54 protein-coding genes, 3 tRNA genes, 1 other RNA gene and 1 pseudogene are annotated in these 49165 nt (G+C 64.8%); 38 read left to right on the top strand and 21 right to left on the bottom strand.

All coding sequences use genetic code 11. The features are described from left to right. The first annotated feature begins 441 nt into the window (after window positions 1-441). The 8 genes from CXQ90_RS19775 to CXQ90_RS19740 all read left to right on the top strand — a co-directional run bounded on the left by CXQ90_RS19775 (window position 442) and on the right by CXQ90_RS19740 (window position 6448). On the top strand, window positions 442-861 hold the full coding sequence (locus CXQ90_RS19775) for a DUF3052 domain-containing protein (protein ID WP_104141055.1): 420 nt from the start codon (window positions 442-444) through the stop codon (window positions 859-861). After that, window positions 858-1355 (top strand): peroxiredoxin, encoded by a 498-nt coding sequence (locus tag CXQ90_RS19770; protein WP_181038643.1) that lies wholly within the window; start codon window positions 858-860, stop codon window positions 1353-1355. The genes CXQ90_RS19775 and CXQ90_RS19770 overlap by 4 nt, the downstream gene beginning before the upstream one ends. A gap of 9 nt (window positions 1356-1364) precedes the next feature. Further along, window positions 1365-2294 (top strand): NAD-dependent protein deacetylase, encoded by a 930-nt coding sequence (locus tag CXQ90_RS19765; protein ID WP_104141054.1) that lies wholly within the window; start codon window positions 1365-1367, stop codon window positions 2292-2294. 83 nt (window positions 2295-2377) lie between these two features. Continuing rightward, a tRNA-Val gene (locus CXQ90_RS19760) sits at window positions 2378-2453 on the top strand. Window positions 2454-2588: 135 nt separating this feature from the next. Beyond that, on the top strand, window positions 2589-2879 hold the full coding sequence (locus tag CXQ90_RS19755) for a hypothetical protein (protein ID WP_104141053.1): 291 nt from the start codon (window positions 2589-2591) through the stop codon (window positions 2877-2879). Window positions 2880-3186: 307 nt separating this feature from the next. Continuing rightward, on the top strand, window positions 3187-3984 hold the full coding sequence (locus CXQ90_RS19750) for an IclR family transcriptional regulator (protein WP_104141052.1): 798 nt from the start codon (window positions 3187-3189) through the stop codon (window positions 3982-3984). A 169-nt stretch (window positions 3985-4153) separates the two neighbouring features. Beyond that, window positions 4154-5503, top strand: coding sequence for an MFS transporter (locus CXQ90_RS19745; protein WP_104141051.1), 1350 nt, complete (start codon window positions 4154-4156; stop codon window positions 5501-5503). A 426-nt stretch (window positions 5504-5929) separates the two neighbouring features. Then, window positions 5930-6448: an ATP-binding protein gene (locus CXQ90_RS19740; protein ID WP_104141050.1), complete on the top strand. Its 519-nt coding sequence runs from the start codon at window positions 5930-5932 to the stop codon at window positions 6446-6448. Window positions 6449-6713: 265 nt separating this feature from the next. Here CXQ90_RS19740 and CXQ90_RS19735 read toward each other — a convergent pair whose 3' ends face one another. Further along, on the bottom strand, window positions 6714-7778 hold the full coding sequence (locus tag CXQ90_RS19735; RefSeq protein WP_104141049.1) for a D-2-hydroxyacid dehydrogenase: 1065 nt from the start codon (window positions 7776-7778) through the stop codon (window positions 6714-6716). Between the two features lie 70 nt (window positions 7779-7848). On the opposite strand from CXQ90_RS19735, the gene CXQ90_RS19730 reads away from it, so the two are divergent. From CXQ90_RS19730 to CXQ90_RS19720, 3 genes are read left to right on the top strand one after another with little or no spacing between them, the layout of a single operon-like run. Continuing rightward, complete coding sequence (locus CXQ90_RS19730) at window positions 7849-8781, top strand: NAD(P)-dependent oxidoreductase (protein ID WP_104141048.1); 933 nt, start codon at window positions 7849-7851, stop codon at window positions 8779-8781. Continuing rightward, window positions 8778-9548 (top strand): SDR family oxidoreductase, encoded by a 771-nt coding sequence (locus CXQ90_RS19725; RefSeq protein WP_104141047.1) that lies wholly within the window; start codon window positions 8778-8780, stop codon window positions 9546-9548. The genes CXQ90_RS19730 and CXQ90_RS19725 overlap by 4 nt, the downstream gene beginning before the upstream one ends. 8 nt (window positions 9549-9556) lie before the next feature. Further along, on the top strand, window positions 9557-10621 hold the full coding sequence (locus CXQ90_RS19720) for an L-idonate 5-dehydrogenase (protein WP_258064626.1): 1065 nt from the start codon (window positions 9557-9559) through the stop codon (window positions 10619-10621). On the opposite strand, the gene CXQ90_RS19715 is transcribed toward CXQ90_RS19720, so the two are convergent. Further along, window positions 10618-11346, bottom strand: a complete 729-nt coding sequence (locus CXQ90_RS19715) for a FadR/GntR family transcriptional regulator (RefSeq protein ID WP_104141061.1) — start codon at window positions 11344-11346, stop codon at window positions 10618-10620. The genes CXQ90_RS19720 and CXQ90_RS19715 overlap by 4 nt on opposite strands. A 252-nt stretch (window positions 11347-11598) precedes the next feature. On the opposite strand from CXQ90_RS19715, the gene gndA reads away from it, so the two are divergent. From gndA to CXQ90_RS19700, 3 genes are all read left to right on the top strand, one after another. After that, window positions 11599-13035, top strand: a complete 1437-nt coding sequence (gndA, locus tag CXQ90_RS19710; RefSeq protein ID WP_104141045.1) for an NADP-dependent phosphogluconate dehydrogenase — start codon at window positions 11599-11601, stop codon at window positions 13033-13035. A gap of 145 nt (window positions 13036-13180) precedes the next feature. Then, the gene (locus tag CXQ90_RS19705; protein ID WP_104141044.1) at window positions 13181-14014 is read left to right on the top strand and encodes an oxidoreductase; all 834 of its coding nucleotides are present in this window, start codon (window positions 13181-13183) and stop codon (window positions 14012-14014) included. A 30-nt stretch (window positions 14015-14044) separates the two neighbouring features. After that, complete coding sequence (locus CXQ90_RS19700) at window positions 14045-14404, top strand: VOC family protein (RefSeq protein ID WP_104141043.1); 360 nt, start codon at window positions 14045-14047, stop codon at window positions 14402-14404. 24 nt (window positions 14405-14428) lie between these two features. On the opposite strand, the gene epsC is transcribed toward CXQ90_RS19700, so the two are convergent. The 3 genes from epsC to msrA all read right to left on the bottom strand — a co-directional run bounded on the left by epsC (window position 14429) and on the right by msrA (window position 16580). Continuing rightward, a complete protein-coding gene (epsC, locus tag CXQ90_RS19695; RefSeq protein ID WP_104141042.1) occupies window positions 14429-15013 on the bottom strand; it encodes a serine O-acetyltransferase EpsC in 585 nt (194 codons plus the stop codon). A gap of 41 nt (window positions 15014-15054) precedes the next feature. Continuing rightward, on the bottom strand, window positions 15055-15990 hold the full coding sequence (cysK, locus tag CXQ90_RS19690) for a cysteine synthase A (protein WP_104141041.1): 936 nt from the start codon (window positions 15988-15990) through the stop codon (window positions 15055-15057). 65 nt (window positions 15991-16055) lie between these two features. Further along, the gene (gene msrA / locus CXQ90_RS19685) at window positions 16056-16580 is read right to left on the bottom strand and encodes a peptide-methionine (S)-S-oxide reductase MsrA (protein WP_104141040.1); all 525 of its coding nucleotides are present in this window, start codon (window positions 16578-16580) and stop codon (window positions 16056-16058) included. A gap of 100 nt (window positions 16581-16680) precedes the next feature. Between msrA and CXQ90_RS19680 the strand changes: the two genes are divergently transcribed. Both CXQ90_RS19680 and CXQ90_RS19675 read left to right on the top strand, forming a co-directional pair. Further along, window positions 16681-17589, top strand: coding sequence for a Nif3-like dinuclear metal center hexameric protein (locus CXQ90_RS19680; protein WP_104141039.1), 909 nt, complete (start codon window positions 16681-16683; stop codon window positions 17587-17589). Between the two features lie 61 nt (window positions 17590-17650). After that, window positions 17651-18388: a zinc ribbon domain-containing protein gene (locus CXQ90_RS19675; RefSeq protein WP_104141038.1), complete on the top strand. Its 738-nt coding sequence runs from the start codon at window positions 17651-17653 to the stop codon at window positions 18386-18388. A gap of 68 nt (window positions 18389-18456) precedes the next feature. On the opposite strand, the gene CXQ90_RS19670 is transcribed toward CXQ90_RS19675, so the two are convergent. The 3 genes from CXQ90_RS19670 to CXQ90_RS19660 all read right to left on the bottom strand — a co-directional run bounded on the left by CXQ90_RS19670 (window position 18457) and on the right by CXQ90_RS19660 (window position 21146). Further along, window positions 18457-19221 carry a YaaA family protein gene (locus CXQ90_RS19670; protein WP_104141037.1) on the bottom strand — a complete coding sequence of 255 codons (765 nt, stop codon included), beginning with the start codon at window positions 19219-19221 and terminating at the stop codon, window positions 18457-18459. A gap of 63 nt (window positions 19222-19284) precedes the next feature. Continuing rightward, complete coding sequence (locus CXQ90_RS19665; protein ID WP_258064624.1) at window positions 19285-20292, bottom strand: alpha/beta hydrolase family protein; 1008 nt, start codon at window positions 20290-20292, stop codon at window positions 19285-19287. Next, window positions 20289-21146 carry a slipin family protein gene (locus tag CXQ90_RS19660; RefSeq protein ID WP_104141036.1) on the bottom strand — a complete coding sequence of 286 codons (858 nt, stop codon included), beginning with the start codon at window positions 21144-21146 and terminating at the stop codon, window positions 20289-20291. The genes CXQ90_RS19665 and CXQ90_RS19660 overlap by 4 nt, the downstream gene beginning before the upstream one ends. Window positions 21147-21299: 153 nt before the next feature. Between CXQ90_RS19660 and rnpB the strand changes: the two genes are divergently transcribed. From rnpB to CXQ90_RS19640, 4 genes are all read left to right on the top strand, one after another. Continuing rightward, window positions 21300-21692: RNase P RNA component class A (gene rnpB / locus CXQ90_RS19655), an RNA gene on the top strand. A gap of 268 nt (window positions 21693-21960) precedes the next feature. Then, window positions 21961-23451 (top strand): glyceraldehyde-3-phosphate dehydrogenase, encoded by a 1491-nt coding sequence (locus tag CXQ90_RS19650; RefSeq protein ID WP_104141035.1) that lies wholly within the window; start codon window positions 21961-21963, stop codon window positions 23449-23451. Window positions 23452-23602: 151 nt separating this feature from the next. Beyond that, complete coding sequence (locus CXQ90_RS19645) at window positions 23603-23812, top strand: hypothetical protein (protein ID WP_104141034.1); 210 nt, start codon at window positions 23603-23605, stop codon at window positions 23810-23812. A 133-nt stretch (window positions 23813-23945) separates the two neighbouring features. After that, on the top strand, window positions 23946-24743 hold the full coding sequence (locus tag CXQ90_RS19640; RefSeq protein ID WP_104141033.1) for an HNH endonuclease family protein: 798 nt from the start codon (window positions 23946-23948) through the stop codon (window positions 24741-24743). A gap of 48 nt (window positions 24744-24791) precedes the next feature. Here the strand turns inward: CXQ90_RS19640 and def are convergent, their stop codons facing one another. From def to orn, 3 genes are all read right to left on the bottom strand, one after another. Then, complete coding sequence (gene def / locus CXQ90_RS19635) at window positions 24792-25364, bottom strand: peptide deformylase (protein WP_104141032.1); 573 nt, start codon at window positions 25362-25364, stop codon at window positions 24792-24794. A 126-nt stretch (window positions 25365-25490) separates the two neighbouring features. Next, window positions 25491-25563, bottom strand: a tRNA-His gene (locus CXQ90_RS19630). A gap of 132 nt (window positions 25564-25695) precedes the next feature. Beyond that, window positions 25696-26367: an oligoribonuclease gene (gene orn, locus CXQ90_RS19625; protein WP_104141031.1), complete on the bottom strand. Its 672-nt coding sequence runs from the start codon at window positions 26365-26367 to the stop codon at window positions 25696-25698. A 155-nt stretch (window positions 26368-26522) separates the two neighbouring features. On the opposite strand from orn, the gene mptB reads away from it, so the two are divergent. Beyond that, a complete protein-coding gene (gene mptB / locus CXQ90_RS19620; protein WP_181038642.1) occupies window positions 26523-28079 on the top strand; it encodes a polyprenol phosphomannose-dependent alpha 1,6 mannosyltransferase MptB in 1557 nt (518 codons plus the stop codon). A gap of 17 nt (window positions 28080-28096) precedes the next feature. On the opposite strand, the pseudogene CXQ90_RS19615 reads toward mptB, so the two are convergent. Next, a pseudogene (locus tag CXQ90_RS19615) lies at window positions 28097-28760 on the bottom strand (DNA alkylation repair protein); the annotation flags it as partial. A 135-nt stretch (window positions 28761-28895) separates the two neighbouring features. On the opposite strand from CXQ90_RS19615, the gene map reads away from it, so the two are divergent. Next, a complete protein-coding gene (gene map / locus CXQ90_RS19610) occupies window positions 28896-29663 on the top strand; it encodes a type I methionyl aminopeptidase (protein WP_104141030.1) in 768 nt (255 codons plus the stop codon). Between the two features lie 93 nt (window positions 29664-29756). Continuing rightward, a complete protein-coding gene (locus CXQ90_RS19605) occupies window positions 29757-30662 on the top strand; it encodes an aldose 1-epimerase family protein (protein ID WP_104141029.1) in 906 nt (301 codons plus the stop codon). A gap of 12 nt (window positions 30663-30674) precedes the next feature. Here the strand turns inward: CXQ90_RS19605 and CXQ90_RS19600 are convergent, their stop codons facing one another. Both CXQ90_RS19600 and CXQ90_RS19595 read right to left on the bottom strand, forming a co-directional pair. Further along, window positions 30675-31364: a GNAT family N-acetyltransferase gene (locus CXQ90_RS19600; RefSeq protein ID WP_258064622.1), complete on the bottom strand. Its 690-nt coding sequence runs from the start codon at window positions 31362-31364 to the stop codon at window positions 30675-30677. A gap of 54 nt (window positions 31365-31418) precedes the next feature. Further along, entirely contained in the window at window positions 31419-32498 is a 1080-nt protein-coding gene (locus tag CXQ90_RS19595; RefSeq protein ID WP_104141057.1) for a LacI family DNA-binding transcriptional regulator, read from the bottom strand. A gap of 194 nt (window positions 32499-32692) precedes the next feature. Here CXQ90_RS19595 and CXQ90_RS19590 point away from each other — a divergent pair, with 194 nt between their 5' ends. The 4 genes from CXQ90_RS19590 (at window position 32693) to CXQ90_RS19575 (ending at window position 36505) form a co-directional block, all read left to right on the top strand. Next, entirely contained in the window at window positions 32693-33862 is a 1170-nt protein-coding gene (locus CXQ90_RS19590) for a Gfo/Idh/MocA family protein (protein WP_104141028.1), read from the top strand. Continuing rightward, window positions 33862-35076 (top strand): dihydrodipicolinate synthase family protein, encoded by a 1215-nt coding sequence (locus tag CXQ90_RS19585; protein ID WP_104141027.1) that lies wholly within the window; start codon window positions 33862-33864, stop codon window positions 35074-35076. Before CXQ90_RS19590 ends, CXQ90_RS19585 begins: the two co-directional genes overlap by 1 nt. Then, the gene (locus CXQ90_RS19580) at window positions 35073-35930 is read left to right on the top strand and encodes a sugar phosphate isomerase/epimerase (RefSeq protein ID WP_104141026.1); all 858 of its coding nucleotides are present in this window, start codon (window positions 35073-35075) and stop codon (window positions 35928-35930) included. Before CXQ90_RS19585 ends, CXQ90_RS19580 begins: the two co-directional genes overlap by 4 nt. Before the next feature lie 143 nt (window positions 35931-36073). Next, window positions 36074-36505 carry an SRPBCC domain-containing protein gene (locus CXQ90_RS19575; protein WP_104141025.1) on the top strand — a complete coding sequence of 144 codons (432 nt, stop codon included), beginning with the start codon at window positions 36074-36076 and terminating at the stop codon, window positions 36503-36505. A 68-nt stretch (window positions 36506-36573) separates the two neighbouring features. Here the strand turns inward: CXQ90_RS19575 and CXQ90_RS19570 are convergent, their stop codons facing one another. Further along, the gene (locus CXQ90_RS19570) at window positions 36574-37035 is read right to left on the bottom strand and encodes a lipopolysaccharide assembly LapA domain-containing protein (RefSeq protein ID WP_104141024.1); all 462 of its coding nucleotides are present in this window, start codon (window positions 37033-37035) and stop codon (window positions 36574-36576) included. Between the two features lie 441 nt (window positions 37036-37476). Continuing rightward, complete coding sequence (locus tag CXQ90_RS19565; protein ID WP_146068942.1) at window positions 37477-38025, bottom strand: helix-turn-helix domain-containing protein; 549 nt, start codon at window positions 38023-38025, stop codon at window positions 37477-37479. Between the two features lie 86 nt (window positions 38026-38111). Here CXQ90_RS19565 and CXQ90_RS23255 point away from each other — a divergent pair, with 86 nt between their 5' ends. Next, on the top strand, window positions 38112-38354 hold the full coding sequence (locus CXQ90_RS23255; protein ID WP_104141022.1) for a helix-turn-helix domain-containing protein: 243 nt from the start codon (window positions 38112-38114) through the stop codon (window positions 38352-38354). Window positions 38355-38467: 113 nt separating this feature from the next. On the opposite strand, the gene CXQ90_RS22515 is transcribed toward CXQ90_RS23255, so the two are convergent. Further along, entirely contained in the window at window positions 38468-38926 is a 459-nt protein-coding gene (locus CXQ90_RS22515) for a helix-turn-helix domain-containing protein (protein WP_219816720.1), read from the bottom strand. 169 nt (window positions 38927-39095) lie between these two features. On the opposite strand from CXQ90_RS22515, the gene CXQ90_RS19550 reads away from it, so the two are divergent. Further along, a complete protein-coding gene (locus CXQ90_RS19550) occupies window positions 39096-39365 on the top strand; it encodes a DUF6221 family protein (RefSeq protein ID WP_104141021.1) in 270 nt (89 codons plus the stop codon). An 85-nt stretch (window positions 39366-39450) separates the two neighbouring features. Here the strand turns inward: CXQ90_RS19550 and CXQ90_RS19545 are convergent, their stop codons facing one another. Next, window positions 39451-39807, bottom strand: coding sequence for a hypothetical protein (locus CXQ90_RS19545; RefSeq protein ID WP_146068941.1), 357 nt, complete (start codon window positions 39805-39807; stop codon window positions 39451-39453). A 190-nt stretch (window positions 39808-39997) separates the two neighbouring features. Here CXQ90_RS19545 and CXQ90_RS22215 point away from each other — a divergent pair, with 190 nt between their 5' ends. The 3 genes from CXQ90_RS22215 to CXQ90_RS19535 all read left to right on the top strand — a co-directional run bounded on the left by CXQ90_RS22215 (window position 39998) and on the right by CXQ90_RS19535 (window position 41703). Continuing rightward, entirely contained in the window at window positions 39998-40540 is a 543-nt protein-coding gene (locus CXQ90_RS22215; RefSeq protein ID WP_219816718.1) for a hypothetical protein, read from the top strand. Further along, a complete protein-coding gene (locus CXQ90_RS19540) occupies window positions 40525-40788 on the top strand; it encodes an excisionase family DNA-binding protein (RefSeq protein WP_258064621.1) in 264 nt (87 codons plus the stop codon). Before CXQ90_RS22215 ends, CXQ90_RS19540 begins: the two co-directional genes overlap by 16 nt. 72 nt (window positions 40789-40860) lie before the next feature. Continuing rightward, complete coding sequence (locus CXQ90_RS19535) at window positions 40861-41703, top strand: hypothetical protein (RefSeq protein ID WP_104141018.1); 843 nt, start codon at window positions 40861-40863, stop codon at window positions 41701-41703. Window positions 41704-42446: 743 nt separating this feature from the next. Here the strand turns inward: CXQ90_RS19535 and CXQ90_RS19530 are convergent. After that, window positions 42447-42902, bottom strand: coding sequence for a helix-turn-helix transcriptional regulator (locus CXQ90_RS19530; protein ID WP_181038640.1), 456 nt, complete (start codon window positions 42900-42902; stop codon window positions 42447-42449). A 140-nt stretch (window positions 42903-43042) separates the two neighbouring features. Here CXQ90_RS19530 and CXQ90_RS22510 point away from each other — a divergent pair, with 140 nt between their 5' ends. Then, on the top strand, window positions 43043-43219 hold the full coding sequence (locus CXQ90_RS22510) for a hypothetical protein (protein WP_181038639.1): 177 nt from the start codon (window positions 43043-43045) through the stop codon (window positions 43217-43219). 115 nt (window positions 43220-43334) lie between these two features. On the opposite strand, the gene CXQ90_RS19525 is transcribed toward CXQ90_RS22510, so the two are convergent. Next, window positions 43335-43898 (bottom strand): hypothetical protein, encoded by a 564-nt coding sequence (locus tag CXQ90_RS19525; RefSeq protein WP_181038638.1) that lies wholly within the window; start codon window positions 43896-43898, stop codon window positions 43335-43337. Here CXQ90_RS19525 and CXQ90_RS19520 point away from each other — a divergent pair. Then, the gene (locus tag CXQ90_RS19520; RefSeq protein WP_181038637.1) at window positions 43884-44909 is read left to right on the top strand and encodes a site-specific integrase; all 1026 of its coding nucleotides are present in this window, start codon (window positions 43884-43886) and stop codon (window positions 44907-44909) included. The genes CXQ90_RS19525 and CXQ90_RS19520 overlap by 15 nt on opposite strands. Then, window positions 44906-45382, top strand: coding sequence for a hypothetical protein (locus tag CXQ90_RS19515; RefSeq protein WP_104141014.1), 477 nt, complete (start codon window positions 44906-44908; stop codon window positions 45380-45382). Before CXQ90_RS19520 ends, CXQ90_RS19515 begins: the two co-directional genes overlap by 4 nt. A 490-nt stretch (window positions 45383-45872) precedes the next feature. Here CXQ90_RS19515 and CXQ90_RS19510 read toward each other — a convergent pair. Next, window positions 45873-45945, bottom strand: a tRNA-Arg gene (locus tag CXQ90_RS19510). A gap of 212 nt (window positions 45946-46157) precedes the next feature. On the opposite strand from CXQ90_RS19510, the gene CXQ90_RS19505 reads away from it, so the two are divergent. The 3 genes from CXQ90_RS19505 to ettA are packed head-to-tail and all read left to right on the top strand — an operon-like array spanning window position 46158 to window position 49031. Further along, window positions 46158-46715 carry a single-stranded DNA-binding protein gene (locus CXQ90_RS19505; protein ID WP_104141013.1) on the top strand — a complete coding sequence of 186 codons (558 nt, stop codon included), beginning with the start codon at window positions 46158-46160 and terminating at the stop codon, window positions 46713-46715. Window positions 46716-46771: 56 nt separating this feature from the next. Beyond that, on the top strand, window positions 46772-47305 hold the full coding sequence (locus CXQ90_RS23075) for a hypothetical protein (protein ID WP_258064620.1): 534 nt from the start codon (window positions 46772-46774) through the stop codon (window positions 47303-47305). Window positions 47306-47348: 43 nt separating this feature from the next. Beyond that, a complete protein-coding gene (gene ettA / locus CXQ90_RS19490; RefSeq protein ID WP_104141010.1) occupies window positions 47349-49031 on the top strand; it encodes an energy-dependent translational throttle protein EttA in 1683 nt (560 codons plus the stop codon). Window positions 49032-49165: the final 134 nt, after the last annotated feature.

Genomic DNA, 49165 nt, shown 5'->3' with positions numbered 1-49165 from the left:
TCTCTTCCGGATCACGATCAGGCAGCTGGTTAGTCAACCCGCTGAGGATATGGGAGGTATCTTCTCCTGCAGCCACGTCCAACCTCTCTTTGCGCGCATGCATCGGCGCCCTCAGGTCCGGCAGGGTAGCTGCCTGGCGTGAACGCGACGTGTGCGACATATCGGTTACAACAGCCCGGTCATGTGCGCCGGGCAGGGTTCTATCTCGTCTACGACTGCTTATCCGTCCAGGGCGGTCGCCCCGCAGGCATAGATGTCACCAGTCACTCTAGCTCTGACGGCTTGCCGATGCGTAGCCGTGCCTGACGCCCCTGCCGTATTTGACCGTCATACTGGTTGTGTGACGCAGAATAAGCCGCACCGCGGCAGCACTAGCTTGAAGCCCACGCCCAAAGGGTGTTGGCTTGGAGTAATCGATATCACCATGCATAGGAGGAACACGTGAGCGAGGCCGACGCCGCCACTTCGGTAAATGTGGCGGAAAAATTGGGTTTCAAGAACGGGGATCTGATTCAGGAGTTCGGTTACGACGACGACGTCGACTTCGACTTGCGTGACGACATAGAGGATCTCACCGGGTCCGAGCTCCTGGACGAAGACGATCATGACGTTGTGGACGCCGTCATCTTCTGGTGGCGGGACGGCGACGGAGACCTGGTGGACACGCTCATGGATTCACTGACCACCCTGAGTGAGACCGGTGTGGTCTGGGTGCTGACGCCGAAGTCCGGGCGCCTCGGTTACGTGTCACCGGGGGAGATCCAGGAAGCCGCACCCACAGCCGGGCTTCACGTCACCACATCAGCGGGCGTGTCCAAGGACTGGAGCGCCACGCGGTTGGTCACCAGGAAGAACAAGTGACGGCACCTGGCTCCGTTGTGACAACGGAAGTCGCCGGTGCGCCCGCGGTAGGTGAGCAGGCTCCGGATTTCACGTTGGTGAACCAGTATGGTGAGCCCGTCCGGCTGGCGGACTTCCGCGGCCGCAACGTCGTGCTTGTCTTCTATCCGTTCGCCTTCTCCGGCATCTGTACCGGGGAGTTGTGCGAGATCAGGGACAACCTGGCCGTCTTCGAGGATTCCGACGCCGAAGTGCTGGCGGTCTCGGTGGACAGCAAGTTCGCCCTCCGGGCGTACGCCGAGCAAGAGGGCTACCGGTTCAACCTGCTGGCTGACTTCTGGCCGCATGGGGCCGTAGCTGAAAAGTACGGCGTCTTTGACGCGGAGAGCGGAATGGCGCGCCGGGGGACCTTCATCATCGACGGCGGCGGCACGGTCCGCTACGTCGTGGTCAACCCTCGGGGCCAGGCGCGTGACCTCGGCGAGTACCGCCGGGTGCTGGCGAGGCTGGCCTAGGTCCTACCCATGGATCAGCGGCGGTCCGGCATAGGGCTGACAGGGTTTGCCAGTCAGCCGCCGGTGCCGCGTGCCCGCCCGTCCGCCGATGATCTCGAGGTCCTGGCCGGCATCAAGGAACTGCTGTCCGGGCTGCGCATGGCGCTGCTGACGGGAGCCGGGCTGAGCACGGATTCGGGGATCCCGGACTACCGGGGGCCTGATTCGCCACCACGGTCACCCATGACCTACCAGGAGTTCGTGCGGGACGCGTCGAATCGGCAGCGGTACTGGGCACGGAACCATATCGGCTGGTCCCACCTCCGCCGCGCTGATCCCAATGCAGGCCATGCCGCGGTGACCGCTCTGGAGCGGCGGGGACTCCTGACGGGCTTGATCACACAGAACGTTGACCGCCTGCACGAGGACGCCGGCAGCGTGAACGTGGTTGACCTGCACGGCCGTTTCGACCGGGTGATCTGCCTTGACTGCAAACGTACGTACTCCCGGCAGCTCCTCGCGGCCGTCCTGGAGGAGCTGAATCCGGACTTCCTGCACCGGGCATCGGAGTCCGGAGCAGGGGAAATCGCGCCGGATGCCGATGCCACGGTGGAGGACTCACAACTGATCGGCAGCTTCGTGGTTGCAGGGTGCCCTGCCTGCGGCGGGGTCCTCAAACCAGACTTTGTGTACTTCGGCGAAAACGTCCCCAAGGAGCGGGTCGAACGCGCCTACGCCATGGTGGACCAGGCCGCCGCCTTGTTGGTTGCCGGCTCTTCCCTCAGTGTCATGAGCGGGCTGCGCTTTGTAAGGCACGCCGCTAAACAGGGCAAGCCCGTGGTCATCATCAACCGCGGCGAGACCCGCGGCGATGACCTGGCCACCATCAAGCTCGCCGCCGGCGTCAGTGAGTCCCTCGCCTGGCTGGCTGCGGAGTTGCCCGGACTTCCTGAGCACTGACCCGGATTGGCATTTCAGGGGCTCGATCCGGTAGAGTCTATGTTCGTTGGTTCGAGCACTTCGGTGTGAAAAATCCGCAGAATGGGTCTTTAGCTCAGCTGGTAGAGCGCCACGTTTACACCGTGGATGTCATCGGTTCGATCCCGGTAGGACCCACCACGAAAAACCCCGTCCGCAGGCCTGACAGCCTGCCGGCGGGGTTTTGTGCTTTCCGGAGACGCACTGCGGCAACTAATGCCTGACCCGGACATGCCTGGACCCGGAAATGTCAGTGCCCTTCCGTAGTCTGCGGGCATGGAACATGTACTGGTGAAAACCGCCACTGACGGCCGGCCCGGCGCCGTTATCCGTGGCGGGCGTGAGTGGACTGTCGGGGCCGAGCCGGTCCGCTGGTTTGAACGCGTCAGCTGGTGGGAGGCCGAGCGCAGAATGCCCGTTGGCCTCAGCCGCGTGGACGTGGAGGTCTGGCGTCTTCAGGCGAGATTGGGACGGAACGAAGAGTCGGCCCTGACCACTATGGAGATCCTGCGGGACGGCCTGGGCGGTGGCTGGAAGCTGCGGAGCGCCATTGCGGATGCGGCCTGAAATTGGAAAAGCCTTCCACCGCGACTATTGGGGGATGCCGCGGTGGAAGGCTTAACTTGAATATACCGTGAACATTTGGAAACACGAAACTGATTCGCCGTGCCGCCGGCAGATGGCTTCATCGGCCCCGATTGTCACGGGAAGGCCTGCGGCTTCGACCTCGGCACCGCCTCCGCAGACCGCCAAAGCCATTATGATGGTAAGTGTTCAGCCAAATGAACAGATGCTGCGGGCTTCCGCTGCGTCTGCATGGCTGGCCGCCGAAGCTGCCCGCGCTTTCCGAGCGCGCACCGATTGAAGGAGAATCATGGTCGATTCCCGCGCACCCCGGCCCAACGACGGATTGGGCAGCACCTCGCCGGCGCCGGCCGTCACCAGGGCGGCGGCCGTCTTAGAGGCCCTAGCCGGCTCTGCGACGGGCAGGCTGACGCTCAGTGACCTGGCCCGCGAGCTGGGCATACCCAAGTCGTCGACGTCCAACCTGCTGCTCGCCCTCGAAGAGGCGCGACTGATCAGCCGCCAGGGAGCTGAATACACGCTGGGACGGAAGCTTGTGGAGCTCGGCGCGGCCTATCTGAGCAGGCTCGACGAGGTGCAGGAGTTTTACCGGTTCTGCGAGCAGGCACCCACGCTGTCCGGGGAAACCGTCCGGATTGCCATGCTGGACGGCACCAACGTCATCTACCTGGCGCGGTATGAAGGCCACCCTGCAGTCAGGCTGACGTCCAACATCGGTGACAAGATGCCGGTCTCGCTGTGTGCCGTGGGCAAGGCCCTCGTCGCCCGGCTCCACGACCACGACATCGACGCCATGTTTGCCGATGATGCGGAGCTTCCGGTGTTGACCCCGAAGTCCTTGCGCACGGGATCGGAACTCAAAGCCCAGATCCGCGAGATCCGCGAAAAGGGCTATGCATTCGAGGATGAGGAATCCACTACCGGCGTCGTCTGCCTCGCCGTGTCCGTGCCAACCCGCGGCGCCCACGGCCCCAGCCTGGGGCTTTCCGTGACGGCTCTCAAGGCGACGTACTCGGACGAGCAGGGGGCCCAAATGGTGAAAGAACTCAACGAACTGGCGAGGTCTTTGGGCAATCCCATGGGCTGAACGGGGCTGCGAGCCGCGTCACATTGGGGCCTTTGCGCGGGCAGCAACACAGGGTATTGGCGAGTTGTTCATCATGTTGTACTCTGTTCAACATAGTGATCGACGCCACGGGTGTTGCCGCTATCCCACCAGGCCAACGGGGGCCTGTTGTGTCTATGAGGGAGTGCTTGTGACTACTCGTACTGAATCACCGCTGGCTGATGCGGACGGCGCCGTCGTCGAACCGGAACAGCTGCGAAGGGCAACTCTTGCCAGCTCCGTAGGCTCCGCGCTGGAGTACTACGACTTCTACATTTACGGGCTCGCTTCGGCCCTGATCTTCGGGCCGCTGTTCTTCAAGCCGCTCGGCGAGGACGGAGCATTGATCGCATCCTTCGCCACCTACGGGGTGGGGTTCGCAGCCCGCCCGTTTGGCGGGGTGATCTTCGGCTACATTGGCGACCGGTTCGGCCGCAAGATGGTGCTCATCCTGACGATCGGACTGATGGGCACCGCCAGCTTCGCCATCGGCCTGCTGCCCACGTTTGAGCAGGCAGGCATGCTGGGCGCGGTCCTCCTCGTGACGCTCCGCATCCTGCAGGGGCTCGGCGCCGGAGCCGAGCAGGCCGGCGCCACCACTCTTATTTCGGAAGTCGCCCCGCGCCGCCGTCGTGGTTTCTTCGCTTCCCTGCCGTTCGTCGGAATCCAGCTGGGCACGCTCCTCGGTGCCGGGACCTTCGCGCTGATTGCCATGGCCGACAAAGCTGTCCTCGAAGGCTGGCTGTGGCGCGTGCCCTTCCTGGCCAGCGTGCTGCTGATTGCGGTGGCTATCTTCATCCGGCTGCGGCTCAAGGAAACTCCGGTCTTCCAGGAGCTGGAGAAGCACAAGAATGTGGTCAAGAACCCCATCGGGCAGCTGTGGAAGCACTCGAAGAAGAACGTCCTCATCGGCATCGGCCTCCGCATGGGCGAGAACGGCAACTCCTCGATCTACTCCGCCCTGCTGATTGCGTTCCTTGCGGCGAAGGACGGTGTCTTCCCGGGTGACAAGTTCATCGGGCCGGTGGGGCTCCTCATCGCCGCAGGCTTCGCCGCCGTCATGGTGGTCACGTTCGGTGCACTGTCGGACAGGTTCGGCCGCGTGCCGGTCTACCGCTACGGTGCGCTGTTCCAGGCTGTCATCGCCCTCCCGGCGTTCTACCTGGTCACCCTGGGCAACGTCACGCTCGTCTGGGTAGTCATGGTGGTGGGCATCGCCCTGGGAGTCCAGTCCATGCTCGGCCCGCAGTGCCCGTTGCTGCCTGAGCTTTTCGGCTCCCAGTACCGCTTCACCGGTGTGGCCATGAGCCGCGAGCTCTCGGCTGTCCTGGCGGGCGGGCTGGTTCCGCTGGTGGGTGCTTCGCTGCTGGCGGCAACGGATCACTCGTGGCTGGTACTCGCCGTCTACTCGCTGGTGCTTGCGCTGATCTCCTTTGCCACCACCTTCTTCACCCCTGAGACCGTGGGCCGCGACCTCTTGCTCACGGAGGACGCGAGCTAGCACTACGGACCCGGCATCCCTGCCCAGCACCGTCACTGCGCTCGAAGGCTGTGGCCCCTTCCCTCGGGAAGGGGTCACAGCCTTCGTTGTCCCCGACGTAGGTGCATCCGGCCTTGCCCGGTCCCGTGGCTGAGTTCCGTCACGCATCCCCGTCGAGTGTGAATCGCAGCGCGAGATGGCGTTCTTTTTGCAGCGCTATCTGGCGTTCCAAGCAGTCCTCGCCGCGTCGGCTTCAGATGGTGCGTCGTTGGCTCGCGGTACCGTCGTCCGGGACACCCGGAACAGCTCGGCCAGTTTCAGCCTGCGTATGTTCGCCGGCGTCGTGCAGGGTCAGAAGGTGCTTCCGCCAAGAAGTTTGCACACACCGACGGCGCGTACTCCTCGCCTGTTCTCACTTCGCGTCGCACCCCCGTTAGTGTTTGGATCGTGATTATCTGGATCAACGGAACTCATGGCGCTGGTAAGACAACAACGAGTGCCTTCGTGCAGAAGCTCGTCCCTGACTCGCAAGTCTTCGACGCTGAAAAAGTCGGTGAGACGCTCATGGACCTCAAACCGGGGCTACCTGCGACAGACAATTTCCAGCATTGGCCACCGTGGAGGCCGCTTGTCGTAGACACCGCGCGGCGCATCCTCGACTACACCGGCGGAACACTGGTGATCCCTATGACCGTTTTGGTCGAGAGCTATTGGCGCGAAATCAGTGCCGGACTGGGCCATCACTCCATCCCAGTAAGGCACTTCGTCCTCCACGCCGACCAAGACACCCTCCGGGGGCGTATCGAGGGAGAGCACGTCATCCCCTCGCCCTTCCGCCTTAAGTACCTCGAGCCGTATGCCGAGGCAGCTCGCACATGGCTCCACAAGGAGGCGGAAGTAATCAACACGACACACCTCACCCAGGCCCAAACAGCCTCCCTGATTGCGACAGCCATCCAGAACTGATCGCGTGGAAGCGGATGCCCAGGAAACATGCGACGCTTTCCCGAACGGGGCATCTCTCGGTCGTGAGAACGAAACCCATTCAAAGTGAGCTGCCCGCTAGAGGATCGGCGTTACGGGCACCAGAAGTGCCATTTGCCGCTGCGAAAACACTGCCACTTATCGCGGTTCCCACCCGTCCGGCCCGTGGCCCGCAGACACAAAAGGGCGGCCCCTCCGCTTCTGGAGAGGCCGCCCGCCGGTCAGTGCCCTGCTGGGATACTGGCGTTTAGTAGAAGTGGACCGTGTCCACGAGGTGCGGGAGTTCGCCGCCGTCGAGGAAGGTCCGCAGGTTGCTGCAGAACCGCTCGGTGATGAGGCGGTTTTCAGCGGCACTCAGCGCGGACGTGTGCGGAGAGACCATCACCTTGGGGTGGTTCCACAGCGGGCTGTCCTGGGGGAGCGGCTCCACAGCGAACACGTCCAGGCAGGCATACGAGACCCGGCCGTTTTCCAGTGCCTCCAGCAGTGCGTCCTCGTCCACCACCGTTCCGCGTCCCACGTTCACAAACACGGTGCCCGGCTTCATTGCCCCGAAGATCTCGCGGTTGAAGAGCTTCTCCGTGAAGGGCGTGCCGGGCAGGGTATTCACAACAGCGTCGGCCGAGGCCAGCAGGCCTGCCAAGTCGCTGTTGTCGGCCACTTCTTCGATGCCGTCGATCGGCTCCACGTTGCGCTTGGTCCCGCTGACCTTCATGCCGAGGGCTCGGGCAATCCGTGCCGTTTCCAGGCCGATCTCACCCAGGCCCGTGACCACCAGGGATGAGCCGTTGACCAGCCGCGTCGGCGTCCGCAGCTCCGGCCAGACCTTGGCGGCCTGGTCCTGGGCAAGCTCGGCGCTCCGCTTGAAGCCGTTGAGGATCCCCATCGCGGCAAACTCGGCCAGCGGCAGGGCGTGGACACCCGCGGAGGTGGTCACCTTGAACTTGTTCAGTGTCCCGGCGTCGAGGCCCGAGGCCTTGACGGCGCCGCCCGCCCCGGCGGCCATGGCGTGGATCCACTGCAGGTGCGGGTTTTCCCGGGCGATCCGGGCCAGTCCGGCAGGACTTTCATTCGGGAAGCCGTACAGCACCTGGGCCTTGCCCAGCATCGCCCAGTAGTGCTCCTCCTGCTCGGGCGTGCGCTGGAACGCGGGGTCGCCGGCGTGGTCGGCCGGGAAGCGTTCCCGAGGCAGCAGATCGGGTTCGTAGAGAACGGTCACGGAAGGGTCTACGGCGCGGATGCGGTCCACCAGCTCGGCTTCGAGCGGTACGGCGATCGCGACGGTGGTTTGGGTCGTCATAGTGTTCATCATACTGAATTGAGGCTAGAATGCTGAACAGATTTCCCGAGATTAACCACGAAGATGTGAGGTTGCGCCGAATATGAATATACAGAGAGCGGGCTTCGTCGGCCTGGGACTGATGGGGGCGCCCATGGCGACCAACCTCCTCAGGGACGGGTGGTCGGTCACCGCGTGGAACCGCTCGCCCGCCGCGCTGGAAGATTTCAGGAACCGCGGCGGCGAGGTGGCCGGTGACGTGGCGGCACTCCGCGACGAACCCGTGACCGTTTTCATGCTCCCGGACCTCGGATACATCGAGGAGGCCGCGGCCGGGCTGCTGGCCAGCTGGGCGGACACGCCTCCGGCACCCGGGACGGCACTGGTGGTCATGAGCAGCGTTTCCCCCGAGGGCGTCCGCGAATTCGGCCGCCGCGTCCGCGAAGCCAGCGCAGGCAACGCCGTTGTGGTCGATGCCCCTGTTAGCGGGGGCACCAAGGGCGCCACAGAGGGAACCCTGGCCATCATGGCCGGGGCCGACGACGAAGCGGACTTCCGCAGGTTGCTGCCGATGTTCGAGGCCATGGGAGCCACCGTTCGGCGCCTTGGCCCGCTCGGCGCGGGGTCCTTGGCGAAGGCCTGCAACCAGCTGATCGTGGGAACCACGACGGCGGCGCTCGCCGAGTCGGCTGAGCTCGCCGAGCGCTCCGGCCTGGAAGTCGCGGCGCTCTACGAGGTCCTGGCCGGCGGACTCGCCGGAAGCAGGGTCCTGGACGTCGTGGGCCCGCGGCTCGTGCGCAAGGACTACACGCTCACCGGGCCGGCCAAGTTCATGCACAAGGACCTGTCCTTCGTCGTGGAGTCGGCCGAAGCGGCCGGCACCGCCGTCCCCATGGCGCGGGCCGGCGTCGAACTCTACGCGGAACTGAAGCGGCAGGGGCTGGGGGACCAGGACCTCGCCGTCGTCAGGCAGACCATTTCCAATCTCAGCAGGACGACCGCGGACGCCGCGAAGAGAGGGACCCTTCCACAATGAATTCACTTTTTGACCTGACCGGGCGTATTGCCCTGGTGACCGGTTCGAGCCGGGGAATCGGCAACGCGTTAGCGCGGGCGCTGGCCGATGCCGGGGCCACGGTGGTGCTGAACGGGCTCAGTCCGGAGCGGCTCAAGGCCGCCGAGGCTGCGATGGCGGCCGACTACGCGCCCGGCCGGGTGCACAGCTGCGCGTTCGACGTCACGGACGACGCAGCAGCCGCCTCCGGCATCGCGTGGGTGGAGGAGAACGTGGGTCCGCTGGAGATCCTGGTGAACAACGCCGGGATCCAGCACCGCGTGCCGATGCTGGAGCTGGATGTGAAGGACTGGGAACGGGTGATCTCCACGGATCTGACCAGCGCGTTTTTGGTGGGCCGGGAGGCGGCCCGGCACATGATTCCCCGGGGCCGGGGGAAGGTCATCAACATCTGCTCGGTGCAGACCGACCTGGCCCGCCCCACGATCGCCCCGTACATCGCGGCCAAGGGCGGGCTGCGGAACCTGACCCGGGCCATGACCGCGGAGTGGGCGGCCTCAGGGCTGCAGATCAACGGGATCGCGCCGGGTTACATCCACACCGAGATGACGCAAAACCTGGTGGACGATGCGGAGTTTAATTCCTGGATCCTGGGCCGGACCCCGGCGAACCGGTGGGGGACCGTGCAGGACCTGGCAGGCCCGGCAGTCTGGCTGGCCTCGAGCGGCTCGGACTTCGTCAACGGCCAGACGATCTTCATCGACGGCGGAATGACGGTGGTGGTCTGATGGCGCCGGTGACGGATGGTTCAACAGCTTTGCCGGCCGCGGGCCCGGCCGTGGTCGCATACGCGAAGGGTGACCTGCGGATCGAGGAGGCCCCGCTGGCGGCGCCGGGGCCGGACGAGGCCGTCGTCGAAGTGGCCTATGGCGGCATCTGCGGCTCGGACCTGCACTACTGGCTCCACGGCGCCGCGGGGGAGTCGATCCTGAAGGCCCCGCTGGTGCTCGGCCACGAGATTTCCGGGCGCGTGGTCCGGCCCGCGGCGGACGGCACCGGCCCCGCCGCGGGGACTGCCGTCGCGGTTCATCCGGCCACTCCGGGGCCGGGCGCGGCCCGGTATCCGGCGGACCGGCCAAACCTCTCGCCCGGCTGCACCTACCTCGGCAGCGCGGCCCGGTTCCCGCATACCGACGGCGCGTTCAGCCGGTACGTGAACCTGCCGGCCCGGATGCTCCGGGCACTACCGGAGAATCTGGACCTGCGCACGGCGGCGCTGATCGAACCCGCGTCCGTTGCCTGGCATGCCGTGGCGCGGGCCGGCGACGTTGCGGGAAAGACCGCGCTGGTGATCGGGTCCGGGCCCATCGGCGCGCTGGCCGTCGCGGTCCTGAAACGGGCCGGCGCGGCCCGGATCGTCGCGGTCGACATGCACGCCAAACCGCTCGAGATCGCCGCCGCGGTCGGCGCGGACGAGGTGCTGGCCGCCGGCGACGCCGACGCGATCGCCGCCGTCGAAGCCGATGTGGTGATCGAGTCCTCCGGGAACCATCACGGGCTGGCCTCCGCGATCCGGGGCGCCGCCCGCGGCGGGACCGTGGTGATGGTGGGCCTGCTGCCCACCGGCCCGCAGCCCGTCCTGATCTCCCTGGCCATCACCCGGGAACTCGACCTCAAGGGCTCCTTCCGCTTCAACGACGAAATCGACGACGTCATCGCCGCCCTGGCCGACGGCACCCTCCACATCGAACCCGTCATCACCCACGAATACCCCGTGGCCGAGGCCCTCGAAGCCTTTGGCGTCGCCCGCAACTCCGCCGAATCCGGCAAAGTGCTGCTGAGCTTTGCGTCGGATCGCTAGCGGCGGGGCACCGGGACGAATACCCGCGGCTGCTCGACCCATACCGGCTCCATCTCCGAGATGGTCTGGCGCATGATGAGACTGGACGCCTCGCGGGCTTCCGCGGCATCGCCGGTGAAGATTGCCTTGGCAACGTCCAGGTGCCACTGGAGGACGACGTCGCGGGGGCGGTCCGGCATCAGCCCGTGCACCGTGCGGCCGGTCAGCGTCTCGGCCACCTGGCCCACGAGGTTGGCGAACATTTCGTTGCCGGACCCGCTGAGCAGCAGAGAGTGGAACTGGATGTCCAGTTCCAGGAACCGGGGCACGTCGCCGGCCTGGCCGGCGTCACGCATGGCGAGGGACACCTCCAGCAGCTCCCGGCGGAGATCGTCCGGAGCGTTCACGGCGGCGAGTTCCGCGGCAACGGGTTCGACGGCGGACCGCAGCTCCGCCAGCGACCTGAGCTGTGCGCCGCGGCCTTCACTGGCCAGCCGCCAGCGGATAACCTGCGGGTCGAAGGGGTTCCAGCGGTGTGGCGGGAGGACCCTGATTCCCACGCGCTTGGTGGTTTCCACCAGGCCGAGCGACTGGAGCACCCGGACGGCCTCGCGAACCACCGAGCGTGACACTTTGAGTTCGTCTTCCAGCTGCTCCGCCAGCATGACGTGGCCCGTGGGGAGGCTGCCGCCGACGATTCGGGTTCCCAGGTGCTCGATGGCACGGTGGTGGAGGCTGGTTGACATATTCGTAAGCATAATCGGGCGGCGCCGGTTTGTTTCCCGGGCTCCCATGGCGCGGCCGCCCGTGGCGCGGGCGCGCCCGGCGCCGTACATCATAGACTGTTTGTGACGCGCGTCTTTCCACTACGTGGGCGCCACTTTCCCCACGTGGCCCGCAATACATATGGTTTATTCACAGCCACTTTGCCTCAAGCGTGTTCCGCAGGACGTGCGGGACCCATTGCACACGTTGCACAGAAATGAATTGGAGTTTTGATGTCAGCACACATCGGTGTCACCGGCCTTGCGGTGATGGGTGCCAACCTTGCCCGCAACCTGGCCCGGAACGGCTTCACCGTTGCCCTGCACAACAGGTCGGTCGAGAAGACTGACACACTGCTGGAAAAGTACGGCCAGGAGGGCGACTTCGTCCGTACCGAAAGCCTTGAAGAACTCGTCAATTCGCTGGAGAAGCCGCGCCGCGTCCTGATCATGGTCAAGGCCGGCAAGCCGGTTGACTCCGTGATCGAGCAGCTCGAGCCGCTGCTGGAGGCGGGCGACATCATCATCGACGCCGGCAACTCGCACTACGAGGACACCCGCCGCCGCGAAGCCGCCCTTGCCAAGAAGGACCTGCACTTCGTGGGCATCGGTGTTTCCGGCGGTGAGGAAGGCGCTTTGAACGGCCCGTCCATCATGCCCGGCGGCTCCAAGGAGTCCTACGACGCCCTCGGCCCGCTGCTGGAAAAGATCGCCGCTAACGTTGACGGCCAGCCCTGCTGCGCCTGGATCGGCACCGACGGCGCCGGCCACTTCGTCAAGATGGTCCACAACGGCATCGAATACGCCGACATGCAGGTCATCGGCGAAGCCTTCGACCTCCTCCGCTCCGGTGCCGGCATCGAACCGGCCGAGCAGTCCAAGATCTTCGCAGAGTGGAACAAGGGCGAGCTCGCGTCGTTCCTGATCGAGATCTCCGCCGAGGTCCTGGGCCACGTGGACACCCGTACGGGCAAGCCGTTCGTGGACGTCGTCGTGGACGCTGCCGGCCAGAAGGGCACCGGCCGCTGGACGGTCATCTCCGCGCTCGAGCTGGGGTCCCCGACGTCGGGCATCGCCGAATCCGTCTTCGCCCGCGCGCTGTCCTCGCAGGCCGAGCAGCGCAAGCTGGCCCAGGAACTGCTCGCCGGCGAGGAAATCGCCGTCGAGGTTCCGGAGACGTTCGTCGAGGACGTCCGCCAGGCGCTGTACGCGTCCAAGCTGGTCTCCTACGCCCAGGGCCTGGACATGCTGACCTCCGCAGCCAAGGAATACGGCTGGGACCTGAAGCTGGACGAGATCGCTTCGCTCTGGCGCGGCGGCTGCATCATCCGTGCAGAACTGCTCAAGGAAATCACCAAGGCCTACGCCGCGGATGAAAAGCCGGCGAACCTGCTGTTCGCTCCGGCCTTCACCAAGGCCATCGCCGAGGTCCTGCCGGCCTGGCGCCGCGTTGTTGCCACGGCCGTGCAGCTGGGCATCCCCGTCCCGGTGTTCTCCTCCTCGCTGGCTTACTACGACGGCCTGCGCCGCAAGCGCCTCCCGGCCGCCGTGATCCAGGGACAGCGCGACCTCTTCGGTGCACACACCTACGGCCGCGTCGACGCTGAGGGCACGTTCCACACCCTCTGGGGCGAAGACAAGTCCGAGATCGAGGCCGTGGACACCCACTAGTCACCGGCTAGCCCGGTTCAATACCGGAACGCCCTACGAACGCTAACGGCCGGCACTTCCCCGATACTCTGGGAAGGTGCCGGCCGTTTGTGTGTCCGGCGCCGGCTGTTCCGCCGTGCACCGTCCGCCAATCTAGGAGTCCCGGGTGTCCCAGCCAGTAGCGTTCGTCACCGGAGCCTCCACCGGCATCGGATTTGAGGCAGCGAAAAAGCTGGCCTTCAACGGGTTCGCTGTCTATGCCGGCGCGCGGCGGGTAGACAGGATGGAACCCCTCAAAGCCCTCGGCATCAACGTCCTGCAACTGGATGTCACTGATGATGAGTCGATGCGGAACGCTGTCGGCACCGTCCTGGACGCACACGCGCGGATCGACGTCCTGGTGAACAACGCCGGCTACGGCTCCTTCGGCTCGCTGGAGGAAGTTGATCTGGCGGAAGGCAGGCGGCAGTTCGATGTCAACGTCTTTGGCCTTGCCCGGATGACCCAGCTGGTACTGCCGGCCATGCGCGCCGCCGGGCAGGGGCGGATCATCAACATCTCGTCCATCGGCGGAAAGTTCTACGAGCCGCTCGGCACCTGGTACCACTCCACCAAGTTCGCGGTCGAGGGACTCAGCGACGCCCTGCGGCTCGAACTGAAGCCGCACGGCATCGGCGTCTCTATCATCGAACCCGCCAGCACCCTGACGGAGTGGGGGCGCATCTCCGCCGAGGGGCTGCTGGCCAGCTCCGGACGCGGCCCGTACATGGACCAGGCAAAGGAGATGGCTGCGGTGCTGGCGTCCACCGACAAATCGGCCACGTCCACGCACCCGGAAGTCGTTGCCGACGCGGTCCTGCACGCCGCCACGTCGGCGCGCCCCAAGACCCGCTATCCCGTGGGCAGGGGCGCGGCCGCGATCTTGGCGTTGCGGCGGATCCTGCCGGACCGGGTGTACGACGCCGCGGTGATGGCCGTCCTTAAACGCGTCGCGCGCTGACGTGATTTGGGCCGGCTGTAGTATGCCGGTATGGCTATCGCGCGCTTCCCGGGACTCGTTATTGACTGCCCTGATGCGGGGGCCCTAGCGGCTTTTTACGGCGCACTGCTCGGCTGGAAGGTGAAGGCTGACCCCACCTGGGCCGAGATCCGCCCTGACGACGGCAGTGACTGCATTTCGTTTCAGCAGATCGACGGCTACCGGCCGCCGGAATGGCCTAGCCAGGCCGTGCCCCAGCAGATGCATCTGGACCTGATGGTGGAGGACCTGGACGAAGGCGAGAAAGCGGTGATTGAGCTGGGCGGCACTAAGGCGGACACCCAGCCCGGCACCACCTTCCGCGTCTTCCTCGACCCGGCCAGCCATCCGTTCTGCCTCTGCGTGGACTGAGCCGCCGCTAGGTCCGGCGGCTGCTCAGATCCGGTACTCGATGTAATACTCGGCCGGGTCCACGGCCGGTTTGGTCTCACGCTGGGCGTCACGGTGGCGCCAGCTGGCCGGAACGCCGGTCACGATGGACTCGGGCGGCGCGTCCTTGACGACGACGGCGTTGGCGCCCACTGCGCTGTCCCGTCCGATAACGATGGGCCCGAGAATCTTCGCCCCGGCCCCGATCGTGACCCGGTCCTCGATGGTGGGGTGGCGCTTCACCTTTGCGAGGGACCTGCCGCCCAGAGTCACCCCGTGGTAGATCATCACGTCTTCGCCGATTTCGGCGGTCTCGCCGATCACCACGCCCATGCCATGGTCAATGAAGAACCGGCGTCCGATCGTGGCGCCCGGATGGATCTCGATTCCCGTCAAAAACCGGGTCAGCTGCGAAATGAGCCGGGCCGGAAAGCGAAGTGCCGGGTACTGCCACAGCCGGTGCGTCAGCCGGTGCGCCCAGATGGCGTGGAGCCCGGAATAGGCGAAAAAGTTCTCAAAAGAACCTCGAGCCGCCGGGTCGTGGGACCGGGCGGCGTCGAGGTCTTCCTTAAGTCTTGCGAAGAAGCCCACAAAGATCTTTCTACAGGAAACGGAAAGCAGCTGGCTAAGGCTTAGCCCCGGATGTCGTCATACAGGACGGTGGAGATGTAACGCTCACCGAAGTCGCAGACCACCGCAACGATCAGCTTGCCCGCGTTCTCCGGGCGCTTGGCCAGTTCCAGTGCGCCCCAGACGATGGCTCCGGACGAGATGCCACCGAGGATGCCTTCCTTGACGCCGAGGTCCCGGGCTACGGCCACGGAGTCCTCCAGGGTGGCGTCCAGGACCTCGTCGTAGACGTTGGTGTCCAGGAGCTCCGGAATGAAGTTGGCGCCAAGGCCCTGGATCTTGTGCGGGCCCGGTGCACCGCCGTTGAGGATGGGGGAGTCCTTGGGCTCGACTGCCACGATCTGGACGTCGGGGTTGCGCTCCTTCAGGACCTGGCCGACGCCGGTGATGGTTCCGCCGGTACCGATGCCGGAGACGAAGATGTCTACCTTGCCGTCGGTGTCTTCCCAGATTTCCTCAGCGGTGGTCTTGCGGTGGATCTCCGGATTGGCCTCGTTGGCGAACTGCTGGGCCCAGATGGAGTTCTCCGTGTTGGCAACGATCTCCTGGGCCTTCTCCACGGCGCCGCGCATGCCTTCGGAGCCCGGGGTAAGAACGATCTCGGCGCCAAAGGCGCGCAGCATGACACGGCGTTCGGTGGACATGGTCTCCGGCATGGTCAGGATGACCTTGTAGCCGCGGGCCGCACCCACCATGGCCAGCGCGATGCCGGTGTTGCCGGACGTGCCTTCAACGATGGTTCCGCCGGGCTTGAGTGCGCCGGACTTTTCAGCGGCGTCGATGATGGCGACGCCGATGCGGTCCTTGACGCTGTTGGCCGGATTGTAGAACTCGAGCTTGACGGCAACCTGTGCATCCAGGCCTTCGGTCAGCCGGTTGAGCCTGACCAGGGGAGTGCCGCCTACCAGCTGCGTTACATCGTCGTAGATCCGTGCCATGTACTTACGCCTATCTCTCAGGAGGGAATACTTTGGTCAGCCTAACGAGGGCGCAAGCGACCCTGCTAAGCATTAAGCCATGCAGAGTAATATTTCCGCGCCTTGGCCAGCTTGGGGTTGATGATGACCTGGCAGTAACCCTGATCGGGGAATTTGGCGTAATAGTTCTGGTGGATATTTTCCGCCGGATAGAAGTCCGGAAGCCGGCTGACCTCGGTCACGATCGGCCGTGACCACAAATCCTGGTTCCGCTCGATCGCTTCCTCAAAGAGGATTTTCTCCTCGGTGGTCTCGTAGAACATGGAGGAGCGGTACTGCGTGCCGACGTCGTATCCCTGGCGGTTGAGCGTGGTGGGGTCGTGCAGGGCGAAGAACATGTCCAGGATGACTTCGGCCGGGATAACGTCGTCGTCGAAGGTGACTGCCACGACCTCCGCGTGGCCGGTGGTGCCTGAGCAGACGGAATAGTAATCCGGGTGGCGTTCGTGGCCCCCGGTGTAACCCGAGACGACGGACGTGACGCCCTTCGTTTTCTGGTAGACGGCGTCGAGGCACCAGAAGCATCCTCCGCCAAGCACAAAAGTTTTCATGTCCTCTTCAATGGTTCAGCCGTGCGGATGATTCCCGTAGTAACCCTACGGGCTCGTAACGGGCACGGGCCAGGGGCGACTGTAGGGTAAAAATATGAGTATGGAACCTGTGAACAGTGACGTGGCAGCCGAGCCGGAGGAGACTCCGGATGCAGCGGAATCGTCCGATGCAGCCACGCTCGGGCAGCTGATGCTGGCCGTGGAGGAGCTTTGGCCCGAGTCACTGGCGGAGGAATGGGACGAGGTGGGCCTCGTCGCGGGTCACCCGTCTGCTGAAATCACCCGCGTCATGTTCGCAGTTGATCCCACGCTCGAAGTGATCGACGAGGCCATCGAATGGGGCGCGGAGCTCCTCATCACCCACCACCCCCTGCTGCTTAAGGGCGTCACCACCGTCGCGGCGAATACCGCCAAAGGCCGGGCAGTCCACCGCCTGATCGAGTCGGGCACGGCGCTACTGAGCGTTCACACAAACGGTGATTCCGCCGTCGGAGGCGTTTCCGACGTGCTGGCCGATGCTCTGGGGCTGGAAAATGTCGCACCGCTGACGCCTGCCGCCAACGGCCTTCCGGAGGAAGGCATCGGCCGGGTGGGCGACCTCGCCGAGGCGATGACCCTGGGCGACTTCGCGGCGCGGGTCTTCGGCATCCTGCCGTCGGTGGCGGGCGGCGTCAGGGTATCCGGGGACAAGGACGGCCTGGTCAGCCGGATTGCCGTCTGCGGCGGGGCAGGAGATTCGCTCTTTGACGAAGTCCGGGCCAGCAACGCGGACCTGTTCGTCACGGCCGACCTCCGGCACCATCCTGCGTCCGAAGCGCGTGAGGCGGCCGTCAACGGCCGCCCCTACCTTATTGACGTGTCGCATTTCGCCAGCGAATGGCTGTGGCTTCCGGCTGCCGCGGAGGCGCTCGGAAACGTCCTGGCGGACCAGGGCCTCGACGTCGAGATCCGTGTGAGCACCACCAACAGCGATCCGTGGGACTTCATTCTGACTCCCGGCGGGGACTAGAGTCTATAAAGCCCCGTAGGGGTGCCCGGCTGAGGCCGGATGGGAACAAGCGGAGGTAATAGTGGCCAAGGCAGCACCGGCGGAACAGTTGAAGTTGCTCGATCTCCAGGGCTTGGACGCCAGGCTCCGGTCCCTGTCCAACCGCCGCCGCAGCCTTGAAACTGATCCCCGCATCTCGGATCTCCAGGCGGCGCTCGGAATCGCCAACGGAGAGCTCGGCGCCGCGAAGATGGCCGTCCATGACGCCGAAGCGGAACTGAAGCGTGCCGAGGCTGATGTGGAGCAGGTGGTCAACCGCATTGAACGGGACGAAGCGCGGCTCAACAGCGGCACGGGCCTGTCCAAGGACCTCGTGGCCCTGCAGAAGGACATCGCCTCGCTCAACAAGCGGCGCTCCGATCTCGAAGACGTAGAACTCGGTGTGCTGGAGCGTCTGGATGGCCTGCGCGAACGTCAGGCAACCCAGCAGCGCATCGTTGACGACATCCAGGGTTCGTTCGGCGTGATCCGTGCGGAGCTCGACGCCGCCCTGGCCGAAATCGCCGCCGAGGCAACCGAGGTGGCCGCCCGTCGCGCCGAATTTGCTGCCGGCCTGGATACCGGCATGCTCGCCGTGTACGAGAAAACGCTGGCAAAGCGCGGAGTTGGCGCTGCCAGGCTCTTTCACGGCACATCCGAAGGCTCCGGCATGCGGCTGAGCCCCGGCGACCTCGCTGAAATCAAGGCAGCAGCCGAGGACGACATCGTTTTTTGCCCCGACTCCGGCTGCATCCTGGTGCGCTCCGCCGAATGGGTCTGACCGAACTAGGTAGCAGCACACGCGGTTCCCGGCGCTGACAGCGGTGCCGGCTGATACCTACTCTGGTGTCAGCCGGGCAGAATGATGTTCAGGGCATGGGCCTTGCGGGCCGTGCCGGGCTCGAGTTCTGAAGCCCATTTTTCGCCTGCGGCCTTGTGCAGCTGCTGCGGAGTTTCCGGAGCCTTGCCCCGCCGGGTCAGCAGGTGCCGGGCCAGTTCGCCCCTGGTGTGCTTCGCGAAGTGGCTGACCACCTTGCGCACGCCGTTCACCTCGGTGAAGACGTTGACGGCCACGGTGTTCGACGCCGGGGGAGCCCACGCCGCGGCATAGGTGCTCGAACGGCAGTCCACCAGCAGCTGGCCGCCTGCCGCCGCGGCGAGGGCGTCCGTGAGCTGCGGTTTCCAGAATGACGCAAGGCGTCCGACGTCGGGCAGTGCCGTTGACATGGACAGCCGGTAGGCGGGGACCGGGTCCGCAAACCGGATGGCACCCCAGAGTGCCGAGATCACCAGCACCGATTCATCCGCCTTGCGCCGCTGGACCGCCGTCATGGTCTTGTAGCCGAGGGCGTCGTACAGCACGCCGGAATAGACCTGGTGGGCGGGTGCCGCCGGTTCCGCGTGCAGCCGGGTGTTGCGTTCGACGTCGTCCTTCAGCGACGCTCCGACGCCCAGTAAGGCCAGGGCGTCCTCGTGCGCACTGACCGTTCCCAGTGCGTCGAGCACCTTGGCCCGGTAGGTATTGAGCTCAGGGAAGCTCAGGGACGCCCAATCCATAGCGTCGCCGCGGACGGCCGGAGTCTTGCCTTCGGACGGGGGGAGCAGGATCAGCACCGTACGATCTTACCGGTGCGCGCCCCCCGACTTTCCCCCGCACCGTTCCCCCCGGACACTCGCTCAGCCGAGGTGCCAGCCCAGGAAAGACAGGACGTTCGGCAGGACGGACCGCCAGTAAGCCGCGTCGTGGCCGCCGGGCTGGAATCCGCCCTCGACCGGGGCGGGCAGTCCCCGGACGTAGTCCCTGACCGAGGCGACCAACTCGTCCTCAGTCCCGCAGTCGATCCGTTTGGGCGTCGCTGCCAGCTTGGGCCGGAGCGCGAATACGTCGTGGGCGGCGAAGTCCGCGGGGCTGTCGAAGGCCCGTTCCATTCGTGCGTCGTAGCTGTCCCAGACTGCCGGACTCATGGCCGCCACCGCCCAGATACCGGGCATCCGGGCCTGGGATGCCAGAAGCAGGGCACCGAAGCCGCCCATCGATATGCCGAAGAGTCCGATCCGGCCGATGTCATAGCCCAGGGCGCCGAGGAACGGAACGAATTCCTTCACCAGCATCGACTGGGTGTCGCTGCCATCCGCGCGGGCGTGCCACCAGGTGTCGCCGCCGTCCACCGACGCGATGGCGAAAGGCGTCCCGCCTGCGGCGAGATGCCGCTGCAGGACCAGGTGAGCCTCGAGCCCATCGAAGATGCCCCGGTTGTTGCCGCCCAGTTCATGGAGGAACACGGCAACGGGGTAGTCTGTGGCGCCCCTCCCCGGGACAACCGGAGTGGCGACAGTCCAGTGGGTGGTCGCCGTGCGGAACTTCGAGACGAAGGAGCCGGTGCTCATTTCCACCGAGGGACGGCCGGCGGGGAATGTCGACGGCGGCTTGGCCGCCGTCGTGCGGGGCGGTGCCGTACGGACTGGTGCGGTATTTGGCGGTGCGGTGGTGACCGGTGTGGGGCCCGGGCCCGGAGGGCCTGTGCATGCTGACAGCGCAGCGGCGCCAACACCGGACGCTGTCCACTGCAGCAGCCGGCGCCGGGCAACGGGACGGTTGTCCATTTCCCGATCATAAGCCTCGGAGGTGCCTGCCGCCTCGGCTTCCTCCTCGGCTGCCGGCCGAACGGCCGGATTGTTGGTCACGCCGCCTTCACTGAGGACGGTTCGGCCTTCGCCGATTCATTCTGTGCCGATGCTGTCGGTGAGGGCGCAGCTCCCTGCGCGGCCTGGCTTTCCCGGGCGAGGAATGCCGAGAGCTCGCCGATGGTGCTCATGAGCGGCGCCGGGAAGACGACCGTCGTGTTCCTGTCCACGCCGATTTCGACCAGGGACTGCAGGTTCCGGAGCTGCAGTGCCAGCGGATGAGCCATCATGGTGTCCGAGGCGTCGCCAAGGGCCGCCGCTGAGATGGCTTCGCCTTGCGCGGCGATGATCTTGGCGCGCTTCTCCCGTTCGGCCTCCGCCTGTCGGGCCATGGCACGCTTCATGCCGTCCGGCAGTTGAATGTCCTTCAGCTCTACCAGGGTGACCGCCACGCCCCACTCGAGCGTCAGGGCGTCCAGGATCTCCCGGATGTCGGAGTTGATCTGCTCAGTCTCCGACAGTGTCTGGTCCAGGCTGTGCCGGCCCACCACCTTCCGCAGGGTGGTCTGGGCGATCTGGTTGATCGCTGCCGCGACGTTCTCGATCGCGACCACGGATTTCACGGCGTCCACCACGCGGTAGTACGCCACCGCGGAAATGTCGACGCTCACGTTGTCCTGGGTGATGATGCCCTGCGACTGGATGGGCATGGTCACGATCCGCAGGCTGACGAGGTGAAGCCGGTCGATGACGGGGATGATGAAGCGCAGCCCCGGCATTCTGACTGCGACCACCCTGCCCAGTCTGAAGAGTACGCCCTGCTCGTACTGCCGCACGATCCTGATGGACATCCTTGCCGCGGTCAGCAGCAGCACCAGGAGGATGGCGGCGATGATGATGGTGGTGGGGTCCATGGGGATCCCCTCCTTTGTGAGTGTTGGAGCGATTTAATTGTCTCACCGCCGCCTCCGGCCCGCGGGGAGCGGAGGCGGGCGGCGTACGCGGAGCAGGGCAGGCCGCGTACGCGGAGCCGTGCCGGCCGGGAAGCCCGTAGACTGGACGACGGATGGGTTGACCAGGCGGCCGCGCGTCACGTAAGTGGCTCGAGGAACGTCCGGGCTCCGCAGAGCAGGGTGGTGGGTAACGCCCACTCGGGGTAACCCGCAGGCCAGTGCCACAGAAAACAGACCGCCTGCCTCGCGCCGATTTTGAAAGCGGCACGAAGCAGGTAAGGGTGAAACGGTGGTGTAAGAGACCACCAGCTTCCCGGGTGACCGGGAAGGCTAGGTAAACCCCACCCGGAGCAAGGCCAGACAGGGCACGATTGAGGGCTGCTCGCCCGAGTGTCCGGGTAGGCCGCTGGAGGGCGTCGGCAACGGCGTCCGTAGATGGATGGCCGCTACTCCCGCGCTGGTAACGGCACGGGAGCACAGAACCCGGCGTATCGGTCAACCCATCCACTTCCCTGGACGGTTGCCGGCCGGAGCCCGGTGTGAGTCAATTCACGCACTTCGCGGCGGTCCGGGCATCCTGGCAGCCCTAGAATGGACAGTGAACGTAGAAGTTCTTCCGCCGGATCTGCGTTTGCAGCCGGCGTTTTTCTTTGCAACGTCCAACGGCATCCGGGGTGGACCGAAACCCTGCCGGTGCCCGTGCCCCTGGATAACTTCCGGTGGGCGCCCTCCGGTTTACGAGGACGTATCCGGTTGAACCAAGGAAGGTAGTTCTGTGAGCCAGACGTCAGATTCTTGTCTTGATACGTGGATGGGCCGCGAGGCACTCGCCGAGGCCATGATTCCGGTGATCGGCCGGCTGTACCGGGAAAACAATGTGGTGACCTCCATCCACGGACGCAGCCTGATCAACAAGTCCGCGATGAACATCCTGAAGGCGCACCGCTTTGCACGGCGGATGAGCAAGGACGAGCTCCTGCTCGAGGAGACGGCACCCCTGCTGGACACCCTCGCAAAGCTGGAACTCGGTGCAGCGGCCATCGACATCGCGCGCCTGAACCAGAAGTTCAAGTCCGACGGCGGCGACGCCACTTTGGAGGAATTCCTCCGCGGCGAGCTGGCCGAGGTAGTGGGCAAGCGCGGCGCAGACGACCGCACCAGCACCGACGTCGTCCTGTACGGGTTTGGCCGGATCGGCCGCCTGCTCGCCCGCCTTCTCATTGAAAAGGCAGGCGGCGGCCACGGCCTGCGCCTGCGTGCCATCGTGGTGCGCCGGGGTTCGGACAACGACCTGTCCAAGCGCGCGAGCCTCTTGCGCCGCGATTCGGTCCACGGCTCCTTCGAAGGCACCATCCGGGTGGACCAGGAAGCCAACACCATCACCGCCAACGGTGTGCAGATCCAGGTCATCTACTCGGACAACCCGGCCACCATCGACTACACGGCCTACGGCATCAAGGACGCCCTGGTGGTGGACAACACGGGCCGCTGGCGCGACACCGAGGGTCTGTCCCAGCACCTCCTGAGCAAGGGCGTGGCGCGTGTGCTGCTGACGGCCCCGGGCAAGGGCGAGCTGAAGAACATCGTCCACGGCATCAACCACGGCACCATCCTGGATTCGGACAAGATCGTCACCGCGGCGTCGTGCACCACCAACGCCATCACGCCGGTCCTGAAGGCGATCAATGACAAGTACGGCGTGGTCCATGGCCACGTGGAGACGGTCCACTCCTTCACCAATGACCAGAACCTCATTGACAACTTCCACAAGGGCGACCGCCGGGGCCGCTCAGCCGCGCTGAACATGGTGATCACCGAGACGGGGGCAGCCAAGGCCGTGGCCAAGGCACTGCCGGAACTGCTGGGCAAGCTCACCGGCAGCTCCATCCGCGTTCCCACGCCGGATGTCTCCCTGGCCATCCTGAACCTCAGCCTGGAAAACGGCACCACCAAGGACGAGGTCAACGACTACCTGCGGGAAATGTCGCTGCACTCGGTCATGCGCAAGCAGATCGACTACATCGACTCCCCTGAGGTCGTGTCCACGGACTTCGTCGGCTCCCGCCGGGCAGGCATCGTTGATGGCCTCGCCACCATCTCCAACGACAAGAACCTGGTGCTCTACGTCTGGTACGACAACGAGTTCGGCTACAGCTGCCAGGTGGTCCGCGTCATGGAGGAAATGGCCGGCGTGAACCCGCCGACTTTCCCTGCGAAGGACTCCGTCAAGGACGCAGCCCCCGTGCTGGCTGCTGCCACGGTCTGATAGCCCCGCCTCGCCAACAGTTCGGCCTCGCGGCCGGTCTCTGTAGGCCGCCCTCCGCAACCCGCTGCCATGGCAGCGGGTTGCGTTGTTTCCACCGAACTTCCCGGCTGAGTCTCTGGAATCAGCCGGGAAAGGGGACCACACTGTTCTCATGGAACACGACTCGACCCTCCAGCACGACACAACCCTGGAACACGCCCTCGACGTGGCGCGGGCCAACCAAAAGAAAGCCCAACAGCTTTTTGACGATGCCCGTGCTGCGCATGCGGCCGGCGAAATCGGCGAAGACCGGGTGGCCCAGTTGCAGCGCCTTCTCGACCTCGCCAACGCGGACCTTCGGCGCGTCATGCGGGAGCAATAGCGCGCAGTCGTATGCCTCGACTGTTCCTGCACAGCGCACTGTTCCTCAACACTGTGGATATCGGCCCTGATGTCCGTGGTCCGGCCTAGGCTCTGGGGGTGAGCAGAAAGCCGTCTCTGAAGCCCCGGACCATATGAGCGTCAGCTGGGCTGCCTACCGGCGTGCCCGACGTCGCTCGCGCCAGGCGTGGGCCGTGCTGGGGACGCTTTCTGTTGCCCTGGTCGCAGCCGTCGTCTGGTTCTTCACCGCCGGGCAATTTGTCGTCGCGGAGCCGGCCGTATCCGGCCCGAGCGAGGCCCCTGTATTCGATCCGGCCTGGATGAAGCCCGTGTTTCCACCGCGGCCGGTGCCCGACGGCAGCGCGGTTGCCGCCCTGGAGGGCCTCGCCGTCAAGGGCCGGGCGCCGAAGAACAATTACCAGCGCACGGCGTTTGGGCCGGCCTGGCAGGATGCGGACCGTAACGGGTGCGATACCCGCAATGACATCCTGCGCCGCGATCTTCGCGAGGTTGTGTTTGCGAAGGGCTCCAAGTGCAAGGTTGCCGCCGGCGTGATGCACGAGCCGTACCTCGGACGCATGGCCACGTTCACGCGCGGCGCGGAGACCAGCAAGGACGTGCAGATTGACCACGTCGTGGCGCTGGGGGACGCCTGGCAGAAGGGAGCCCAGCAGCTCACGCCCAAGGAACGGCAGAACCTGGCCAACGATCCTCTGAACCTCATCGCGGCGGACGGTCCGGCCAACCAGGAGAAGAGCGCCTCGGATGCAGCCAGCTGGCTTCCGAAAAACAAAGCCCTCAGGTGCCACTACGTCGCACGACAGATCTCGGTGAAGGCGGCCTACGGGCTCTGGGTGACGCAGCCGGAGAAGGACGCCATGGCACGTGTGCTGAGCGCCTGTCCGCAGCAGCGGACCATTGCCGCCCGGTGAAGCGCCGCGAGTCAGTGCCGGCTCGAGCCGTGAGGCCAAGCGCCGAGGTCAGTGCCCGAACGGGTCCGGATCCACTCCCGGCATCCACGTCAGCCCGGGGATGCCCCAGCCACTCTTCTTCGCCTGCTTCATCGCCCTGCGCGCGTACCTGTCAATGAGGCGGTTCACGTAGAGCCGGCCATCCAGGTGGTCATATTCATGCTGGATCACACGGGCGAACCAGCCCGTGGCTTCAAAGTCCACCGGCTTGCCAAATCCGTCGAAGCCCTGGACCCGCGCCCAGTCCGCGCGCTTCAGGGGGTACTGGCCTCCCGGGAACGAGAGGCAGCCCTCAACCTCTTCGTCAGGATCAGGCAGCGCGCCGGAGATCTTGGAAAGCGTCAGAACCGGGTTGACCAGTACGCCCGAAGGCGGTGCGCCGTCCTCGTTGTCGTACTTGTACACAAAAATCCGTTTGCCCACGCCCACCTGGGGTGCGGCCAGCCCTACGCCGTTGGCTTTATCGTTCGTCTCAAACATGTCGGCAATGAGCTGGCGGAGTCCGTCGTCGAACACTGCAACTTCGGCAGCGCGGCGGTGCAGCACCGGCTCGCCCCAGATGGTGATAGGCAGAACGGTCATGTCAGTTGGATCCTTTGGTGCTGGGCGGACTTCAGCCGGCAACGGGGTGAAACAAGCAAAGGCCGCACCGGATAAACCGATGCGGCCTTTGTGATTGGCCGGCAACTCAATGCCGACCTTCGTGAGGGTGAGCGACGGGGGTTGAACCCGCGACCTCCTGGACCACAACCAGGCGCTCTGCCAACTGAGCTACGCCCACCATGTGCCTTCCACAGACTGTCCGGCAAGCCGTTCGTCCGAAAAGGCAACGTCAAATAGTTTACCTGCTGTTGGGGGGTGCTTTTGCCACTTTTGACCTTTTCGGCAAAATTTCCCCCGAACGTGGCGCAGATTACATTCCGGGCTCCGCCGCGGCCGCCGGAGGAACACTCTCTGCAGCGAGCTGGTCGGCGGTTGAGGCCGGACCGGATATCCGCTTGGAGATCTGTTGGGCGGTTGCGCTGTCCGGCCCCGGTGCGGGGACAAAGACGGCCTCCCGGTAGTAGCGCAGTTCGTCGATCGAATCCTTGATGTCGCCGAGCGCACGGTGCCCGCCGTGCTTGGCGGGTGCCTGGAAGTAGGCGCGGGCGAACCATCGCCGGGCCAGCTCCTTGATGGTGCTCACGTCGACGATCCGGTAGTGGAGGTGCTCCACGACCGAGGGCATGTCACGCGCCAGGAACACACGGTCCGTGCCGACCGAATTTCCGGCGAGCGGCGCCTTGCGGGCATCCGGCACCCACTTGCGGATGTACTCGAGGACTGCGGCTTCGGCCTCGGCGAGAGTCTTGCCGTTGGGGAGTTCCTCGAGGAGCCCCGAGCGGGTGTGCATCTCCCGGACGAAGTCGTTCATCTGCGCGAGTGCCGCGTCGTCGGGCTTGATCACGACGTCCACCCCGTCCCCGAGGATGTTGAGGTCCGAGTCCGTCACGAGGGCAGCCACTTCGATCAGGGCGTCATTGACACTGTCAAGGCCGGTCATTTCGCAGTCGATCCAGACGATGCGTTCGTTAGTTATAGGCACCCGATCAGCCTACCGTTTCGTCGTCCCGCCACCGTGCGATGCTAAGATTTCGGGTACGTGGCGGCGTCCCTGTGCGCCTGCCGCAATCCCTTCTGGCCGGATATAGCGGGCGCAGATGGTGGCAGTATGCCCACAACAGATTGGACGATCCTGAGATGACGGCGCCCGTGCCTGCGATTGGGGAAAAGGCCACCGGCACTTCCACTGACCCGGCCCGGGCAGAGGTGGACAACCCTCGCTCGCCGATCTTCTCCGGTTTTATTGGTTCTGTGTTCCTGGTCGTCGGGTCCCTCGGCGTCGGCTGGCTCGCTCCGGCGTCGGAGCTGCGGCGGATGCCGCTGTTCATCTGGATGCGCACCGAGGCTTTCGGCGTCGCGCTGTCCATCGTGCTGCTGGCCGTCGGCGGAATGCTGCTGGTCCGGGCCTGGTTGAGACTGGGCCAGCACATCCACATCTGGGGCAAAGCGGCCCGCAGGGCCACACTCCAAGCCATCGCCGCGTGGGGCCTTCCCATGATGTTCACGGTCCCCTTGTTCAGCCGGGACGTCTACGCCTACATCGGCCAGGGCCGCCTGATGGTGGAGGGGTTCAATCCGTACGAGAACGGCATCTCGGCGCTGTCCAATTACTTCCAGCTTGGCGCTGACAAGATGTGGACCGAAGCACCGGTGCCCTACGGGCAGCTGTTCCTCTGGATCGAGCAGTTCGTTGTCTGGTCCACCAACGTCCACCCCGAGGCGAGCATCATGCTGTTCCGCCTCGCTGCGCTGGCCGGGGTGGCCCTGTGCATTATCTACGTCCCCAAACTCGCCGAACTCCACGGCGTCAACCCCCACCGTGCCCTCTGGCTTACGGCGGCGAACCCGTTGTTCCTCACCAACTTCATCGCGAGCGTCCACAACGACGCGCTCATGATCGGCCTCGCCCTCGCCGGACTGTATTACTCAGCCACCCGGCGCGTCATCCTCGGAATTGTCCTGGTGACGGCCTCCATTGCGGTGAAGCCCATCACTGTGGTGTTCCTGCCCTTCATCGGACTGCTCTGGGCGGGCAAGGGAGCCAGCTGGCCGCGAAAGTTCGTTTTCTGGGGCCTGACCGCGGGAATCAGCTTTGCGCTGCTCTACCTCATGAGCCTGGTGAACGGTTTCGGCTTCGGCTGGATCAACGGCTTGTCCGCACCCGGCAGTGTGTGGATCTGGTACGCCCCGGTGGGCCTGCTGGGCCTCGTGGTCGCCTCCATCGCGAATGCGTTCAGCCTGGACGGATGGGGCCTGGCCAAGCTGGTTTACGACGCCGGCAAGGTGCTTGCCGTGGGAATTGTCGCCTGGCAGATCTTCAGGGGAGACCACGACCGCCTCATGCGCCGGCTGACGCTGGCTTTCGCCGCCGTGGTGGTGCTGGCCCCCATGATTCAGTCCTGGTACGTGGTCTGGCTGATCCCGCTGTTTGCCGTGACCGGCATCCGGGATGACTGGCAGGTCAAGGCGCTGTACTTCATTGTGTCCTTCTTCATGGTCTACGCCATTTCGGACCAGCTGGAAGTTTTCCCGTATCTGCAGACCGAGGACCTGGGCCTGGCCCTGGCGCTGGCCCGCAACGCCGCGGCCATCATCGCCCTGCTGTTTGCGCTGTACCTGATCTTCCTGGACCGGAGCACCAAGCTGCTTTTCAGCAAGTCGGACCAGCCCGTCACTACGCGGCCCGTCATCTGACCGGGACGTTCTTCAGCGGCTTCCCTGCGCGAGAGCGGGCTGAGGGATGCGCCGTTTCGCTCGACAAATTCCAAGACCCAGCCGGGCTCGGTTTTGGCGTACTCGCGCAGCACCCACCCGATGGCCTTGCGGATGAAGAACTCCCTGTCGGCCATGTTGGCCTCGATGACGCTCGCGAGCAGTGCCGTGTCCGTGCGGGATTTGGCGCCAAGCTGGGCGGTGATGGAGGCCCGCCTGATCCAGAAGTCCTGGTCCTTGCTCCAGCGGAGCAGCACGGGGGTGAGTTCCTCCCGGTGGGCCTGGAGCAGGGCGCAGATCCGGTGGGCCACGCCGTCCACATAATCCCAGGATGCGCCGGTGCGGATGATTTCCTCATACACCGGAAGCATCCCGAGGTCGCGGGCAACCAGCCGCAGGCCGGTGAGGTCGATGGCCGCGTAGCGCTCCTCGCGGTAGGCGGCCTCCCGCCACAGGGCGAGCACCGTGGACCGCAGTTCCTCGGCAGAGGCGAAGGGATGCGCGGCCGCAACGGCCTTGGTGGTCTTCCGGACGTCCGGCACCCGGACGCCGAGGGACGGCGTTGATGACTTCATGTAGGCCTGCGCCGAAGCACCGCGGACCGGGTCCGCCGCGGCGCCGCAGCCCGGAGCGGATGGCGGCCAGCACCTCGTCATTTGCCATGCTGCCAAGATAGCCGGTTCCCGGAACGCGGACGGCCGCTGCCGGAGCGGCCCGCGTGGTCCTAAAGTAGGCAGGGTAAGAGGCGCCGCAAGCGGGATTCGGCCTGCCGCGCCAAAGAAATCCTGGAGGCCCTACATGTCCATGATCAAGACTCCCGAGGAAATTGCCTTGATGCGCGATGCCGGTCGTGTCGTGGCCAGCACGCTGGCGGCGGTCCGCCAGGCTGCCGCAGTCGGTGTTTCCCTGAAGGAACTCGACGGCGTCGCCGCCGCCTCGATTTCCGACGCCGGAGCCACGCCGGCGTTCCTCGACTACCGGCCGCGCTGGGCATCCGTTCCCTTTCCGGGCGTGATCTGCACCAGCGTCAATGACGCGGTGGTGCACGGCATCCCCAACGGATACCGGCTGCAGGACGGAGACCTGCTGAGCGTGGACTGCGGCGCGTTCCTCGAGGGCTGGTGCGGGGATGCCGCCGTCAGCTTCATCGTGGGCACGGCGGATCCGGTGGACCAGGCGCTCATCGACGAGACCGAGGCTGCGCTGGCCAGGGGCATCGACGCCGCGCGGGTGGGCAACAAAATGGGCGACCTCGCGTATGCGATCGGTGGCGCTGCCCGCCGGGCCGGCTACGGGCTGTTGGCTGACCACGGCGGGCACGGGATCGGCCGCACCATGCACGCCGAACCTCCGGTCCCCAACGACGGCCGGCCCGGGCGGGGGATCAAGCTGACCGAGGGGCTGGTCATCGCCATCGAGCCGATGCTCATTCTCGGCGGCCAGGGCGATTACTACCATGACGACGACGAATGGACGCTGCGCTCCGCCAACGGCCGCAGGGCTGCGCACAGTGAACACACGGTGGCCATCACGGCGGACGGTCCGGTGATCCTTACCCTGCCCTGATCCTGCACTGGCACGTCCTGCCCTTGACGCGCCCTGCCTGGGATATTCTTTCTCTTAATGAACAAAGTTAGCGCTAACAAAGACGGGAACTCAATGCCGCTCACGGAGCACGCCATCAGACTCGGCCCCTATTCGGCCATCATCACCGAGCGCAGCGGAGCCTTGCGTGAACTGAGGTATGGCGGGAGGGATCTGGTGGTCGGCTTCGGCGAGGACGGCCCCATTCCGGACTATCGGGGCGTTGTCTGCGCTCCGTGGCCCAACCGCGTGGCCGGGGGCCGGTACAGCCACGGCGGCAGGACGTTTCAGGCCGTTATCAACGAGCCCCGGCGGAACACGGCACTGCATGGCCTCGTGCTTGATGTGCCCTGGGCGCTGGTGAAGGGGACGGATTCCTCGGTCACGCTCCGCTGCTCCGTCGGCGCCGGGCCCGCCTATCCGGGCGAGCTTGCGGTGACCGCCTCCTACGAGCTGCTGGCCGACGGCCTGCACTGCACTGTCACCGCCGTCAATGTCGGAGAGACGCCGGCCCCGTACGGGGTTTGCCCCCATCCGTACTTGGCCGCAGGCTCCGCCCCGCTGGATGAATGGACGCTGGAACTCCCGGCCGATGAGTTTCTCGAGGTCACGCCGGACCGGCTGCTGCCGCTGCAACTCAGGACTGTCGAGGGGCATGAGTTCGATTTCCGGAACGAGCGGAGCCTGGGTCCCGTCCGGATTGACCACGCCTTCACGGGCATTCGCCGCAACTCCCAGGGACGGGCGGCCGTGCGTGTCTTCGACCCGTCCGGCACGGGCGTGGAGCTCGAATGGGATGACGCGTGCCCGTGGGTGCAGGTCCACACGGCGGACAAGCCCGTGGGGCCGGACCGGCTCGGACTGGCGGTGGAGCCGATGACCTGTCCGCCCGACGCCTTCAACTCGGGAACGGACGTGGTGGAGCTGCTTCCCGGCTCATCGCATGAGGCAGGCTGGACGATTCGGGCGCTAAGCCGCTAGCGACGTCCTCGGTCAGCCGGAGCTGTGCGGTCCGACCCTCAGGCGCACCACTGCCCGGCCCGGAACGGCGTCACTGACCAACTCAAAGCCGGCGTCCAGGAAGAGCCCGAGCGTCCCCTGGTACAGATCCGGGGCGCCGGCCTTGGGCCGTTTGGCGGTGTCCACGGGATAGCCTTCCACCACTGTCGCTCCGTGGGCTTTTGCATGCCCGACGGCGGCTCTCAGGAGGGCGGCCGCGACTCCGCTGCGGCGGTGGTCGGGGGAGACGACGAAGCAGCTGACGGACCACACGCCGGTTGCTCCGGATGACTTTCCAGGGGCCTCGCCAGGGGAGTCATGGCCGGGCCGGGCAGCGCCCGCTATCTCCGGGCCGGCGGCCTTGAGGACCTGTGAACGCAGAATCCGCGGGTAGCACTCCCGCGGCTCAACGGCACACCAGCCCACCGGGGTGCCATCCCGGTAGGCGAGGACGCCGGGAGCCGGCATGCCGCCGTCGAACCTGTCTTTCAGCAGGGCCTTGCGGGCGGCAGGCGGCGTCGCCGCAAAGTCAGCCCCGGCCAGGGCGAAGAACCGGCACCAGCACCGTGAGGGTTCGCCACGGACGCCGAACAGCTGCTCGACGTCGGGCCATTCCGCTATGGCGGTAGAGATGCCGCCTGCGGCGTCCTTATCAGGCTGACCCATGGCATCCGGCGGTGTCATGGCAACAGCCTAGATCAGGCCATCGGGCCTGGCGAGGCCTGCCGTCGGCTGCGGTTACGCGGCAACCTGCGGGGGTGTCTCGGTGCTCCGGCGAAGCGTCACCTGACCCGTCACCGCACCGGCGCTGACGTCGGCCGCTGAGTTCCCGGCAGTGCCCAGGGCAGCCAGCCGGCCGATCTCCTCCAGCGGAAGCCGCACAGTGGACAGCGCCGGCCGGAAGTCGCGCAGGGTCTCGATGTCGTCGAACCCGGCGACCGAGGCGTCGCGCGGAATCCGCAGCCCCTCCGAGCGCAGTGCTGCGGCCGCGCCGATGGCCATGACGTCGTTGACCGCGAAGATGCAGGGCCGCGAAGAGGCCGCACCCGACGCCTGGTCCGCCTTGATGCGGGCAGCCAGCAGTTGGCCGGCCTCATAGCCTCCGGCGCGGTCAAAGCCGCTGTGCATGACCTCCGCCGGCGGCTTTCCGGCGGCTGCCAGTCCCTTCTGGAAGCCGCGAACGCGGTCATCGGACGTCAGGAGTCCCTCCGGCCCGGCGACGATCACGAACTCCTGGGCGTGGTTCGCCGCCAACTGCCGTGCCAGTTCCGCAGCGAGTTCTTCATTCGGAACGGCAACCACGTGGTAACCCTCGGAGGCTGAGGCTCCGACGACGGGATGTCCCACAACGCCCACCCGGCCGCCATTGCGGCAGTACCGGTCCAGTTCGGCCGCAAGCTCGGCGTTGCCGTCCTGGTCCGCCGGGCGCGTGGAGCGGGACCCGGCAATCACTATCGAGTCGGCCCTTCGCGCGGCGAACGCGGCCACGGCCACCCGCTCGTCGGCAGGCGTGCCGCCGGTGGTGGCCAGCAAAACCATCTTGCCCTGTTCGCGGGCGGCATCCTGCACCCCGCGGGCGATGGCGGAGAAGTAGGGGTCGGCGATGTCGTGCACGATCAGCCCGAGGAGCCCGGAACTCGACTTCGCGAGCCCCTGGGCCTGGGCGTTTGGAATGTAGCCCAGTGACTCGGCAGCATTCCGCACGCGCTCCGCGATGTCCGGCCCGGGCGTCCGCGCCGAACCATTGAGGACGCGCGATGCGGTGGCGGGGGAGACCCCGGCCAGGCGGGCCACCTCGGTCAGCGTGCTGGCAGCCACAAACAACTCCTCTTCTTCGACGGCGCAGCTTCGACCGCTGCGGCAACGTTCACATTATGGCAGTTGCGGAGATCTGAGGAAAGCGCTTGCCAATCCGGCCGGAAATGGGCATCATGGGAGCGGTGGGAATGCGCTTTCCCGACTTATCCGGGGCTTAGGACTACGTGAAGCCTCGCTGACTATGAAGAGGACACATGGGCTTCGAAACAAAGACGATCCGTATAGCCATGAACGGCATCACCGGGCGAATGGGCTACCGCCAGCACCTGTTGCGGTCCATCCTCCCCATCCGTGATGCGGGCGGCTTCACCCTCGAGGACGGCACCAGGGTGCAGGTCGAGCCGATCCTGGTGGGCCGCAACGAAGCCAAAATCCGCGAGCTCGCCGAGCAGCACAAGGTCTCGGAATGGAGCACAGACCTGGACGCGGTGATCAACGACCCCACGGTCGACGTCGTCTTCGATGCCTCCATGACCAGCCTCCGGGCGGCCACGCTGAAGAAGGCCATGTCCGCCGGCAAGCACATCTTCACCGAGAAGCCGACGGCGGAGACGCTGGACGAGGCGATCGAGCTGGCCCGCATCGGCAGGGCAGCCGGAGTAACGGCAGGCGTCGTCCATGACAAGCTCTACCTGCCCGGCCTCGTCAAGCTTCGCCGCCTCGTGGATGAAGGCTTCTTCGGACGCATCCTTTCCATCCGCGGCGAGTTCGGCTACTGGGTCTTTGAAGGCGACGTCCAGGCGGCCCAGCGCCCGTCCTGGAACTACCGCAAAGAAGACGGCGGGGGCATGACCACGGACATGTTCTGCCACTGGAACTACGTCCTGGAAGGCATCATCGGGAAGATCAAGAGCGTCAATGCCAAGACCGCCACCCACATCCCCGCCCGATGGGACGAGGCCGGCAAGGAGTACAAGGCCACCGCCGACGACGCCTCCTACGGCATCTTCGAGCTCGAAACCCCGGGCGGCGATGACGTCATCGGCCAGATCAACTCCTCCTGGGCAGTGCGCGTCTACCGCGACGAACTGGTGGAGTTCCAGATCGACGGCACGCACGGCTCCGCCGTCGCCGGACTGAACAAGTGCGTGGCCCAGCAGCGCGCCCACACGCCCAAGCCGGTGTGGAACCCGGACCTGCCCGTCTCCGAATCCTTCCGCAGCCAGTGGCAGGAAGTCCCCGCCAACGCCGAACTGGACAACGGCTTCAAGCTGCAGTGGGAGGAATTCCTGCGCGACGTCGTCGCCGGCCGCGAACACCGTTTCGGCCTGCTTTCGGCAGCCCGCGGCGTGCAGCTCGCCGAGCTCGGCCTGCAGTCCAATGACGAGCGCCGCACCATCGACATCCCGGAGATCACGCTCTGATGACTTCACTGATTCTTCCCACCTTCGACGGCGGCACGCGGGAGTACCGCCTCAGCTCCGCCACTTCGTGGGCCATGCCGGCCGCGCCGCTGACCTCCCGGCGCGCCTACGCGGCCGCCCACGTCATTCCGGAGGTCACCGCGGACAACACTCCCGGTGCCCCCGCACGGCTCGACTGGGAGGCCACCCTGGCCTACCGCCATGAGCTCTGGTCCTATGGCCTTGGCGTGGCAGATGCCATGGACACCGCCCAGCGCGGCATGGGCCTGGACTGGGCGGCCACCCAGCAGCTCATCAAGCGCACGGGGGTCGAAGCGGCCTCGGTCGTGTCCGCCGGCGGCGCTGCCACAGCAGGGAAATCCGTCCGCGACCTTGTATCGTGCGGGGCCGGCACCGACCAGCTGGACCTCGGCTCGCTGCCTACCGGAAAGGCCGGCGTCAAGGCCGTTCTGGACGCTTACCGTGAGCAGGTCGCCGTCGTTTCCGAGGCCGGGCCCAAGGTTATCCTGATGGCCTCGCGCGCCCTGGCGAAGGTAGCCGACGGGGCGGATGACTACCTGCATGTCTACTCGACGCTGCTGCAGGAAGCGGACCGGCCGGTCATCCTGCATTGGCTCGGCACCATGTTCGATCCTGCGTTAGCCGGCTACTGGGGCTCCGGGAACGTCTCCACCGCCACTGACACGTTCCTCTCCCTGATCCGCGAGCACGCGGACAAGGTGGACGGCGTCAAGGTTTCACTCCTCGACGCCAGCCACGAAGTGGCGTTGCGGGCGGCCCTCCCCGACGGCGTGCGGCTCTACACCGGCGATGACTTCAACTACCCGGAACTGATCGACGGCGACGGCGCACACCATTCGGACGCCCTCCTGGGCATCTTCGCCGCCATCTACCCGGCGGCGTCGGCAGCGCTGCAAAGCTACGACGCCGGCGACCCCGTCCGGGCCCGCGCCATCCTGGAGTCCACACGGGAGCTGGGCAAGCACATCTTCAGCGCCCCCACGTTCTACTACAAGACCGGCATCGCGTTCATGTCCTGGCTCAACGGAAAGCAGCCGGGCTTCCAGATGGTGGGCGGCCTGCACTCCGGGCGCTCCGTGGTGCATCTGGCCAAGACCTTCGAACTCGCCGACCAGGCCGGGCTGCTCAAGGATCCGGCCCTGGCGGCGTTCCGGATGTCCGACTTCCTGCGCATCAACGGGGTGGGAGTATGACATCCAACTCCGGGCCGTCCCCTCTTTCACGGCTGTCCCTGAACAGCGCCACCACCAAGAAATGGACCCTGGCCGAGGCGGTCGACGGCTGCGTCCGGGCCGGCATCCCCGCGATCGGCCCGTGGCGGGACATCGTTGCCGACGCCGGACTCGACAAGGCCGCACGGCTGATCAAAGACGCCGGTCTCCGGGTCTCGTCGCTGTGCCGCGGCGGCTTCCTGACGGCCGCCGACGCCGACGGGCAGGCTGCGGCGCTCGCCGACAACCGCTCCGCCATCCTGGAGGCAGTGGCGCTGGAGACGCAGGAGCTGTTCCTCGTGGTCGGCGGGCTGGCACCGGGGGAGAAGGACGTGGTGGCGGCCCGCCGGCGCGTCGCCGACCGCCTCGAAGACCTGGTCCCGTTCGCCGTCGAAAACGGCGTCCGGCTGGTGCTGGAACCGCTGCACCCGATGTACGCCGCGGACCGCGCCCTTATCTCCACCCTGGGACAGGCCCTCGATCTGGCGGGCCCCTACGACGCGAAGGCGGTCGGCGTCGCCGTCGACACTTTCCATGTCTGGTGGGACCCGGACCTGAAGGCGCAGATCGAACGGGCCGGCCGGGAGGGCCGGATCGCCTCGTACCAGGTGTGCGACTTCAACCTCCCCATCGCGGCGGACGCGCTGCTCTCACGGGGGATGATGGGCGACGGCGTCATTGACTTCGCCACGATCGGTACCTGGGTCCGGGACGCAGGCTACACCGGCGACATCGAAGTGGAAATCTTCAACCGGGACATCTGGGACGCCGACGGCGACTCCGTTCTCGCGGCGATGAAGGAACGGTATGCGGACCTCGTGCTGCCATTCGCCTGAACACCGGCCAGGGCGCCGGCACCGGATAGGCCGCTGCCCGCGCGCCCGGGCCGGCGTTGGCGCCGACCGTCCCCTTACCTGCACTCTCCCCGGCGCGTAGGGTGATGCTCACGCACGCAAGCGCTGCTGAGGAGGGCAGGCCGATGAATCGCCAGGGCAAGGACGCCGTCTCGTCCGTAATAGTGGCGGTATCGCCGTCAAGGGTCTGGAAGGCACTCACCGACCCAGCCGAAGTCAAAGAGTACTTCCTCGGCACCAGCGTCACCTCGACGTGGCGCGAGGGCGACCCGGTGACGTTCGCCGGGGAGTGGAAGGGGAAGGCATACGAGGACAAGGGCACCGTTCTGGAGAGCAGGCCGAATGTGCTGCTTCGCATCAGCCACTACAGTCCGCTCAGCGGTCTCCCCGATGTCCCCGAGAACTATCACACGGTGGAGTACCGCCTGTCCCCAAGGGTTGAAGGCACTGCAGTCACCATCGTTCAGGGTAATAACAGGGACGACGCCGAGGCGGAAGAATCTTCCAAACTGTGGGACCTGGTGCTCGGCAACCTCAAGGAGCATCTGGAGCGCTGACCCGGCGGAGAGGCGGGCGGTCCCGCGCCGGGCCTCCCGGCGTCGGCATGCTCGGCTAGTTGCTTGTTTCAGCGCCGGCGTGCGGCCGATGCACGCCGGCGGTGGTCAGCGGCACGGAGCTGGATGATCCTTGCGGCGCCGGCCATTGCCACAAGCACGCCGCCGCCGACCGCGGCGATGAAGAGTGCGATGCCCAAGGCCACGGCCCCTTCCAGCCCGAAGAACTTCACCTGGACCAGTTCCTGGTTCTGCAGGATGAAGACGATCAGCAGCACAAGGACCGCCAGAGCCGACGCGACGGCGGCCCAGATCATTCCGGCCCGGGTGACCGGACGCTTGGGTTCGGTTCCGGCCGCCGGAGCGGTGCCGCCGTCGTAGCCGGGAAGGGAAGCGGTGCCGGGCCGGGTTTGGGCGTCACCGGCCGACGGGGTCCGGCCTTCCCCGGGCAGGGGCGCGTTCTGCCCGGAGGCCTGCGCCGGCGGCGATGGTTCCTGATCGAACGGTTCGTGCTCAGATCGATTCTGCGTCATGCCGGTGAATCCTTTCCGATGGCCCCCGCGGCGGGGGTGTGGGCGCCGGCGCCACATCACTGTGCCGGCGCCCACTCCGATCATAGGCACGCTTCGGGCTTATAGTAAGTATGCTTTTCATTATGTGGGGCGCGTGTCGGGCGGAGCGGCAACGGTTGGCGCCGTGCCGCCGTGGACAAGGAAAAACACCCCGGTCCGAAGACCGGGGTGTCACCGATGACCCGACTCATCCGTGAAGGATGTCCCGACTCACCGCACGGTGCCCCAGGAGGGAATCGAACCCCCGACCGGCGGATTAGGGGATGCTGGTTTTCGTCACTATTCGTCTTCGTTCGATATGCCCTAGATTCCGCGCAAATCTCACGGAAGTGCGGCCATTGACTTTCAACAGTGGTCGTTGATAATCGTTGTTTCCGGTGGGTAAGTGGTGGGTGAGGAAGGCTATGCGAACGGATCACGCTCTGGTTCCTTCCACCACTGACCGGTCTTCTCCTGGCTCTGGCGGATCCAGTGCACAAGTCGGGTGATGTCATCCTCATGTAGCATCAACCGCTTGCCGACGCGTGAATGAATGCCGGAGATTCTGCAGTAATTGCGCAGGGCAGACTTGCTGATGCCGAGCTCTGGGGCGACTTCCTCGGGCGTCCGGAACAGTGCTTTTGCCGGCGCTGGAGGCGTGCGCTGACGTTCTTCTGGCGGGCCGGGCCATCCTTCTGCCACTTCCGCGTACTGGCTGAGTGGCCGGTGTCCGCCTTTCGGCTCCGTGGGAAGGGATCTCAGCCAGTCCTGAAGTTCATCGGCCAGAATGATCGGCTTGGAGTTGGCATATCGGGCTAAGAGGTCGTGGCGACGTATGGCCGTGCGAAACGTGGTGACGCTGTAGCCGGTGGCTTGGGCTGCCTCTTCGAGGTTGTACGCGAGCTTGGACTTTTCGATGGGCGCCGGATCCACGTTCATGCCGACGATCCTAGCTTCGATCGCGGGCGTCACGTTCGAGCTCCTGGCGGCCGGGTACTTGGCAATTACTATCCTGGCGACATCACAAGTAACTGAGCGAGTAGACCTATTCTTTGCATATGGCGGGCGACCTTCTTATTACGGCGGCAGAGCTGGCAACCAGGCTGAATGTGTCCGTCGAGACAGTGCACCGCATGTGCCGATCCCACAGATGGCCGCATTGCAGGATCGGGCGACTTTACCGCTTCACGGAAGAGCACTACCAAGCCATCATCGCAACTCCAGAGCCTCCCGAACCTTGGACCAAAGAACGGCGGGACAACATCGGAAGGATGCTCCGGAAGAGCAGTGAAAGACAATAGGGGTGGCGAACGTGCGTACCCCGCATTTCAAGTACGCAGGATCCGTGGACTTCATAGCGAAAGAGACTGAACTAGCGAGGCGGCCAAGGACCAGGCGAGCCCAGCCAGCGTGCTCACTTCGAGGGTTGGGAGTCGATCCATGCTCCCACTGCGTCGCGACGGTATCGGACCATTCCCCCGACCCTGACGAAGGCACGACCGGTCTTGCTTGTTCGCCAGTTACCGAGTGTCCCGGGTGATACTCGTAAATGCTTGCCCAGTTCTTCCGGCGTAAACCATTCGTTCTCATGTTTCGGTATCGGTAACTGGGGTGCCTGACCCTGCGGGGTTGTTGGCCCTGGCTCCTGCTGGGCGGTCCTTGTTCCGGTTGATGGCTTGGTTGGAAGTTGTCCAACCCATGCCGCCAGGTCCTCGTGCCGGATGGCGCCTTCGGTGTTCGCGTACCGGGCTGCAAGATTCCCATCAGCAACGGCCCGCTTGAGGGTTGCGACGGAGTAGCCGCACTGCTCCGCTGCTTCCTCGAAGGTGTAGGCAAGCTTTTGAATCGTCATGCCATGGATCGTAGTATTCACCCGCCCCCTTTGAGCTGTTGATGGAAGACCGCGCTAAAGATCTACGCCCGCCATCAGCGACCGGGCTTGTTCAGCGAAGCTGCGACCCGGGCTGAGGCCGAAGCGCTGGCACTGGCTGAGCGACCTGGATGGCGTGTGCAGGAGTGCGACCGGATGGCAGGATGAAGCCATGGACATCATTGAGTTCCTCGAAGCGCGAATCGCCGAAGACGAAGCAGAAGCGCGGCGGGCCCTCGAAGACCTCGGCATGGCCGAAGCAACGGCTGATCTGCGCGCCTTCGCCGAGTGCAAGGCGAAACGGAAGATCATCGCCCACCACGAACGCATCGACTGGAACTGCGAACCCGCTGGCGACCAGGACTACATGGAGAAATTCCTCTTCATCATCGCCGAGGTCTACGCGGGCCACCCCGACTACAACGAAGACTGGCGGCCATGAGCCCAACGATCAAAGTTCCCTACCCCGAGGCGAGAAGCGGCGAGTGGGTGGGGGCCCATGGACCCCACAATCCTTTGAATTTGCGCTACTCGGAGAGGAACCCGGGGAGCCTGTCGCCCCACTGGATCATGCGCAGATTCTCCGGCGTGGCATGGAACTGGATGATGTCCCACTCCGAGGCCGTCATGCGACGCACGTTCGCCGCGGGGATCCACGCTGAGTAGTGACCCCCGCTGCCATCCTTCCAACCGACACGGATGAGGCCATGCCCCCAACGCGACGCGAGAGCATGAACGTTGACAGTCCCGCCAGTAACGAGGGGAACCGCCGCCTCAACCCGAGGCCATTTCCCGTACTCCCAGGAATGAATTTCCTCGAGGTCGCCCGTCAGCTTCGCGTCCACATAGTCGTACTGGACGCCGGCGAGGGTAAACGTCGGCATGGCCCCAGTATAGGAGCGCCGCCTACCCCTGTTCTCGAGCAGCCAACCTAGCGCTTCAACGTCCTGTTTCACCACGAACGAAACCTAGCCGCTGCCACTGACAACCTTTCACCCGCCACCACGGGGCGTGATAACGTGCCAGCATCTCGGCGACAAGAACCAGTTGTTGCCATCGTAATTGGGGGAAACCTTGAACAAGATGACTGCCTTGCTGCCTGTGGCTGCTCTAATGCTCGCCGGGTGCGGAACGCCGGCTGCCCAGCCCGCACCGACGGTGACCGTCACCCAGCCAGCCGTTACGGTCACCGCCACGCCTACCCCAGTAGCTAAAGACGTAGCGCCGTTGGCGTTGGGCAAATCGGGCACGTCCTCATCGGGCAGCACAATGACTGTGTACGCCCACAAGAAGAACGTTGAGCCTCAGGACCCGAACCAAGAAGCGATCGATGTGAAGGTGTGCGTTGGGTCGAAACCAGCCGAAGCGGAGACGGACATGACCCCGGTTATTGGATCATCTCCTTGGGCGATCTTCGATGCTGAAGACCGGCGATACGAAGCAGCTAGAACAACCTGGAGTCATGAGGGAGCACAGCCCGGGTATCCAGTGGAACAGCGAGTGAACTGGGGCGATTGTGTCCGGGGCTGGGTCATCATCCAGGGTCAAGCCTCAATGAAAATGACCAAAGTCCGCTACACCAACAGCGACACAATCCTCGAGTGGAAGCTGCCATAGGAATGGATTCGAAGGCTGGCCCAACGCTGCGTTTCCTCACCATCGAGCAGGTAGCGGAGGAGTTGAACGTCGGAGTGCCACTGGTCCGCAGCTTGCTGCAGGTGCGTGAGCTCCGCGGGTTCCAGATCGGCGGCAGGGGGATTTGGCGCATCGGGGCTGCCGACGTCGAGGACTACATCAGCCAGGCGTACCGCCGAACAGCAACGAAGATCGAAGCCGGCGAGCTTCCCGACGAAGAAGAGCCCTAAATCCATCCGTTGTAGCAGCACGCATATGACCGTTTCCGACGCCAAGATGACCAACTCCCAGGGACGCAAACAATGACAACGCCCTCTCACCACGATCTCAAGATCTTCGAGGACTACTTAGCTCTTCACGACCCGGCCAATCTGAAAGCAAGGATTGCTCGATACGAAGCGCAGTCTCGAAAGCCACGATCCCGGGAGCAGATCCGCAAGGAGCTCTACAGGGTGCTGATGCCCCAAGAGGGCGGCCGGTTTGCACTACCAATCTCGGCCCACCCGATCCTCGAAGGAACGCCACTGTTCCGGGCGCGCAACCTTTCCGACGTCGATGAGATGAAAGTCGAGTCCGACGCATGGAACGCTCCTGCTCAGTATGTCGGTCCAGGACGGCTGAACACTGATGGGGAGTCGCTTCTATACACATCAGTGGCTGAGCCAAGTACTGCGGCCTTCGAGCTGAGGGCCAAAGCCGGCGACCTCCTAGCCATGAGCGAATTCAGAGTGATCAATCAGTTCAATGCTGTGAGGATGGGCGATGACTTTGTTCCGCCAGGGCTCAGCCTGAAAGGAGAGCGCAAGCTTCGCACGATCATGGGCTTCCTGCAGGACATCTTTACTCAGAGGACTTTCCCGGACGAAACCCACAAATACATTGCGCCGGAACTGGTCACCAAAGAGTTCTGGGATCTGCCGGAAGGCATCTATAAGGCGTGGTCCTACACCTCCGTCGCCGACCCCAGAGGAAACGGGTGGAACCTTTGTTTCAGGCCGACCCCTGCCCGGCAGGTCCTTGAGTACGTTCGTACGGATGTGGTCCAGCTGGCTCCAGACGTGACTCCGGACGCTGCGGTCTTCCAGCACCAAGTGCTGAAGTCACTGGTTAAGGACCACAATTCCGACTCTTTGGTTGAGGCATAGGCGACTGACCAAGTGCCTGAGGCTTGATGCCTGCCGGATGGGGAACAAAACCCGAGTTTTTCGCTGTCCTTGATGCAGACTTGATGAAACCTTGAGGTTGACTGGGTATAAGCTCCGCCTTGGGTTAGGATCAGCAGGTTTGTTACTGAAAGGTAAGTCTGCTGTGGATCTCACCCGTTACATCGTTGGCCTCGCTGTCCTTACGGGCGCTTTGCTGGTGTCATTGCTCTGCGCACATTTTGTCTTCCGCTGGAGCCTCAACCGGCGCAGCGGTTGCGAGAAGCTGCCTGCCGCGGCTCCGGTGGAGTAGCTGTGCCGTACGTAGACATCAACCCGCACCGGAGCCGCCCGCGCTGGGCGGCTTACTTGGGTCTCAGCGTCCTCGCTCTCGCCACTGTTGTCGTGGTGGTCCTGGCACTTAGTAGTCGTTAGAGCTTCGGTAGGTGGCCCGCTCCGCTTCGTGGGGAATGAGCGGGCCATCGCACTAGTTCCGGCACTTAACAGGAAATTAACCGCCTGATGAACGCCGGCACCAATGCCAAGCTCGCACGGCTGGCACTGATCCCCGTCAGCCTTCTGGCCGACGAGGGGTTCCTACCTTGAAAAGGGCAGGGAAAGCTGCGCAAACGTTGATCGTTCCTTGATTTGCAGTCCGTACACTCCGATACAGCCGGTCGCCGCAACGATGCACGCATTCTGCGGCGACGGTTAGGTAGCCCGCCCTAACCCCCAAATTGGGCGGGCTACCGCTTCCAGTAACCAAGGACCACGGGCAGGCCGGACTTACCTAGATTTACGGGTTCTCCTCGCTGGCGACGGAAGCGGCGTGCCACCTCGGCCAGTAGGTCGTCATCCGATACAAGGGCCAAGGATGGGATCGCGCCTTGTGAGGCCAGGTACTGGCTGTCCTCGGCGTCCAGTTCCTCCATCGTTATGGTGCTGGCCTGGCGGTCCGTAATGCCCATTGCGTCCTTGATTGCTCCTAGCCTCCACCCGAGGGCCTTCTCAAGCTTTCGCTGGGTGTCGCCGGACGGTAGGTGTTTGCCGTGCTCGAAGTCCTCTATGGTCGCCCTCGCCTCGATGCCTGCTTCCTTTGCCAACAGGTCCCTGCTAATGCCGATTTCTTCACGCCTCTGCTTGGCCAACATCCCCAGTTGCCGCACAAGATCCTTCTGCACAAGCTCGCTCGTGTCGCTCAATTTGCGTCCCCCACTCCGGTGTTCGGATTTGCTGTCATCGTCCAGCATAGGAACCGGGCCGACACTACTCGTACCGTCCACACCCACGCCGCGCCGGTTGGGGAACTTAACCGGTCTTATGGACCGCTTATACTCGGGTCATGACTACTGGGGAAAAGCTTCTGAATCTGACTCTCGAATACCAGCGCGCCATTGATGGCGTCGGCCAGGATGCTCGTACTCCGCAGGTTATCGCTGCGGAGTACGAGGACACCCTGAAGGTTCTGCTGGGTGCGGCCAGCAACTCACCGGACCACATTGACGGCGGCACGCCCTAAGTATCAACGACTGACAGGACCGCGTTGGCGGTGACGCCCTAGGCGTACTGGCACGAGTCTGTTGCGCGAACCCCCGCCAGCCTTCGTGGCTGGCGGGGGTTCTTCAGTGATTCAGTTACGTGGCCTGGGTCTTAGCCAGGACCGTCCCGACGTTCTCCACAGCAATGCCCTTAGCGGCGATGTAGTCCACGAGCTGCTGGAAGCTGGACGTGTCCCACTGCACGAGCGTTGTTCCTGCCGGGGTCGGCGGGGTCGGGACGATGTCGTGCAGTGTCAGAATGTCCCAAGACTTGTTTGCGTAGGCCGCGTCTACCTTTGCCTTCGCCGCCGCCAGCGTTGTTCCCGGCGACGAATGAGACTGTGCCCGGAGCCGAAGCGGGTTGCACACCGGGACCGTCTCAAACGGGAACTGCGCCGTTGAGCGAGCACTGGCAAAGTAGCGCTGGACAATCGCTTCTGTCGCCGGGTTCAGCAGGCCCTGCGGGTAGGCGAAATGGTCCACGCCCTTGAAGCCCTTGGCGGTCAACCATTCCCGGAGCAGCCGGAGCTCAGTGTCTAGTTCACTGTCCGTGATTGCCGTGTACGCGCCGGCCCGGTTGTGGTTGGTGGTGGTGTAGGCATGCGCGGCGATGTCCCAGCCGCTGAACTCCTGCATGGTGCGGAGTTGCGGCGTGGTCATGTAGTAGGAACCCACGTCGATCTGGTCGGGGATGACATCACACCGGACACCCGTCTGAACAAGCTGGGGGAGATCTGGTGGCTTGAGTTCTTGGACCAGGGCAGAGCGATCAACACCCAGCGCCGATACCGGGAAGTGCTTGACTCCTACGTCTGCCCCGGCGTGGGTGGGCTGACAATCCGAGAAGCTACGGTGTCCCGTCTGGACCGCTTCCTGAAGGCAACAACAGCCAAGCATGGGGCGGCGTCCGCGAAGCTTGCCAAGACTGTCCTGTCAGCCATGCTGGGACTCGCAGCCCGGCACGATGCCGTCGGCGCCAACCCGCTGCGGGATGTCGCCAAAGTCCCCGCCTCCCGCAAGGAGGTACGGGCACTGACCGTTGAAGAGGCGGGCGCCCTCCGCTCCGGCTTGCACCGTTGGCAGCTCGATTCCAGCCCCCGCGGCCGAAAGCGTCCGAATGATCTGCTCGACGTCGTAGACGTGATGCTAGCGACCGGCGCCCGAATTGGAGAGGCCTTGGCACTCCGGTGGAAGGACGTGGACCTGAGGGCCGAGCGGCCGACGCTCACAGTCACTGGGACGGTCATCTATGTATCAGGGGAGGGGATGACGATTCAGGAGCATCCGAAGTCCACGAACTCTCGCCAGCGGTACTTCCTCCCGGCGTTCGCGGTGGAGATGCTCCTGCGGCGGCAAGTGCAGCAGCTCGAAGCTAACCCGTGGGATGTGGTCTTCCCTTCCTCAACCGGCACGCTCAGGGACCCGGGAAACTTCCGTAAGCAGTGGCGGTCAGCCCGCGACGACATCGGCTTCCAATGGGTTACACCGCACACGTTTCGGAAGTCGGTGGGAACTTTGCTGGCGAACTCGGAAGGAATGGCGTCGGCGTCCGCGCAGCCTGGGCACTCCAACGAGCAGATCACCAGCCGGCACTACGTTCAGAAGACGCATCAGGCGCCGGATATGACGGCACTTCTGCAGTCCTTTGGTAGAGAGGTTGGCTCCCTATGATGACCAAGCTGACCAAGCTGACCGATATGACCGACCCTGACATGCATTTCGTCGAGATGTGGGCTCAGTTGTTCGCGGCTGTCGGAACGGTCGGGGCGCTGATAGCTGCCCTGGTTGTTTTCCGACACGAGTACGTTGAGCGCCGGCGCGGAGAGGTGCGAGGAGTCAGGTCGTGGGTAGAAATCGACGACGAAAATCGACCGGTTAAGCAGCCAATGACTACCTACCCAAAGGGTTATGTGAAGAACACCTCTTCTGAGGTAATTTATGACGTCAAATTCGGGTTCAGGCCAATATCACTCATTGGAGGAGACGTGAGGGGTGCGGCCGAGTACTTACTGCCGGACGGCGAGACCGAGATGGACTGCGCTGGGGTATCGAGTCACCGCACAGCCTTCGACTACCGCGACTCGATGTTGTTTTTACTGACAGCCGCGGGACGCGCTGGAACCGCGAGCCCTCCGGCGTCCTGAAAGTCATAAAGCCCTTCAATCGCCCGTGGCGCGTTCCGCATCCGCTAGACCTTGTGGACATGCCGTTCTGGGCCGTGCGAGCCCATTGGCATTACCGTTGGAAGACGCATGGTGAGCGGCGGTCATTCGGTCTGGCGCCGAAGTGGTGGGCGGTTGATATCCGATGGGGCAGGTGGAGGTAGGCCCAGAACCACGACCGGATTGATATTCCCTGGTGGCGGCCTCTTCGCCGGTGGAAAGCACGCCACGAGATTGCAAGTGGACGGATCAGGCAAGACCTGCCACTACCGCTCTGGGTTTACGACTATCGATTCCGGCAAAGGCATGAGTTGCGTGCGAAAGAAAAAGCCGTCAAAGCACTTCACGAAGCAAGCCGGTCGGTGAATGGCCCACATGAAAGCGGTGGGTAAGCGGTGGATCGGCCGCTACTCGGCTAAAAGAAGAAGCGGTCCTGACTTGCGTTTTCGCAGGTCAGGACCGCTTTTTACCGTGCCCCAGGAGGGAATCGAACCCCCGACCGGCGGATTAGAAGGCCGCTGCTCTATCCCCTGAGCTACTGGGGCAGTGGCTGCCCGGCAGGTTCCAGGCGCCTAAAAAAGTCTACATTGACTTGCCCCGGACGGCGTCACGGGCCACGGCCGTTTCACATGTCCTCCACACCGCGTCCCCTGACCGAGTTTTGCACATAGCTCACGTTGGCTCTCCCAGTCCGCTCGTGGCCGGTCGATGCTTGGAGTGCCTGCTAGGGCAAGACAATTCGAGACAGGACACCAAGATGACTGACAACATCACCGTCCGCGGCTTCGTTGCCTCGGAGATCAGAAGCTCCACCACCCCCGGCGGTGTTGCCACCGCCTCCTTCCGCCTCGGGTCGACCGACCGGCGGTTCGACCGCGCATCCAACACGTGGGTGGATGGAAACACCAACTGGTTCACCGTGCAGGGATACCGGCAACTGGCGGGGAACATCGGCTGCAGCATCAAGAAGGGCCAGCGCGTCATCATCGTCGGTCGGCTGAAGATGCGCAGCTGGGAGAAAGACGGCCGGATCTACCACGTGGCCGAAATCGATGCCGAGTCCGTGGGTCACGACCTCATGTGGGGCTCCGCAAACTTCACCCGGACAGCCGGCAACACTCCCCAGCCCGCCGTGGCTGTGGACGGAACGGCCGGGGATGCCGAGGGACAAGAATCCGATCCGTCCGGGCGCGGCCAGGAGGATGACGGGGAGGGGGAAGAGGACTCAGAGGCAGCGGACATCTTCATCGACGCCACAGGTGACACCCTGCAGCTGGACGCCGAAACCGGAGAGCTCACGGGGGCGGCAGCCTGACGGGAGGTGGCATGCGGCACCGTCACCCCCGCGGTGCCGCATGGCAGAATGGCAGCGTGACGCGAGCGATGACACCTCAAACAAAATCCGGATCAAGCGGCTATGCCGGCAGGATGTCGGGCCGGTTAGCGCTCGCCGTGCTGCTGCTGTCATCGCTGGCCGCGTGCAGTTCGGGCGCCGGCCAACAGCCCGGGCCGGATTCCGCAGCTTCAGGCGGTGCGTCGTCGGATGCGTCTTCCGCCACAACTCCCGCGCCGCCCGCGTCTTCGGCGGCGGCGCAGGCGACGGCGGCCTCCGCGACGGCCCGGCTGCAGCAGACCATGGCCGGCGCCCTCGGAAGCCTCACGGCAGGCAACCCGAAACCCGGAACGGAGCAGATCACGTCGGCCCTGACGGCCGCCGGTGTTCCGGCCCGCAGCCTCGAGGTCTCCGCAGGCCGCACGCCCACCGGCTTGGAGGTGGATTCCATTGAGGCCGCGTCAGTACAGGGCAACGACTGCGTGGTGGGGCAGATCCGCGAAGGCAAAGTCTCCATGACCGTGCTGCCGGTGCTGTCGAACGGCAAGTGCTTCGTGGGAGCTCCCGCCTGACGCGAATGTGAGATATGCCCGCCAACCCACTAGATTTGGAACCATGGCGGAATTTATCTACACAATGACCAAGGCCCGTAAGGCTGTTGGCGAAAAACTTATTCTCGACGACGTAAGCATGTCCTTCTTCCCGGGCGCCAAGATCGGCGTTGTTGGCCCCAACGGTGCCGGTAAGTCCACCATTCTGAAGATCATGGCAGGCCTGGACACGCCCTCCAACGGCGAAGCCCGGCTAAGCCCCGGCTACACCGTGGGCATCCTGCTCCAGGAGCCGCCGCTCAACGAGGAAAAGACTGTCCTAGGCAACGTCCAGGAGGGCGTTGGCGAGATCTACGGCAAGATCCAGCGCTTCAACGAGATCTCCGAAGAGATGGCCAACCCCGACGCTGACTACGACTCCCTCCTGGAGGAAATGGGCCAGCTGCAGGAAGCCATCGACGCCGCAGACGCCTGGGACCTCGATTCCCAGCTTGAGCAAGCCATGGACGCCCTCCGGTGCCCGCCGGCCGATGCCGACGTCACCCTCCTTTCCGGCGGTGAGCGCCGCCGCGTCGCACTCTGCAAGCTCCTGCTCCAGAAGCCGGACCTGCTGCTGCTCGACGAGCCAACCAACCACCTCGACGCCGAGAGCGTGCTGTGGCTGGAACAGCACCTGTCCAACTACGCAGGCGCCGTGCTCGCCGTCACCCACGACCGGTACTTCCTCGACCACGTCGCGGAATGGATCGCGGAAGTGGACCGCGGCCACCTGTACCCCTACGAAGGCAACTACTCCACGTACCTGGAGAAGAAGCGTGCCCGCCTGGAAATCCAGGGCAAGAAGGACGCCAAGCAGGCCAAGCGGCTCACCGAAGAACTGGAATGGGTGCGCTCCAACGCCAAGGGCCGGCAGACCAAGTCCAAGGCGCGTCTGGCACGCTACGAGGAGATGGCAGCCGAGGCTGACCGGACCCGCAAGCTGGACTTCGAAGAAATCCAGATCCCGCCGGGTCCCCGCCTGGGCGGACTGGTCCTGGAGGCCAAGAACCTGCAGAAGGGCTTCGACGACCGCACCCTGATCGAGGGCCTGTCCTTCTCCCTTCCCCGCAACGGCATCGTCGGAGTCATCGGCCCCAACGGCGTCGGCAAGTCCACCCTGTTCAAGACCATCGTGGGGCTCGAGCCCCTCGACGGCGGCGAACTGAAGATCGGCGACTCGGTCAAGATCTCCTACGCGGACCAGAGCCGCGGCGGCATCGACCCCAACAAGACCCTGTGGGAGGTCGTCTCGGACGGCCTCGACTACATCCAGGTGGGCCACGTCGAGATGCCGTCCCGCGCCTATGTCGCAGCCTTCGGCTTCAAGGGACCGGACCAGCAGAAGAAGGCAGGCGTGCTCTCCGGCGGTGAGCGCAACCGCCTGAACCTCGCCCTGACCCTCAAGCAGGGCGGCAACCTGCTGCTCCTCGACGAACCCACCAACGACCTCGACGTCGAGACCCTCAGCAGCCTCGAAAACGCGCTGCTCGAGTTCCCGGGCTGCGCCGTAGTGGTCTCGCACGACCGCTGGTTCCTCGACCGGGTGGCCACTCACATCCTCGCCTACGAAGGCGACGACGAGAACCCCTCGAAGTGGTACTGGTTCGAAGGCAACTTCGAATCCTACGAGGAGAACAAGGTGGAGCGCCTCGGCCCCGACGCCGCCAAGCCCCACCGCGTCACGCACCGCCGCCTGACCCGCGACTAAGTTCCACAGCCAAGGCCGGTTCCCCGCAGTGAACTGCTCCCCGAAAGTTGGACTGAAAATTCAGTTCTAACTTTCGGGGAGCAGTTTCAGGTTTAAGGGCAGTTCGTTGTCTGAGGAGCAGCGCGAAGCCGCGG

Origin of the sequence: Arthrobacter sp. ZGTC131, assembly GCF_002929275.1 — a bacterium.
Taxonomy (GTDB): domain Bacteria; phylum Actinomycetota; class Actinomycetes; order Actinomycetales; family Micrococcaceae; genus Arthrobacter.
The sequence above is the reverse complement of the archived record's forward strand: the minus strand, read 5'-3'. Positions and strand labels throughout refer to the sequence as shown.

Coding starts and splice junctions, on each gene's coding strand:
- mptB (WP_181038642.1), top strand. CDS start 26,523: ATGACGGCGCCCGTGCCTGCGATTGGGGAAAAGGCCACCGGCACTTCC.
- CXQ90_RS19570 (WP_104141024.1), bottom strand. CDS start 37,035: ATGACGCAGAATCGATCTGAGCACGAACCGTTCGATCAGGAACCATCG.
- CXQ90_RS19645 (WP_104141034.1), top strand. CDS start 23,603: ATGGAACACGACTCGACCCTCCAGCACGACACAACCCTGGAACACGCC.
- CXQ90_RS19575 (WP_104141025.1), top strand. CDS start 36,074: ATGAATCGCCAGGGCAAGGACGCCGTCTCGTCCGTAATAGTGGCGGTA.
- CXQ90_RS19605 (WP_104141029.1), top strand. CDS start 29,757: ATGCCGCTCACGGAGCACGCCATCAGACTCGGCCCCTATTCGGCCATC.
- CXQ90_RS19600 (WP_258064622.1), bottom strand. CDS start 31,364: ATGACACCGCCGGATGCCATGGGTCAGCCTGATAAGGACGCCGCAGGC.
- CXQ90_RS19550 (WP_104141021.1), top strand. CDS start 39,096: ATGGACATCATTGAGTTCCTCGAAGCGCGAATCGCCGAAGACGAAGCA.
- CXQ90_RS22510 (WP_181038639.1), top strand. CDS start 43,043: ATGACTACTGGGGAAAAGCTTCTGAATCTGACTCTCGAATACCAGCGC.
- CXQ90_RS19700 (WP_104141043.1), top strand. CDS start 14,045: ATGGCTATCGCGCGCTTCCCGGGACTCGTTATTGACTGCCCTGATGCG.
- CXQ90_RS19725 (WP_104141047.1), top strand. CDS start 8,778: ATGAATTCACTTTTTGACCTGACCGGGCGTATTGCCCTGGTGACCGGT.
- CXQ90_RS19680 (WP_104141039.1), top strand. CDS start 16,681: ATGGAACCTGTGAACAGTGACGTGGCAGCCGAGCCGGAGGAGACTCCG.
- CXQ90_RS19660 (WP_104141036.1), bottom strand. CDS start 21,146: ATGGACCCCACCACCATCATCATCGCCGCCATCCTCCTGGTGCTGCTG.
- CXQ90_RS19715 (WP_104141061.1), bottom strand. CDS start 11,346: ATGTCAACCAGCCTCCACCACCGTGCCATCGAGCACCTGGGAACCCGA.
- cysK (WP_104141041.1), bottom strand. CDS start 15,990: ATGGCACGGATCTACGACGATGTAACGCAGCTGGTAGGCGGCACTCCC.
- CXQ90_RS19730 (WP_104141048.1), top strand. CDS start 7,849: ATGAATATACAGAGAGCGGGCTTCGTCGGCCTGGGACTGATGGGGGCG.
- gndA (WP_104141045.1), top strand. CDS start 11,599: ATGTCAGCACACATCGGTGTCACCGGCCTTGCGGTGATGGGTGCCAAC.
- CXQ90_RS19525 (WP_181038638.1), bottom strand. CDS start 43,898: ATGACCACGCCGCAACTCCGCACCATGCAGGAGTTCAGCGGCTGGGAC.
- CXQ90_RS19590 (WP_104141028.1), top strand. CDS start 32,693: ATGGGCTTCGAAACAAAGACGATCCGTATAGCCATGAACGGCATCACC.
- CXQ90_RS19750 (WP_104141052.1), top strand. CDS start 3,187: ATGGTCGATTCCCGCGCACCCCGGCCCAACGACGGATTGGGCAGCACC.
- CXQ90_RS19755 (WP_104141053.1), top strand. CDS start 2,589: ATGGAACATGTACTGGTGAAAACCGCCACTGACGGCCGGCCCGGCGCC.
- msrA (WP_104141040.1), bottom strand. CDS start 16,580: ATGAAAACTTTTGTGCTTGGCGGAGGATGCTTCTGGTGCCTCGACGCC.
- CXQ90_RS23255 (WP_104141022.1), top strand. CDS start 38,112: ATGGCGGGCGACCTTCTTATTACGGCGGCAGAGCTGGCAACCAGGCTG.
- CXQ90_RS19535 (WP_104141018.1), top strand. CDS start 40,861: ATGACAACGCCCTCTCACCACGATCTCAAGATCTTCGAGGACTACTTA.
- map (WP_104141030.1), top strand. CDS start 28,896: ATGTCCATGATCAAGACTCCCGAGGAAATTGCCTTGATGCGCGATGCC.
- CXQ90_RS19735 (WP_104141049.1), bottom strand. CDS start 7,778: ATGATGAACACTATGACGACCCAAACCACCGTCGCGATCGCCGTACCG.
- CXQ90_RS19640 (WP_104141033.1), top strand. CDS start 23,946: ATGAGCGTCAGCTGGGCTGCCTACCGGCGTGCCCGACGTCGCTCGCGC.
- CXQ90_RS19545 (WP_146068941.1), bottom strand. CDS start 39,807: ATGCCGACGTTTACCCTCGCCGGCGTCCAGTACGACTATGTGGACGCG.
- CXQ90_RS19580 (WP_104141026.1), top strand. CDS start 35,073: ATGACATCCAACTCCGGGCCGTCCCCTCTTTCACGGCTGTCCCTGAAC.
- CXQ90_RS19765 (WP_104141054.1), top strand. CDS start 1,365: ATGGATCAGCGGCGGTCCGGCATAGGGCTGACAGGGTTTGCCAGTCAG.
- CXQ90_RS19515 (WP_104141014.1), top strand. CDS start 44,906: ATGATGACCAAGCTGACCAAGCTGACCGATATGACCGACCCTGACATG.
- CXQ90_RS19585 (WP_104141027.1), top strand. CDS start 33,862: ATGACTTCACTGATTCTTCCCACCTTCGACGGCGGCACGCGGGAGTAC.
- CXQ90_RS19505 (WP_104141013.1), top strand. CDS start 46,158: ATGACTGACAACATCACCGTCCGCGGCTTCGTTGCCTCGGAGATCAGA.
- ettA (WP_104141010.1), top strand. CDS start 47,349: ATGGCGGAATTTATCTACACAATGACCAAGGCCCGTAAGGCTGTTGGC.
- def (WP_104141032.1), bottom strand. CDS start 25,364: ATGACCGTTCTGCCTATCACCATCTGGGGCGAGCCGGTGCTGCACCGC.